Here is a 57,671-nt window from a genome sequence, read left to right on the forward strand (position 1 = left end):
TGCCGGCGGCGATGCTGTTCGCGCGCGCGGCACCGGTGATCAATGCGAGGGGCATCCGGCCACGCTACCGGAGGCTGATGCTCAGTGCGCGAGCCACATGATCACCACACCAGCGGTCATGGCCCAGGCCTCGACGACGACGAAGCGCGAGGTGCCGCCGTGTGGACGGATCCGGTCGGCCACCGTCCACGCGGCGAGCGCGACGACGCCGAAGGCCGCGAGCACTCCCACGGCATCCGTTCCCCTGTGCATGCCATGACCCGCCTCCGCGATCATCTCCCCGTGCGAGATCCCCGTGAACATGCACACGGCCATCACCAGCGACCCCAGCGCGCGATGACAGCAGGTGCGCACGACCGGGCGTCCGCGCAGCCCCGCTGTGCCGAGCATGGCCGAGAGCATGAGGGCGGCCCCCGCCAGCAACGCGATGCGCGAGTCGCCGGCGGACGCCGCCGAGGCGACCATCGCGATGGCCATCACGATCACAGCCTGGCGTCCTTGCCACGGCACTGCTCGGCCGGCCGCAAGACAGCACGTGACGGCCGCGATCGCGCTGGCGATCATCAGCGCCGTCATCGTCGGGTGGTCCATGCCGTGAATTATATTGATCGTGCGCTCAAAATAGCCAGACCCTCTTCCGATGCGCCAAGATGGGCAGGTGCCCCGCGTTGTCGACCATGACGAGCGCCGCCGGCAGATCGCCGAGGCGCTGCTCGTCGTCGCCGCACGCGACGGCCATGAGAGCGTCACCTCCCGCGCGGTCGCCAAGGAACTCGGCATCGCGACCGGCTCGCTCTGGCACTATTTCGACGGCTTCGACGATGTGATCCGCGCCGCCGCGGCCGAGGTCACGCGCCGCACCGACGTGCGGATCGAGGCCGCGACCGCCGACCTCCGCGGCCTCCCCCGACTGCACGCCATCATGCGCGAGGTTCTCCCCGTCGACGAGGGCACCCGCACCGAAGCACACGTCGTGGTCGGCTTCTGGGGTCGACTCGCAACGCTCGCCTCGACGCCGGATGCCGCCGCCCCGACCCTCGCGACATGGCAGGACAGCATCCGAGAAGCTCTCGGCGAAGCCGTCACCGATGGAGCGCTCCGCGCCGACACTCCCCTCGACGCCGTGATGGCCCTCCTGCGCTCGATCACCTACGGCCAGCAGGTCGTCGAGGTCACCGAGCCTCAGAATGCCGCCGCACACCTCGCCGTGCTCGACAGCATCCTCGCTCCCTGGCGCCTCTGACCCGGCATCCCCACTGCCCCACCTCCGCCGATTCGACGCTTGTGCGCGCGCACCGCGGGGCGTAGCATCGTCGCAACCCGTTTATTGAGCATGCGCTCGAAATAGTGAGGTACGAAGATGTCCCACCAGCCCGTCCACATCGAGAAGATCGCAACACCGCACCCTCTCGACCCCCTCACCGGTGCGGAGATCGCCGCCACCCGTGCGGTGCTCGAGTCTTCGGGGCTCATGGGTGACACCGTCCGGGTGCCGATGCTCCTTCCGGACGAGCCGACCAAGCGCGAGCTGGCGGCATGGAAACCCGGCCATCCCATCGATCGGCGGGTCGACGTCACCCTCCTCGACACCGCCACCGGTGTCGCCACCGAGGTCATCGTCTCCCTCACACGCGGCGAAGTCGTCAGTGCTCAGCGCGTACCCAACGACGCCCCGCCCTACGGACAACCGCAGTACCTCTTCGAGGAGTACGAGCGCGCCGAGGCGATCGCGAAGGCTTCCCCGGAATGGCGCGCGGCGATGAGACGCCGGGGCCTCGAAGAGCACGTCGAGCTCGCCTTCTGCGGCCCGCTCGCCCCGGGATACACCGGTCGCGCCGATGAGGTCGGCCGTCGTGTCATCCGCTCGCTGACCTTCCTCAAGTACGACGAGAACGACTCACCGTGGGCGCATCCCGTCGAAGGTCTCATCGTGCACATCGACCTGACGACGAACAGCGTCATCCGGGTCGAGGACCACGGCGATGTGCCGGTGCCCGCCGGCCACGGCAACTACTACCCCGAAGTGCAGGGCGACGCCCGCACCACCTTGAAGCCGATCGAGATCACCCAGCCCGAGGGGCCGAGCTTCACCCTCTCCGGCTCGCTCGTCGAGTGGGAGAAGTGGGCGATGCGGGTCGACTTCAACGCCCGCGAAGGACTGGTGCTGCACGACGTCACGTTCGACGGACGTTCGGTGCTCAGCCGCGCGAGCGTGCCGGAGATGGTCGTCCCCTACGGCGACACAGCTCCCGGACGTTTCTGGATCAGCTACTTCGACGCCGGCGAGTACCTCCTCGGCAAGAACGCCAACCACCTCGAGCTCGGCTGCGACTGCCTCGGCGTCATCCGCTACCTCGACGGCTTCGTCGCCGACGATCACGGCAACCCGGTCCGCATCCCGAACGTGATCTGCATGCATGAGGAGGACTACGGCATCCTCTGGAAGCACACCGATCTCTCCGGGCGCTCCGACGTGCGCAGATCCCGCCGCTTCGTCGTCTCGTACTTCTCCACGATCGGCAACTACGATTACGGCTTCTACTGGCATTTCTACCTCGACGGTTCGATCGAGGTCGTGGCGAAGGCCACCGGCATCGTGTTCGCTGCAGCGGGCGAACCCGGCGTACGGCAGAAGCACGCGACCGAGCTCGCTCCCGGCGTGTTCGCCCCCGTGCACCAGCACCTGTTCTGCGCCCGACTCGATGTCGCCATCGACGGCGAGGACAACCGTCTCGTCGAGGTCGACGCGCAGCGGATCCCGATGGGCGCGGACAACCCCTTCGGTAACGCGTTCACGTGGTCGGAGACGACGCTGGCGACCGAGTCCGCGGCGCAGCGCGAGGCCGATGCCTCCGTCGCTCGCGCCTGGGAGGTGCAGAGCGCCTCACGCACCAACCGCGTCGGTCGCCCCACCGCGTACCACCTGATCCCGGAGCCGACCGCGTTGCTGATGGCCGACCCTGCATCATCCGTCGCGGCGCGGGCAGCCTTCGCCACGAAACACCTCTGGGCGACGCAGCACGAGGCCGGGCAGATCTGGCCGGCGGGCCGCTACCCGAACGCGCACCAGGGCGGATCGGGGCTGCCCGAATACGCGGCGGGCGACCGTTCCCTCGATGGTGAGGACATCGTGCTCTGGCACACCTTCGGCCTGACGCACTTCCCGCGGCCGGAGGACTGGCCGATCATGCCCGTCGACTACGCCGGATTCTGGTTCAAGCCCTACGGCTTCCTCGACCAGAATCCTGCGCTGGACGTTCCGGAGTCATCGCAGGCGCACGGGAGACCGGATGCCGCGGGCGGTGGTTGCTGCGGCAGCGGCGCGTGCACGTGCGGCCACTGAGATCGAATCAGGCCTGCCCGCGTCAGCGGAGGGCGGCGATGGCATCGCGCAGGATGCCGTCGGCGGCCTCGAGTGCCGATGCGCCCTCTTCCGCTGATGCCCCGGTGGCGAGCACCAGGAGGGCGAGCTTGACCGACCCGCCTGCCTCGCGGAGCGCAGAGGCCGCTTCGGGGGTGCCAACACCCGCGAGGGTCGACACCGTGCGGATCGACCGCGCGTGCAGCTTCTCGTTCGTGGCGAGAAGGTCGACCATCATCCCGCGGTAGGTCTTGCCGAGCTTGATCATCGACAGGGTCGTGAGCATGTTCACCACGAGCTTCTGCGCGGTGCCCGATTTCAACCGCGTGGATCCGGAGATGAACTCCGGGCCCGTGACGACCTCGATGGCGATGTCGGCCACGGCTCCGATGGCCGAGTCGCGGTTCGACGCGATCGCGACGGCGAGCGCGCCCTGCTCCCGAGCGAACTTCAGCCCGCTGATGACGTACGGCGTGCGCCCGGATGCCGAGATCCCCACGACCGTGTCGAGCGCTCCGATCTCCATGTCGCGCAGTGCGACGATCGCGGCATCCTCATCGTCCTCTGCATTCTCCACGGCCGAACGGATCGCGGGTTCGCCGCCGGCGATGAGCCCGACCACCATCGAAGGATCCGTACCGAAGGTGGGCGGGCACTCGCTCGCGTCCAGAACGCCCATGCGGCCCGCGGTGCCCGCGCCCATGTAGACGAGACGCCCGCCACGCCGGAAACGATCGGTGATGCCGTCGACTGCCTGTGCGATCTCGGCGGACCGCTCGGCCACCGCGGTCGGCACCCGCTGATCCTCGGCATTCATGCGCCGCACGAGCTCTGCGGTGTCGAGCAGGTCGAGATCGCCCCGTTCGGCGTCCTGCGCCTCGGTGTCGAGCTGCGAGAGCTCGTTGAGGAGCTCGGTCAGGCGAGTGGTGTCATCCGGCACGGTGCACGAACCTTTCATGGGGAAGATCGGAGCGACGGGTGAGCAGCAGCGCCCCATCGAGAGCGTCGCCGGCCGCAGGCACGACGCGGCGACCCGCTGCACGAAGCGCGGCCTCCAGAGCCTGTCGGAACCAGCGGTGATCGGTGAGCCCGCCATGCACGACGACGTCGACGGTGCGACCGGCCGCGGCGACGGCGGATGCCGTGAGCAGCCGCACGGCCTCGGCCGCGATGGCGGTGGCTGCGGGGTCTTCGGCGGCAGCGGCGTCCAGCACCAGCGGGGCCAGCGTCGCGAGTCGTCGAGCGACCGGTCCGTCCTGCGCGAGCCAGGCCGGGATGTCGGACGGCTCGCCGATGGACCCGCCGATGTCGACGACGAGGCGGGTTTGCGGGCCGAGACCCGAGGGGGCACGCAGGACGGCGCGGAGCGCCTCACGGCCGAGCCAGGAGCCGCTGCCGAAGTCGCCGATCTCCGGACCCCAGCCGTCGACCAGGCGCACGTCGTCGTCGACCCCGAGGGCGGCGGCCCCGGTGCCGGCGATGAGCAGCACTCCGGTCGCTCCTTCGAGAGCTCCGATGTGCGCGGTGACGACGTCGGAGGTCACTGCGACGCGAGCGCCGGCCTCGGCAGCGAGGCGCCGCGCGAGGTCTGCGGCGGCATCCGGAGCCGCCCAGGCGCCCGCCGCGCCGACGCCGAGAAGGCCGATCGGCGTCGGGAACTGCTGCAGAAGGGGAATGATGGCGCCGACCGCGGCATCGACGCCGTCACGGGCAGCGAGTCCCGGCGCGCCGAGGCCCGTGCGGGCCACGCGTTCGGTGCCGGTGCCGGAGGCGACTCTGCACTGGGACTTGCCGAGATCGACGGCGACGCCCACGGACGGATCTGGCATGGGACAAGTCTACGCATGCGATCGGGAATACCCCCCGGGGGTATATGTTACGTTCTCCAGAGCTGCCGATCGACGGCAGCGCAGAGAGAAAGGCCGCCTCGTGTCCACGACCCAGAGCAACCCCGGAGCCGTACTCCTCCGAAGTCCCCGAAGGGGACTCGGCCTCACCCTGATCGCGGCAGCCCAGTTCGTCGTCATCATGGACACCTCGATCATCGGCGTGGCGCTGTCGGACATCGGTCGCGATGCCGGATTCGGCGCGGATGGCCTGTCCTGGATCTTCAACGCCTACGTCATCGCGTTCGGCGGACTGCTACTGCTCGGCGGACGGCTGTCCGACCTGTTCGGCGCTCGCAAGATCTTCAGCATCGGCTGGGCCGCTCTGCTCGTCGGATCGCTCGCCGCCGGCCTCGCGACGACTCCGTGGGTGGAGATCGCCGCCCGTGGCGTCCAGGGTGCAGGCGCGGCACTCATCGCCCCCGCCGCCCTGACGCTGCTGATGACCCTCTTCGGCGGCACGCCCATGCTTCCGCGCGCGTTCGCGGTGTACGGCGCCGCTGCCCCCATCGGAGGCACGGCAGGCGTCTTCCTCGGTGGCGTGCTCACCGAGTACCTCGGCTGGCCGTGGGTGTTCTACATCACGGTTCCGATCGCCGTGGTGATCCTCGCCCTCACACCGCTCGCCTTCCCCGCCGGGGTGCGCGCCACCGGGAGAATCGACGTCATCGGCGCCGTCACGGGCACGGTCGGCCTCGCCCTCACCGTTTTCGGCATCGTCCGCGCCCCGGAGGCCGGCTGGCTCACCGTCGAGACGCTCGGCGCACTGGGAGGCGGCATCGTGCTGCTCGTCGGCTTCGTCGTGCGGCAGGCTCGCGCCACTGAGCCGCTGCTCCGGCTGGGGATGCTCCGGATGCCGCAGCTGGCCGGCGCGAACATCGCGCAGCTCCTTCTCGGCGCCGCCTGGATACCGATGTGGTTCTTCCTCAACCTGTATCTGCAGAACGTGCTCGGAGCATCCGCCTTCGCCTCCGGTGCAGCGCTCGTGCCGATGACCGCACTCATCGTCGTCGGGATGACCGTGTTCGCTCCCCGGCTGGCGGCACGATTCGGCACCAGAGCGATGGTGACGAGCGGCTTCGTCCTGCTCGGGATCGGCGTCGGGGTGCTCGCCCTCGCACCGGCGGACGGGTCATACGTGGCGCATGTGCTCCCCGCCTCGCTGGTGGCCGCATCCGGAATGGCGCTCGCCTTCGTCCCGTCGCTCACGACGGCCATCGCGAGTGCTCCGCCCGCCGAGGCCGGAGTCGCATCGGGCCTCGTCAACACGAGCTACCAGATCGGCTCTGCGCTGGGCCTGGCTGCGTTGTCCGCAGTCAGCACTGCCGTCGGCGGTGCGACCGGGGAGAGCACCGGCTACAGCGCCGCGTTCGCGGGCGCCGCCCTCATCGCCGTCGCCGGACTGATCGCCGCCACGGCGATGCTCCGATCCGCGCGCAACTGACCGTTCAGGCCGTCGACGCCACCGGACCCGCCGCCGCTCCCGCGGTGGCCGCGGGTCCGGTGGCCGTCTCGCCCGACAGGCCGGCGGGCGCGCTGATCGACCCGGCGGTGCGCAGGAAGACGATGATCCAGCTGAAGATGAGGATCGCGGCGATGAGTTCGACCGCCGTCAGGTTGTAGTACCCGGTGGCGAAGAACACCCCGAGCAGCATGATCACCAGTACGTAGACCCAGCCGAACACCACGAACACCCGCGGGATGCTGCGCAGGAACCAGGGCAGCCCGACCACGATGACGGCGAAGGCCACGCACATTCCGGTGGCCACGGTGTTGTGCAGGGGAAGGAACTGGTCCACCGGGAAGACGCCGACGCATGCGAGGAAGATCCCGATCAGGATCAGGCCGGCGCGCAGGACGCCCCTGCCCCGGCGATCGACCGGCTCCTCAACGGGCAGACCCGCCGTGGCGTAGCGCGCGATCGTCGTCACCATGACACCGGCGATGATCAGTGTCAGATTGAACGCCCGCGACGCGCTGTTCGTGCTCATCCCGAGTGCCGACAGGTTCTCCTGCCACCAGTGCACGTCGCTCGAGGCCAGCATGCTGGCGAACGCTCCGATCACCAGGAAGACCGTGAGGACCAGGGACAGCGTCATCGGCGTGAGGCCCGCTGCGCTGAGGAAGCACACGTATCCGGTGAGCCCGACGGCGACAGCGACGAGAATCGCGCCGGGGAACCCGAAGACCGGCGCGTCGGTGAATGCCTGTTCCAGCAGTTGGGCGATGCCGATCCAGCCCAGGTAGGCGATCGCCGCATGCGCGAAGGCGATCGCGGCCAGGTCGTACCAGCGCAGTCGATCGCCGGGCACGCTGAATCCGTCGCGCGCGACATCCGACGGCTGATCGACGGGACGCACGGCGTAACGGCCGAGCGCGAACGCGATCACCGCGGCGATCGCGCCGCCGATCGCCGCGAATGCGCCGATCGATCCGGCGCCGCTGATCGCCAGGTCTCTGCCCCAGAAAGCCAGGAGGCTGATCGGAAATCCGATGGCCATGAGGCCGGCCCCGACGATCAGTGCGACGGCCTCGAGAACGGCCGCCGGAGTCTCCGGCCCGCGAGCCGCCCGCAGAAACTGCAGGAGCCGCTCCCCCTGGGTAATCATCACGCGCCCTCCGAGCGTCAACGGACTTCTGGTCGTCATCCTATGGCGATGCGATCTTCGCCGATCGCGCATCGACCAGCGGTGGTAACATCACCCTACGGATCGTATACAAAGTCGTCGTTCCACCATCCCGAGGTGTTCCATCATGATCGGTGTACCCGCTGCTCCCGCCGAATCGGTGTCGACCCTGGTCGCGCGCAACATCAGTGAGTTCCGCGCTGCCGTCTCCGAGTCGTTCGTGCCCCTGCAGGTGTCGAGCGTCGGAGCCGATCGGTTCCGCGGTGTGATCCGCGGCGCGTCCGTCGACGAGGTGCACGTGAACGACGTGCGCGCCACCTCCCACGTCGTCGAGCGCACGCCTGAACTCATCGCCCGAGGTGACCGCTCGTATTTCAAGGTCAGCCTCATGCTGGCCGGCACCGGCATGCTCATCCAGGATGACCGCGAAGCCGTGCTGCGCGTCGGCGACCTCGCCGTCTACGACACCGACCGCCCTTACTCGCTCGTGTTCGACGAGGACTTCCGGACCATGGTCGTGATGTTCCCGAAGCACCTCATCAGCCTGCCGCCCGACATGATCGGCCAGCTCACCGCGGTGCGCATCTCCGGCCAGGAGGGGCTGGGGAGCATGGTCGTGCCCTATCTCACCCAGCTCGCCGGCAACCTCGACCAGCTCGCCGGCACCACCGGAGCACGCCTGGCGCACAGTGCGCTCGACCTCGTCACCACCGTCTTCACCCGCGAGCTCGGGCTCGACGAGTCGTCGGCGGATCCGCACAGAGCCCTGGTGCAGCGCATCCGCGGTTACATCGATCGCAACCTCGCCTCGACGGACCTGGGTCCCGCCTCGATCGCCGCCGCGCACTTCATCTCCACCCGACACCTGCACGGACTCTTCCAGGAGCAGGGCATGACCGTGTCGACCTGGATCCGCACCCGCCGCCTCGAGCAGTGCCGACGTGATCTCCTCGACCCGATGCTCGCGGATCGCCCCGTCGCCGCGATCGCCGCGCGCTGGGGCTTCGTCGATGCGGCGCACTTCAGCCGCGCGTTCAAGACGGCCTTCTCGGTATCTCCGAGCGAGTACCGCTCCGCGCACTGACCGCGACTTGCCCCGGAGGGCACGCCGGTTGACTCTCGGCGCGCGATGGTCGCGTTGCCCTTGAGCGGATGCCCCGGCCAGAACCAGCATGAGGCAAGTGCACCGCGATGGCGCGGCGCCCGGAGCGACGTTGCTCCGCCGCACGCGACCTCAGGACGCTCATGACCGACACCTCCATCGATCCCGCACTGGACGAGTGGCGCACGTATGACGAGTTCGCGGCCGGCATCGACACCTACCGGCTGCCGAACACATCCCTCGACGGGACGAGTCTTTCGCTCACTCTCGACGACGGTTCCGTGCTCTCCTTGGTCTTCGCCTCGAGCACCGTCTCCTGGTCCGGATTCGACACGTCGGGGACCGACCCCTACGACGCTGTCGCCGTGCGCGATGACGTCCTGTTCGTGAACATCCCACTCGCCAGCCGCGAGCGTGAGGCGATCACCGTCGTCTATTCGACGACGACGCACCGAGCATCCGTCATCCAGTCCCGCATCGGCGCCGAGGCGATCGAGGGAACGCCTCAGGTCGGCCAGGAGTTCTGGGCGGCGACCACGGACGCCGGCGTGGCCACCGGCGAGGCACCCGGGCCGAGCCGCGACCTCATCGGCAAGCGCAACGTCTACCGCTACAGCCCCGATCACCTCTACGAGCACGTGTACATCTCCAGCCAGCGCTATGCCTGGCAATGCCTCGAGGGCGTGCAGCGGGGCCACGGCGACATGGACCTGTCGAGGGTGTGGAAGTTCGCCGACGGCCTGTACCTGTTCTGCTTCCGGGAGTTCCGGATCGCCGTCGCCAGCGTGTGGCTGCACGATCTGGGATATCAACTGATGACGACCGGCATCTTCCTCGGCCTCAACGGCGACGGGGATGCCGAGCACTCCCGCGGCGGCGGCCACATCTATCCGCTCGGCTCCGTCGCGTATCCCGACGTCCAGCCCCTCTGAGCTGCAGGCATGGCTCACGACCCCGATCACCCGAACACGAGAGGCAGAATCACATGAACACGAGAGCAACGGGCACAGCAGCCCTGATCGCCGTCGCCACCCTCGTCCTCGCCGGCTGTGCCGGCGGAGACAGCGGAGGAGGCGAGGGCGCGCCGATCGTCGTCGGCTCCGTCAACACGCTCAGCGGCCCGGCGACGTTCCCCGAAGCATCCGAGGCGGCAGCCGCCGTGTTCGATGCCTTCAACGAGGCGGGCGGCCTCGACGGCCGCGAGATCGAGTACAAAGTGCTCGACGACAAGGGCGACCCGGCGACCGCGACCGCCTCCGCCCGCGAGATGGTCGGCAGCGACGAGGCTGTGGCGCTCGTCGGATCCGCGAGTCTCCTGGAGTGCGAGATCAACGCCAAGTACTACGAGCAGGAGGGCATCCTCTCCGTTCCCGGCATCGGAGTCGACACCGGATGCTTCGCCAGCGACAACATCTCGCCGGTGAACGTCGGGCCCTTCAACGACATGACCCTCACGCTGCAGTACGGCTCCGAGGTCCTCGGACTCGAGGACATCTGCGTCCTGCTCGAGATCGCCGGTTCCACGCGACCCACCTATCAGGCCGCGATCGACAAGTGGACCGAGCTCACCGGAAAAGAGCCGAAGTACGTCGACGACACCGTGCCCTACGGCGCATCGGACTACACGCCGTACATCGTGAAGGCGCGCGAGCAGGGCTGCAAGGCTCTGGCCGTCAACCCGATCGAGCCTGACGCGATCGGTCAGCTCAAGGCCGCCAACGCGCAGGGCTGGGACGACGTCACGTTCCTGTACCTGACCAGCGTGTACAGCGAGAACTTCGCAGCAGCGATCGACAACGCAGCCGGTGGCATCTACGTCCCTGCCGAGTTCTACCCGTTCACCGAGGAGAACGAGATCAACAAGGAGTGGCGTGACCTGATGACCGCGAACGACATCGCGCTCACCTCGTTCAGCCAGGGCGGTTACCTCGCAGCGACGTACTTCATCGAGGTGCTCAATGGCATCGACGGCGACATCACGCGCGAGAGCGTCAGTGAGGCGTTGAAGAACATGGACCCGATCGAGAACCCGATGGTCGGCACGCCCTACGCCTTCGGCACCGACAACACCGCCGGTTGGCCGATCGTCCTGAAGTCGGGCACCAACGCCTGGGAGCAGGTCGCGGACGACTGGTTCCGCTTCGAAGACTGACCGCACCCACCCCGGTCGTCGAGCGCCGCTTCGCGCGCTTGACGACCGGGCACCACCGTCCGACCAGAAAGGACAATCCCATGCTGCAAGGAGCCATTGCCGGCCTCGCCGCCGGCGGCCTCTACGCCGTTCTCGGCGTATGCCTGACGCTCATGTCGCGCCTCGTTCGGGTCGTCAACTTCGCCCAGGCCGCGACGGGCATGTTCGGCGCATTCACCGCGGTCTGGTTCGTTCAGGAAGTCGGACTGCCCATCTGGCTCGGCTCCGTGCTCGGCGTCTTCGTGGCTGGGCTCCTCGCCGCGGCCATCGGCTGGATCGCAGCCACCTGGCTGTCGGAGGCGTCGACCACCACACGATCCGCGATGACGGTCGGCCCGTTGCTGCTGCTCATCTCGATGTCGTTCATCCTGTTCGGCAACAAGCCCCAGCCGTTCACGCCGATCATCGCCGGACCCGCATTCCAGGCGGGTGGCGTCGTCGTCAGCCAGGTCACCGTCGCCACGGTCTCCATGGCCGTCATCACGGCGATCGTCGTCCGGATTATTCTCCGGCGCACCAGGGTCGGAACGCAGCTGCGCGCCCTCTCCGAACGCCCGACGACCGCCGAGCTCCTCGGCATCCGCTCTCGCCCATTGTCGATCGCCGTCTGGTTCGTCACCGGCATCATCAGCGCCATCGCGATCATCATCGTGGCGCCGTCTCAGTCCAGCGACGCGACCGGGCTCTCGATGCTCATCGTCCCCGCGGCGGCGGCGGCGCTCCTCGGCGGATTCCGGCGGCTCGATCTCGCCGTGATCGGTGGAGTCGTCCTCGGCGTCCTCGGCGGAGTGGTCGCCCAGATCGACGAAGTGGCGTTGGTGCGCAACTTCCTCCCGTTCCTGTTCATCGTCGTCCTACTGCTGTGGACGCAACGCAAGGAGGTGTGGGATGCCGCTCGCTGAACGCTCCTGGTTCCGGCTCTCGTGGCCATTCGCCGTCGGTCTCGCCGCGATCGGCGTCGGCGCGATTCTGAGCTCCGCGCTTCCCGGCTACTTCGTCTTCCTGGCGATCAGTGCGGTGATCGCGGCCATCGCGATCCTCGGTCTCGGGATCGTCACCGGTTCCGCCGGGATGATCGCCCTCTGTCAACTCACCTTCGCCGCGGTCGGCGCATGGATCGTGTCACTGCTGAACGTCATGCAGGCTCCGGGCGGGTTCATCGTCTGGCTGTTCCTCGGCGGCATCGCCGCGGGACTGGTCGGCGTGCTCGTCGGGCTGCCGGCTCTGCGCCTTCGTGGGGTCAATCTCGCCGTCGTCACGCTCGGTTTCGCTGCGGCTGCCGACGTCACCCTCGTGCAGATCCAGTTTCCCGGGTCTGCCGACGGCACCGCGATCGAGCGCCCGGCGCTGTTCTCCAACGATCGTGAGTTCTTCTTCCTCTCCATCGTCGTGCTCACGATCTGCGCGTTGGCCGTCTTCTTCCTGCAGCGCGGCCGCTGGGGTTCGAGCTGGAAAGCCGTCGCCTTCTCCGAGCGCGGCACCGCGGCTGCAGGGCAGAGCGTGCAGGTCGCGAAGCTCACGGCCTTCGCTGTCTCCGCTGCTCTCGGTGGCATCGCCGGCGGACTCCTCGCCGGCCAGGTGCAGTTGCCGTTCGCGTCGAGCTTCACTCCCCTGCAGTCGCTCGCGCTCTATGTGCTCGCCGTGATGTCTGGCGCGCATCTGATCGACATGGCGATCCTCGGCGGCATCCTCTGGGTGCTGGTTCCCGAGTTGCTCAAGCGTTGGGGCGTGCCTCAGGACTGGGCGTTCGTCGTCTTCGGTGTGCTCGGAGTGCAGGCGCTCACCGGTGGCACGAACCTCGGGCAGAGCATCCGCAACCTCCTCTGGAAGCGCGCGGACCGCAAGACGGCGAAGGCGAAACTGACAGCGCTGCCGCCTGGCGCCGAACCGGATGCCGCCGCCATCACGACCACGACGACGGCCACCGTCGACGAGGCCGCTCTCCGCGGAGAACCCGTGCTCACCGTGGAGGGGTTGACGGTGCAGTTCGGCGCGCTGAAGGCACTCGACGACGTGTCGCTCGAGGTGCCTGCGGCGTCGATCATGGGGCTCATCGGCCCGAACGGCGCCGGCAAGTCGACCTTCGTCGACGCGATCAGCGGCTTCCTGCCGAAACACGGCGGGCGGATTCGCCTCGACGGACGCGATCTCGCCGGGCTCTCGCCCACTCGCCGAGCGCGCCTCGGCCTGCGGCGCACGTTCCAGCAGGATCGAGTTCCGCCCGCGCTCACGGTCGGCGGCTACGTCCGGTTCGTCGCGCGGCGACGGCTCGCGGCATCCGACATCGACGAGGCTCTGGAGTTCTTCGGCTGCCCGCCTGCTCGCTCCCGTCTGTCGAGTGTGGATGTCGGAACGAGGCGCCTCGTGGAGGTGGCCGCGAACGTGCTCGCCAAGCCCCGTCTGCTCATCCTCGACGAGCCGGCCGCCGGTCTCTCGCACGGGGAGCACCTGGCGCTTGCCGCGCGACTGCGGGAACTCCCCGCACGATTCGGCGTCGCGCTGATCATCATCGAGCACGACCTCGACCTGGTCCGCTCGGTCTGCCCGACGCTCACGGTGCTCGACTTCGGTCGAGTGCTGGCGAGCGGCCCGCAGGCCGAGGTGCTGGCGAACCCGGACGTGGTCAAGGCCTACATGGGAGAAGCGGAGCTGCTGTCATGAGCGAACTCGTGCTGAACGACGTCACGGTCAGCCGCGGAGCCGGCGCTGTCATCTCGGACGTCTCGCTCCGCGTCACCGGCGGCGACGTGCTCGCCCTGGTCGGTCCGAACGGCGCAGGCAAGACGAGCCTGATCGAGTCGATCTCCGGTGTGACGCCGCACTCCTCCGGCTCTCTCACGCTGGATGGCGACCCGATCGACAAGCTGTCTCGAGTCGCCAGGGCACGGCGCGGCATCGTGCACATCGAGCAGGGACGGGCGGTGTTCCCCTCGCTCACCGTGCGGGAGAACATCTCGTTGACCGCGCGCACCGCCGCCGAGCTCGACGCGGCGATCGCGCAGTTCCCCGAGCTCGAGAAGCGCATCGACTCCCCCACCGGGCTGCTCTCCGGTGGGGAGCAGCAGATGGTCGTGCTGGCCCGTGCATTCGCCGCGAAACCGCGGATCCTGCTCATCGACGAGATGTCGCTGGGCCTCGCGCCCGTCGTCTTCATGCGGCTGATGCCGATCGTGAAGTCGATCGCGGATTCGGGTGTCGGCGTGCTGCTCGTCGAGCAGTTCACGCAGCTGGCGCTCAGCCTCGCCCGCGAGGCGGTGGTCGTCGCCGGCGGCGCGGTGTCCTTCCAGGGCACCTCCGAGGCGCTGCGCGCCGACCCGGAGTTGCTGCATCGCGCCTATCTCGGCGGCTGATCGGCATCCTGTCCACGGATGCCTGCGTACCGGATGCAGGACCAAAACCCATGTGCCGGGCGACACGCCGCGGGGTGGTCCTGCATCCGTGCGTCGGTCCTGCAAGTGGTACGGCCGGACGGATGCCGGGGCTACCAGCGGCTAGCCTGAGGGGGTGACTCAGACCACCCACGCCCGCGCCGTCCTGCTCGACATGGACGGCACCCTCGTCGACTCGACCTCGGTCGTGGAGCGCCTCTGGCTCGCGTGGGCAGAGCCGCACGGCATCGATCCCGAGACGGTGCTCAGCGTCGTGCACGGGCGTCAGGGGCACCAGAGCATGGCGATCCTGCTGCCCGAGCGAGATCACGCGATCAATATCCACGAGAACCAGGTCATGCTGGCGAACGAGTCGAGCGACGTCGAAGGGGTGGTGGCGATCGCCGGGGCCGAGTCGCTACTGAAGGCCGTCGAGGGGCTTCCGCATTCGATCGTCACCTCCGCTGACGTCGCGCTCATGAACGCGCGAATGGCCGCTGCCGGTCTCACCGTCCCGCAGCTGGCCGTCACGGCCGAGAACGTATCGGCATCCAAGCCCGACCCAGAAGGGTTCCTCCGCGGCGCGGAGCTGCTCGGCATCGAACCCGCCGACTGCGTCGTCTTCGAGGATTCGGGTGCCGGCATCCAGGCCGGACTCGCAGCGGGGATGCGGGTGATCGGCGTCGGAAAGCACGCGGCTGCCCACAACCCCACGTACGTCGTCGACGATCTCACCCAGGTCGCTGTCGTCCGCATGGACGACGGGTTCGAGCTCACGATCGGCTGAGGCCCGCCGCTCCGCGCCTACCGATCGCACGCCGCACGCAGAACTGCACGAACTTCGCACGAATCTCCCAGATCTCTGCGAAGTTCGCGTTGTTCTATGAAGTTCCGAGTGGCGGGAAGCGCTACATCCCGGCGTGATCGAATGCGATGGTCGGAACGTCGACGACGTGCGAACCGCCGTCGGCGACGATGACTGCCCCGGTGATGTACGACGACTCCCCCGAACCGAGGAAGCGCACGACGGAGGCGATCTCGCTCGGATGCGCCGGACGACGAAGTGGCACATCGGCGGTCACCGTCGCGTAGGCCTCCTCGCGCGAGCCGAGGTCGGCGTGCGCGGCGAACTCATCCATCTCGTCATCCGCCATCGGCGTCTGCACCCATCCCGGGCAGATCGCGTTCACGCGCACGCCGTGGCGTCCATAGTCACGCGCCAGCGACCGGGTGAGCCCGATCAGCGCGTGTTTGCCGACCGTGTAGCCCGCGACCGATGGGCCGGCGAAGAGCCCGGCGAGCGAGGACACGATCACGATCTGACCCTTCGCCTCGATCAGGGCGGGCAGCGCCTCGCGCGCCATGGTGAACGCCGTCGTCAGGTTCGCCCGCAGCGAGGCTTCCCACCCCGCGTCATCCGTGTCGCCCACCGACGAGAACCCGTGTCCGCCCGCGTTGGCGACGAGCACGTCGAGGCGTCCGAATTTCGACAGCACCTCGGCGACCGCAGCCTTCGCCGAGTCGGTATCGGCTGCATCGGCGACGACCGGATGCGCCCCGACGGCCTGCTCCACCTCACGCAACGGCTCGATACGGCGTCCGACGACGACGACGTGCGCGCCCTCGGCCGCGTAGCGCTCCGCGATGGCCGCTCCGATGCCGGTGCCGCCGCCGGTGATGACGACGACGCGTCCGGCGACCGTCGATCCGATCGAGCTTGTCATTCGCTTCTCCTGACTCTTGTGTGTACGTGTTAGGCGGGAAATCCCGAACGCGCGGTGTATCCGAAGTCGCTGAGGATCGTGGTGCCGTTGATCGCTCGGCTGCGCGGCGACACCAGGTACGACACGTGCGCAGCGACCTCGTCCGCGGTCTGCACCGGGAAGCTGGCATCGCCGAACCCGTCGTCGGCTCCCAGATCGCCACGGCTCATCGGGGTGTCCACGATCGAGGGCGCCACCGTGTTGACGCGGATCCCGTCTCCGGCGAGATCCACCGAGAGCGCCCTGGCAAACTGCACGAGCGCGGCCTTCGATGCGCAGTACGGCACCATTCCCGGTGAGGCGACGAGGGCCGAGTCGCTCGAGACGAGGACGACGGATGCTGCCACCGACGCGCGCAGGGCCGGGAGCGCGTGCTTGAGAATGAGGAACGCGCCCGTGACGTTCACCGCGAAGACCGTCTCCCACTGCGCGAGGCTGGTCTGCTCGATGCCGGATCCGACCGGGCCCGAGACGCCGGCGCAGCAGACGACGGCATCCAGGCCGTGGAGTTCTGCGACCGCCGTGGCGACGGCACCGCGCACCTCGGCCTCATCCGTGACGTCGGCGGAGACGATCACGGAACCCGGACACGCGTCGCCCGTCACTTTGACGCCCGCGGAGTCGAGGTCCAGCAGGGCGACTCTCACGCCTTCCGCGGCGAGCGCCAGCGCCACCGCGCGGCCGATCCCGCTCGCGGCCCCCGTGACCAGCGCCGTTCTCCCGTCCAACTGCAGATCCATCTCACCCTCCGTCCGCCCCGTCGGCATCGAGCAGCGCCATCGGATGACGGCGGCGTCCTCCCCGTCATCCTGCTCCTGCGTCGCCGCCAGGCGAACGCCGCTCCGCTGTCCGTGCACGCTCACACCATCGTCTTTCGCTCAGAGGCAAGCGCAGAGGTCGGCACGCGAGCAGACTCGCCCTAACGAGAATCCCTCGTCGTCCGCACTGTGCGTGAACACAGGCGACAGCCAGCAAAGGAGCCGACGTGGCAGATACGACCGCAGTACCGCAGGAGCACACCGCCCTGCGCCCTGGCGCCCTCGGCGTCGCAGGGATCGTCTTCCTGGTGCTGGCGGCGGTCGCGCCGCTCACCGGCATCGTCGTCGTCGCGTCCATCGCCATCGCGCTCGGCAACGGCGGCGGCACCCCGATGTCGTTCTTCATCGTCGCGGCGATCCTGCTGCTGTTCGCCGTCGGCTACGCGCAGATGTCGAAGCAGCTGGTCAACGCCGGCGGCTTCTACGCCTTCGTCGTCAAGGGCCTCGGTCGCACCGGCGGCCTCATCGCCGGACTCATCGCGACGCTCGGTTATAACTTCTTCGTCGTCGGCACCATCGGCACCAGCGGCTTCTTCATGCAGGCGATCATCCGCGATCTGACCGGATTCGACATGCACTGGATCGTCTGGGGGCTGCTCTCGATCGTGGTGTGCTTCGCGCTCGCCAGGATCGGCGTCGATTTCTCCTCGAAAGTCCTCGGCGTCTGCCTGGTGCTCGAAGTCCTCATGCTCGTCGTGTTCGACATCTCTGTGCTCGTGCAGACCGGCTACGACGTCGCCGCGTTCAGCCCGGAAGCGGTGTTCTCCGGTTCCCTCCCGATCGGCCTGCTGCTCGCAGCCACCGGATTCCTCGGCTTCGAGGCGACCGCGCTGTTCAGCGAGGAGGCGAAGCAGCCGCTGCGGACGATCCCCCGCGCGACCTACACCTCGATCATCGCGATCGGCGTGATCCTCGGCGTCACCACCTGGGCCGTCGTCAGCGCCACCGGCGTCGCGCAGGCGCAGAGCACTGCGCTGGAGCACCTGCCCACCGGAGACCTCATCTTCTCGCTCTCCGCACAGTATCTCGGCGGACCTCTCACGACGGTCATGATGGTGCTGCTGCTGGTGAGTCTGTTCGCGGCGATGCTCGCGTTCCACAACTCGGCCACCCGCTACCTGTACTCGCTCGGGCGCGCGCGCATCCTGCCGCACGCACTCGCGCGCACCCGTCGCAACGGCGCACCGGCGATCGCAGGGATCGTGCAGGCCGGCTTCGCAGCGCTCGTCGCGGTGATCTTCGCGATCGCGGGAGCCGACCCGATCCTCACCCTCGTCCCCGCGATGCTCGGCTTCGGAACGCTCAGCGTGCTGATCCTGCAGGGCCTCGCCGCGATCTCGATCGTCGTCTACTTCCGGCGCCGTCAGGATCCGCGTTGGTGGAGCACGTTCATCGCGCCGGGCATCGGATTCCTCGGCATCGCCGCCATCTCGATCCTCGCGGTCGTCAACTTCGACATCGTCGCGGGCTCCAGTGAGCCGGCGATCCGGATGATGCCGCTGCTGCTCGTGCTCGCCATCATCGGCGGAATCGCCTACGGCGCGTATCTGAAGCGCACGAAGCCCGTCGTCTACGACGAGCTCGCCACCGACCTGGAGAAGTTCAGCGACCGCTGAGCTCCCCCCGACCACCCCATCACCACGAAGGAAAGCACGCACCATGACCGATGACGTCAACCTCTCCGACACGTCCACCTGGCTGCCGCTCGACGGCCTCGCTCCCGGCTTCGACGCCAGCAAGGCCGAGCTCAGCAACGACCTGGACGGTCGCACGTTCACGGTCGTCGACGATCGGGGAACCCGCATCACCCACACGTTCGGCCCCGGCACCGTCAGTTGGAGCTACGAGCCCGGCGAGGGCGACGAGACGGCCGCGGCATCCGACACCGACGACTGCGAGGTCATCGAGGTCGACCAGGACCTGTATTACGCGCAGTTCCACCACAAATACCTGCCGAACGAGGCCGTCACGCTGATCCTCGACCTCCGCAGCGGCCACGCGCTCTCCGTGATCTCGATCCTCGGTCAAGCGGCCCCCGGCCGGACCGCCGTGCAGATGGCGTTCGCGTCCAGTCTCATCGAGGGCATCGAGACGAACGGCGAGGCGCCCGCTCCGACGACCGAGCTGATCGGCCGCCGTGTGCTCTGGGTGTACTCCAGCACGCACGCCTACGAGCACGTCTACCTCTCCCCGCACTGGTACACCTGGCAGTGCCTGGCCGGACCCGAGCAGGGCCTCGCCGACACGGACGCGAACACGGTCTGGCGCATCCGTCCCGGCATCTACGTCTTCACCTGGCGCGAGAAGGTCATCCCCTGTGGCTCGGTCACGATCGCCGACCACCGCGATCAGAAGGCGATCCGCTCGCACGGTGTGCTCTTCGGCTGGGACGAGACCGGTACGACTCCGACGCACTTCACGTTCGGTGCGCACGGCCGTCTGATCTCGCACACCACGCACCCGGTCGAGTTCGACCCGGCCCGCCCGCTGGCGCGCTGAACATGGTTGTGCACGCCGACCTCATCATCACCGGCGCCAGGGTGCGGACGGTCGATCCCGCACGCCCGCTCGCCGAGGCGATCGCCATCCGGGACGGGCGCATCCTCGCCGTGGGAACGGCAGCGGAGGCAGCGGTGTTCCGCGGTCGTGGCACCGAGGTGCGCGATCTCGCTGGCGCCACCGTCTACCCGGGTTTCGTCGACGTGCACAACCACCACGCCACCGCGGGCGTGACCGATCTCTTCGAGTTATCGTTCGGAACGGCACTGGGGCTCGACGAGATCCTCGACCGTGTCGCCGCGCATGCGCGATCGCTGCCGGCGGATGCCTGGATCACCGGCGGCTCCTGGGCCAGCACCCTCATGGATGAGTTGAACAGCTCTGCCGTGCGCAGGCGCCTCGACGAGGCATCCGGCGGACGCCCGGTGATGCTGTCCGACGACAGCCATCACAACCGCTGGGTCAACGCGGCCGCGCTGCGCCTGGCCGGGATCTCCAAGGATGCGATCCCCGCTGAGGGCGTCACGCTCGTGGATCCGAGCGATGGCGAGCCCACCGGCATCCTGCTCGAGGCGGCAGGCATCCCGGTCGCGCAGGCGCACGCGCGGGCCGGAGGTCTCTCGCCCGAGCAGCACCGGCGGGCATCGCAGCGCGGCGTCGAGCTGTTGAACGGCTTCGGGGTGACGGCGTTCCAGGATGCCGCCGTCTCGCTGGAGATCCTTGCGGCGCTGCAGTCGCTCGATCAGGCCGGCGAGCTGAATGCCTGGGTGGTGTCCAGCCTCACCGTCAACGACGAGATCTTCGGCTATGACACCGTCGGCGAACCGCTGGTCTCGCGCGGCGAGGAGTTCCGCACCGCGCATCACCGGCCGGACTTCGTGAAGATCTTCCTCGATGGCGTTCCGCCGGCGCGGACGGCGCTCTTCATCGATCCGTATCTTCCGGACGACGTGCACGGCGCGCACTTCCACGGCACGACGACGATGGACTTCGACGAGCTGTACGGCTGGCTCCGCAACGTCGCCGAACGCGGCCTCGGCGCCAAAGTGCACGTCACCGGAGACGGATCGGCTCGACTTCTGCTCGACGTCGTGGAACGCCTGCGGGCGGAGCATTTCACCGACACCGCATTCCAGATGGCGCACGGCCAGTTCCTCGCGGACTCGGACATCGAGCGCCTGGCCGCGCTCCGGGTCGCCGCCGATATCTCGCCGTTCATCTGGTATCCCGGCGTCATCCCACAAGCTCTGGCCGAGGTGCTCGGCGATCGGGCGGAGCACTCGCAACCCAACCGTTCGATCATCGACGCCGGCGGTCTCGTCGCCGGCGGGTCCGACTGGCCGGTGAGCGAATCTCCGAACCCTCTCGAGGGGATGCAGGGGCTCGTCACCCGCGCCGACCCGCTCGGACGGGCTCCGGGAACACTGTGGCCGGAACAGGCGGTCACCGCAGAAGAGGCGCTGGAGATCTTCACGATCAACGCGGCGACGGCGATGGGCCTCGGCGACGAGACCGGGTCGCTGGCACCGGGCAAGTCGGCCGACTTCGTCGTGCTCGAACGGGATGCCGTCGCGGGCCCCGCGAATGAGATCTTCCACACCCGGGTGCTGTCGACCTGGTTCGCCGGGCGTGAGGTCTTCACGGCCTGAAGACGGCGCGCACCGCCTGGTGTTGGCGTAGCCGTGGTTGTTGACGCGCCCGGTTGTCGGGGCCACCCCCGTTTGTTGACGCAGCGGATGCGGGACCCCCAGTTATTGACGAGACCCCCTGCTGTCGACGTGAATACCTGGGGGTCTCGTCGATAAACGGGGGTGCATGGGTCTCCGACGGGGGTGCTTGGGTCTCCGACGGGGGTGCTTGGGTCTCAAGCGGGAGGGCCGCGACGTCGGACCGGACTAGTCCTGCACATCTCACGCATTCACCCGAGTTGTTCGCAATCGACGGGATTCCCCTCTCGAACGACGCAGATGGCGGTCCAGGATGACCGGATGGCGACGCTCACGATCCCACAAGCCAGAAAGCTGCTGCGCTCGCGCCTGCAGCTTCTTGAGGCAGGCGTCACCGATCGACAGATGCGGGCGTCCGTCGAATCGGGAGCCCTGAAGCGGGTGCGACGCGGCTGGTACGTGCGGACCAGCGACTGGAAGAAGCTGTGGAACGAGGGAAAGCACCTCGTGGAGGTGCTCGCCGCATGCCTCAACGCGGTGCCGCCCGGCCCGGTTTTCTGGGGTGTATCGGCGGCGGTTCTGCACGGGTTTCCGCTGTATCAGACGGTGCCGAGTGAAGTGCACGCCGTCACCGATGGCCGCCGTCACAGTCGGCTTCGTGCAGGAATCCGCTGGCACGATGCCCACGTCCCGGCACACGACATCACCGTGATCGACGGCATCCGCTGCACCAGCCGCGATCGCACCGTCCTCGACGTGACCGCGACCGTGAGCACCGAGGCCGCGGTCGCAGCCGCGGATGCCGCACTCCGGGGCATCGCCGTCCCCGACGGCCGGACGATGGATGCCGCGATCACTGCGGAATGGCGAGGTGAGCTGGTCTGCCGGGCGAAGAGCGCAACGACCCGCGGCATCCGTCAGACCCGGTGGGTGATCGAGTTCGCGGACGGCCGCGCACAGCTGCCCGGAGAGAGCGTCAGCCGCCTGCAGTTGCATCGCCTCGGCTTCACGGCGGTGGAGCTGCAGACGCGGGTCGTCGGACCGGACTCCGAGGACTACTGGCTGGATTTCGCGTTTCCTGGGTCGCGGAGTTTCGGCGAGTTCGACGGACTGGGGAAGTACACGGACCCCGAACTCATGGGAGGGCGCACGATCGAGGAGATCGTCCTCGCAGAGAAGCGTCGAGAGGATGCAGTCCGCGGCGTCACCGGCTGGGGACTCGGACGCTGGGAGTCGGCGCACCTTGCGACACCGCAGCTCCTCGGAAGGAGACTGAGCGCCTTCGGCATCCGCCCTCCGTGACCCCGGGGCCTGAAACAAACACCCCCGGTTCTCACCGAGGCCCCCGGTTGTTGACGTCGGTAAGCGGGGGTGTCGTCAACAACCGGGGGGTGATACCCGTGACACCGTCAACAAACGCGGGTGTCGTCAACAGCAGGGGGCATCTACAGCAGAGGGCATCAACAGACGGGGGTGGCAGCCGCGACGTTGGCGACTGCAGGGGTCACGACGCGCGCAGGAGGGGCCGCCGCTCACCCCTCCAGCAGGAAGCGCGCTCCGCGCTCGGCGATCATCGCCGCCGGGGCGTTGGTGTTCCCGGTGGGCACGCGCGGCATCACCGACGCGTCGATCACCCACAGCCCTTCGACCCCGCGCACGCGCAGCTGCGGGTCGACGACGGCCTCGGCATCCGAGCCCATCCGGCAGGTGCCGACCTGGTGGTGGTAGGTGATCACCGTGCGGCGCACCCAGTCCTCCGTCTCTGCATCCGAAACGTCGGGCCCGGGGTAGGCCTCGACGGCGCCCCACCCGTCGGCCAGCGCAGGTCGCGCGCCGATGGAGCGGCACTGTCGGACGGATGCGGCGAGCGCAGCCACATCCCGCTCATCGGCGAGGGCCGCCAGGTCGATGTTCGGAGGATCCGCGAGTCCGGGTCCCGACAGCGTCAACGAGCCGCGGCTGTGCGGCGTCACCAGCCCGGCCATCAGGGTGAATCCGTCGCCGCCGCGCGGCTCCAGTTCGCCCCACATCGGCACCGAGAAATGGATCGGCTGCGTGTCGGGTTCGGCGAGATCATCCTGGCTGCGCCAGAACAGGTGGCTCTGCGTGACCGAGATGCCGGGCTGCGGCGGTCCGATCGGCCGTTGCGTGGTGAAGATCACCGGCGAGAGCAGGTGGTCGTGGAGATTCCTGCCGACACCGGGCGCATCCTGGACGACCGGGATCCCCAACGCCGTCAGTTCCTCGGCCCGCCCGAAGCCCGACCTCAGCAGAATGACCGGCGAGCCGATCGCACCTGCCGCGAGAACGACCGATTCCGCGCGCAGGTCCTCGGCGTCGGCGCCCTCCCCCAGCCGCACGCCCACGGCCCGGCCGTCTTCGACGATCACCGAATGCACCTCGCGCCCGGTGACGATCGAGAGCTTCTCGGCGACAGGCTGCGCATAGGCCATCCAGGTGTTCACGCGGCGGCCGTCGCGCATCGTCACCTGCTGCTGCGAGACGCCGTCGAGCGTGCCGCCGTTGTAGTCGCGGTTGTGCGGCAGCCCTTCCTGAACGGCGGCGTCGATGATGGATTCCTGGATCGGGGACAGCGGATAGTCGTCCGTCACCGGCAGCAGATCGTTCTCGATGGCCTGGAATACCGGCTCGACCTCGGCCCACCCCCAGCCGGTCGCGCCGTCACGCTCCCAGCCGTCGTAGTCGGATGCGGCACCGCGAACCCAGATCATGGCGTTCAGCGCATGCGATCCCCCGGTCACCTTGCCGCGAGGCAGGTGCAGACGACGCCCTGCGGCGTGCTCCTGCGGCGTCGTGTAGAAGTCCCAGTCCTCGGTGCTGTGCCAGAGCTCGCCGGCCCGGGAGGGATCGTGGATGGCCGGGTTCGTGTCGTAGCCGCCGGCCTCGACGAGCGTGACCTGCACCCCGGCATCCACCAGTCGTCGAGCGACGATCGATCCCGAGGTTCCCGCGCCGACGACGATGGCAGAGCGCAACACCATCCCTCAGCCCTTCTTCCGGCCGGGACCGCTCAAGACCTGGGTGACGGCGACGGACTTCAGTCCCTCGACGCCGAACTCGAGCCCGTAACCGGAGCTCTTCACGCCGCCGAACGGCACCATCGGATGCAGCCCGCCATGCGAGTTGATCCACACGGTCCCCGACTCCATGCGGCTCGCCGCCTCACGTGCGGCTTCCGGGTCGCTCGACCACACAGAGGCACCGAGACCGACGTCCACCCCGTTGGCCCAGCCGAACGCCTCATCGACGTCGGAGTACCGGATGACCGGGAGTGCCGGTCCGAACTGCTCCTCCTGCACGAGCGCCGCATCATTGCCGATGTCGGCGACGATCGTCGGCCGGTAGAAGAGCTCGCCGAGCTCCGGCGCCGCCTCGCCGCCGGTGACGACTCGGCCGCCGCGCGCCTTCGCGTCCTCCACGAGTCGGCTGACGATGTCGAACTGGGCCTTGTTCTGCAGCGGCCCGAGCACGTTGTTCTCATCGAGTCCGTTGCCGATCGGAACGGATGCCGCGATCTCCGCGAGTGCATCCACGACGTCGTCATAGACCGAGTCGTGCACGTACAGGCGCTTCAGCGCCGCACAGGTCTGTCCGGTGTTGATGAAGGCGCCCCAGAAGAGATCCTGCGCGATGGTCTTCGCGTCCGTGCCGGGGAGGACGATGCCGGCGTCGTTGCCGCCGAGCTCGAGGGTGAGCCTGGCGAGGTTTCCGGCCGAGCTCTCGATGATCTTGCGTCCGGTGGCGGTGGAACCGGTGAACATCACCTTGGCGATGTCGGGGTGCGATGCGAGGCGTGCGCCGACCTCGCGGTCGCCCGAGATGCCGACGAGCACATCGGGTGGGAGCACCTCGTTCATCACGGCGAGCAGGGCGAGCGCGCTCAGGGGCGTGTACTCGCTGGGCTTCGCGACGACCGTGTTCCCCATCCGCAGCGAAGGGCCGATCTGCCACGTCGTGATCATCATCGGCCAGTTCCAGGGGCCGATGGCGGCCACGACTCCGGCCGCCTTGTAGACGAGTTCCGCGTGCAGCGTCTCGTCGTCGACGATCACCTGCGGCTCGAGCACGGTGGCCGCGTTCGTGCGCAGCCATGCGGAGCAGGCGCCGACCTCGAAACGGGCGTTCGGGCCGTTCAGGGGTTTCCCCTGCTCGCGCGACAGGAGGTACGCGAGCCCCTCGGCGTTCGCGTCGATCGCATCGGCGGCGGCGAGCAGAAGCTCGATGCGCTTCTCGTGTCCGAGTGCCTCCCAGGCGGGCTGAGCGGCTTTCGCGCGGGCCACGGCGTCGTCGAGTTCGGCGACGGAATGCACCGGCGCCCGACCGATCGTCTCGCGCGTGGCGGCATCCGGGATGTCGCGGCCGGAGCCCTGCGGTGCCTGGATGCGGTCGAGCAGCGCTGCGGCTGCGGATGCTGCGGAATCGGACATCGGTGACTCTCCTTCGAGCGAGACGCGTGCCGACGGTGAGGACGCCGGCTCTGTATCCATTGTCGATCCGGTCTTCGCCGCGCACTTGTCGCGGAGCGCTACGGAGATGTCCGAGTGCGAAGGGATGCGCCGGCTCAGCGCGTGCGCAATCCGTCCAGCGCGATGGTGAGGACGTCGCGCGCGAGCGCTTCCGCGCCCTCCGGTCCGGTCGGGCGGTACCACTCGACCAGCGAGTTCACCATGCCGAACAGGAGTCTCGTGGCGACGGACGCGTCGACGTCGTCGCGCACCGCCCCCTCGACCTGCGCAGCCTGGACGATCGCCGCGACGTCCTGGTCGAAGGCGCGCCGCCGATCGAGCGCGCGGCGTTCGACATCGCTGTTGCCTCGAACCCGGAGCAGGAGGGTGACGGCCGGAAGCTGTTCGATGAGAACGCGCACGGCTCCCTGCAGCACCTCGGCGAGACGGTCGCCCGCCGCCACGGCCCGCGCCTGGCGCAGCACGCCTTCGAGTCCGTCGAGCGCGTCTCCAAGTGCCGTCTCGAGGATCTCCTCCTTGGAGGAGAAGTGGTGGTAGAGCGCCGCCTTCGACAGTCCCAGACGGGCGGCGAGAGCGGCGACCGACGTCGCGTCGTAGCCGGACTCGTTGAAAACGGTGACCGCGGCATCGAGCAGCCCGCGCCGGTCGTAGCCGGGGCGGCCGCGCCGCGCCGCATCCGTACCGCTTGCGGTCTGAGTCACGGGAACCAGTGTGTCATGCCGGACGAAAGCCAGCCCGCCGCCGTGAAATGACGTCTGCGCGGCCGGCGTCCATGAAACTGAACCGCGCGACGGGATCGCGATCGCTGATCGCGATCCCGTCGCGGAGTTTCAGGCCGCCATCCGTCGTCAGCTGTTCGCAGCGAGCGACTTCTTGTATTCGGCGGCGATCTGATCGCCGCCGCCGGAGCGATAAGCCTTCACCCCCGCCTTCCAGGCCGAGACCGGCTTGCGTCCGAGCACGATGTCGAGTTCGAGGTTCTTGATCGCCGTGTCGAGAGCGACGCCGCGCCGGGACTGGGTGTTGGAGTAGAGCCCGTTCGCGGCGTTGCCCACCGCATTCTCCGTGACCGCGAACTCGAACTTCTGGTTGGCCAGGAGGACCTCCTTCTGCGACGCGAAGTTCACCCGCGGCGGTGCGCTCAGGTAGCCGAGCGCCAGCGCCCGCTCGGAACTCGTCGCCGCGATCGGCGTCGGGATGCCGTCGGCCATCGTGTAGTGCACACCCTCGATGCCGTAGTTGCGGAACAGGTACTCCTCGGTGCCGAACGGCGTGGCGAGCCAGTTGGCCATGGCGAGAATCGTCTTGACGCGGGCCTTGTTCGCCTTGGCGATTCCGACGATGCTGTGGTTCGGATCGCCGAGCCACGCTGTTCCCACGTCTCCGGACGCGAAGCCGGGCACGGTGACGCCGCGTGCATCGAAGGCACCGGTGCCTTCCGTCTTGAGCGTCGGCCACGCGCTGAGCGTGAACCAGCCGAAAGCGGAGGAACCGGACTGGAGCCACGTCTTCTGACGATCGTTCGGCGTGGTCGCAGCATCCGGGTTCACGTAGCCGGCTTCGACGATCTTCCGTGTCGCTTCGAGTGCATCCTCCTGCGCCTCGTGCGTGAGCGCACTGGTGAGCTTTCCGCCCTTCTCGCTCCACCGGTTGGGGATGCCGAGCATCTGACGCACGTAGTCGAGCGGGATCGAGGCGAGTGCCCATCTGTTCGCGCTCGGGTCGGTCATCGTCTTGAGCTGATCCTCGAAGTCCTTGAACGACTTCGGGTCCTTGGTGATGCCTTCGGCCGCAAGGAGATCCTTGCGGCCGTACATCACCCAGGTGTTCTGGATGCCGCGTGAGATCGGAAGGGCGTAGATGCGGCCGTTGAAGACCGTGCCGCGCCAGGACTCGGTCGGGATGTTGGCGAGGAACGGGTAGTCCTTGATCGCATCACCGGCGAGATGCTCCGAGAGATCGAGCGCGGTCGCGGCGAAGAGTTCCGTCTGGGACGGTGTGTCAGGGAGCACCGTGAAGAAGTCCGGCATCGCGCCTCCGGCCGACACGGTCGCGAACTTCGCGGGGTAATCCGCACCGGGAGCGAAGCTCGGCTTGTACTGCGATCCGAGACGCTCGTCGACCATCTGCCAGTACTGGTTCACATCGAGGGCCGGCGGAGTGGCGTCGGCGATCGTCAACGCGCTGAAGGGCTTGCCATCGCCTGGCACCCCCTTGATCACGCGGGCCGGCGGGGTGGGATAGCGGAAGAAGACGTCGGAGGCGCGTCCGGCCTCCCCCGGGCTGTCCGGAGTGATCCCCGCGTAGGGGATGTACTTCGGCAGAATGCCGGAGCCGGCGGCGACCGGCCCAGCCCCTGCGGCCCCGCCGGGGCTGCAGGAAGTGAGGGCGGTCGTGGTGAAGGCAGCGAGCACCACGGTCGAGACCGCGCCGCCGAGGAACGAGCGGCGGGAGAGGGAAGCATTCACGGGAGAACTCCTGAGGGGTCGGTGAAGAGAGGGCGGTGTGCGCTGCGGGGGTCAGCCTTTGACGGCCCCGGTGAGCACACCCTTGGCGAAGTGTTTTTGCAGGAAGGGATAGACGCAGACGATCGGAATGATGGAGATGATGAGGATGGCCATCTGCAGCGCGGGCTGCGGTGGCAGGACGTCGGGGTTGCCGAGCTCGGCGGGGCTGAGCTGACTCCCGCCGACGACATAGGACCTGACCACCATCTGCAGCGGCCACAGGCTCGAGTCGTTGAGGTAGAGCAGCGATGTGAAGAACGAGTTCCAGTAGCCGACGCCGTAGAACAGACCGACGACGGCGAGGATCGCCTTCGACAGCGGCAGGACGATCTGACGGAGGGTCTGCCACTCGGATGCTCCGTCGAGCTTTGCGCTGTCGAACAGCTCTTGGGGCAGCCCCTTGAAGAAGGAGTGGAGCACGATCACGTTGAAGGCGTTCACCATCGTCGGGATGATCAGCGCCCAGAGGCTGTCGATGAGCCCGAACTGCTTGACGGCGAGGTATGTCGGAATCATGCCGGGCGTGAACAGCAGGCTGAAGAGCACGAGCATCATCACCGCACCACGGGCGACCAGATTCGGGCGCGAGAGGGCGTAGGCGAGCAGTGTCGTCGTGACGAGCGACAGCGCGGTACCCACGACCGTGACGAACACGGAGACGCCGAGCGCCCTGCTGACGACTCCGCCGGCGAAGACCGCCTCATAGGCGTGGAGGTTGAACTGCTCCGGCCAGAGCACGAGCCCGCCCGAGCGGGTGATCTGGTCCTCCCCCGCCAACGAGGTGGAGATGATCGCGACGAACGGCATGATGATGAGCGCACAGGCGATCAGCAGCACGAGCCCCTTGAGGCCGCGCATGAGCGGATGAGCGAGGGTCTGACCGTTATGGAGACGGTTGCGCCGTTGGCGCAGGGGACGTTGCACGATCGCGGTCATTTCTTGTACACCCCTGCCTCGCCGAAGAGATGGGCGAGCTTGTTGGCCCCGAGCACGAGGATGACGCTGATGACGCCCTTCACGAGCCCCACGGCGGCAGCCACGCCCCAATTGCCTCCGACGATTCCGTTGTTGTAGACGTAGGTGTCGATCACCTCTGACGCATCGAGTCCGACCGCCTCCTGCTGCAGGATGATCTGCTCGAACCCGACGGTGAGCGAGTCACCCAGTTTTAGGATGAGCAGCAGGATGATGATGCCGCGCATGCCGGGCAGCGTGATGTGCCACAGCTGGCGCCAGCGCGATGCGCCGTCGACGTTCGATGCCTCATAGAGGTCGGTGTCGATCTGCGAGAGCACGGCGAGGAACAGGATCGTGGCCCAGCCGGCGTCCTTCCACATGACCTGGGACGTGAGGAGCCCGATGAAGGTGTCGGGGTTGCCGATGATCTGCAGTGCATCACCGCCGTGTTGCCGGATCCAGTTGTTGAGCAGCCCGCTGCCACCGAGCAGCTGCTGGAACACCGAGACCACGATGACCCACGAGAGGAAGTGCGGCAGATACATGATCGACTGCACCCACGTCTTCACGCGCTCCGAGACGAGGCTGTTCAGGATGAGGGCGAGGACGATCGGTGCGGGGAAGACGAGCACCGTCTGCACCAGAGTGATCACCAGCGTGTTCTTGACCGCGTTGAGGAATGCGGGGTCGCCGTTGAACAGGATCTCGAAGTTGCGGAACCCCACCCACTCCGACCCCTCGATGCCGAGGAAGGGCAGGTAGTCCTGGAAGGCGATGACGTTGCCGAGCAGCGGGTAGTAGTGGAACATCACGATGACCAGCACCGCCGGGGCGGCGAAGACCGAGAGAATCCAGTTCTCCCGGAGCCGGGTGGCAAGCGTCCGCTTCGCCCGGCCCGACATGTCGAGCGGCGCGGCGGGAAGGCCGCTCCCTGAGGGGATGCGGCGGATCTTCCGACCGTTGCTCGGAGTACGGTTCACCCTGGTGGCGTCGCGTTGATCCCGAAGGACGTCCATGCCCACTCTCCCTCGAATGACAACAGGGCGACTGCGATATCGCGATGTTTGCTTCTGAACATCATACGTTCAAGAGTGCTCATCTTGTCAAGCCGCACTTGTTCATATTTGAACGCCGAGGTGCCGCGTCATGGGTCGCGAAAGAACGTGGTGCTGCAATGGGACGAAGACGCTCAGCGCGACCGGAGTCAGTCCGCCGGCGGAGCGGCGACCGAGTCCCGCACGACCAGCACGGGCTCGACCTGCACGTGCGCCGCCGCCGCGTCACCGCCTCGTTCGATGCGCTCGAGAAGGAGCCTCGCTGCGAGACTGCCGACGTACCGGCGCGAGGGCGCGACCGACGTGAGCGGTGGATCGAACATTCCGGCGTAGTCGTCGTCGTATCCGATGACGGAGAAGTCAGCGGGGATCGCAATGCCACGCGCCTTGCATGCGAGGAGCACGGCATACGCGTTGTTGTCGTTGTGGCACAGCAGCGCCGTCACCCCGTCAGCAAGCAGCCCGTCGATGTATTCCGAGACGACCGCCGGTGCCGGCCAACCGGGGAACTCGGATACCGAGTGCACCGGCGCGGTGAGACTCCTGTCCTTCGTCGCCGCCTCCCACCCGTCGCGGATCCAGCTGGTGGTCTGCGAAGGGTGATGCACGAGCAGCGCGATGCGCTCGTGCCCGTGGGAGCGCAGCTCGTCAATGGCCGCGCCGACGCCGAGCCCGTGCGCCGACCGCACCGACGAGACGTTGGGCGATGCCGCTTTCAGCGGGAGTTCGCGCTCCATCAGTACAACGGGCACCGGCAGCGCCTCGAGCCAGTCCAGGTACTCGCGCGCCTGGTCGCCGATGTGGGCGTTGGGAGTGAGCAGGATGCCGTCGGACTTCTGCGCCAGCTCCTCGACGATTCGGCGCTCCTCTGCGGCCTCGGCGATCGCGCCGTCAGCGCTCGGGGATGCCGCTCGGCTGAGGAGCATGAGCGTGGCTCGGGATCCGGCGCTCTCGATCTCGTGGCGGGCGCCCGCCAGTACACGCCCGAAGTAGTAGACGAGACTGGAGCCGCCTGCACTCGGCCCTGCCTCGGCTGCCGCGTCGAAGGCCATGTCGGGAATCACGATTCCGATGTGGTGGCTCGTCTGCCCCGGGTTCGGCGCGCCCCCGGCGCTGCCCCCTCCGGATACCGTCGCCGGAACAGCGCCGCCCCGGATGCGGCGAAGCAGCCCCCGTTCGACGAGATCGTCGAGATCGCGCCGGATCGTCATGCCGGTCACGCCGAGCTCGGCTGCGAGCTCGGTGACCCTCGCGAAGCCACGCTCACGGGCGCGAGCGACGATGAGCTCCTGGCGGTTCGTTGCAGACATCGGGATGCCTCTCCGTGGCGGGCCTCGGCCCCGTGTGCAGATGACGTTCAGATGACATCCTATTGAACATCGCCCTTTTCTACGGGAATGAACATCCGATGGCTCCGTTCAGGTGAGTTCCAGCCACCCGTCGGCCACCGCCGCGCCGACCTGCCTGGTCCCGGTCATACTGAAGCGACCGGCGACCGAGTCCGAGAGGTAGAGCGGCTGGCCACTGAGCACCGTCGCCGTCGAGATGCCGAGGAGCTGGTTGGGCCTCAATATGCCGGAGGCAAGGATCCGTCCGGATCGACCGGGCCCGATCTGCTCGATGGCGACCCCGGCGAGCGCCGTCGCCGGATCCGTCGTCGACATCAGGCGAACTCCCGCCCCGTCGAGGACGACAGCGGCCCACCGCGTGATTCCCGCCGTTCCGACATTCTGCGTGATCGACTCGCGGTCGGTGAACGTCGGGTAGCTCTCCCCCGTCGCAACCGCATACTCCGCAGCGATCGCCACCCCGGTGAGCTGCGCGTTGATGATGTTCAGGACCTCGGAGTTCGAGCGCGCGATGAGATCCGTCGTGAAGTCGATCGTTCTGCTCGTCGTACCCCCGAAGGTGAGGACCAGTTGACGAGGTGTCGTGGCGCAATCGCCGAGCCGTCTGCCGAGCGTGTTGTTCACCGTCACGGTGTTCGAAGGACCGACGAGGATGCCGGAGATGTCCCACTGCCCATAGAGGTACGAAGCGACACCGCCCCCGCCGTGTCGGAACGTCGACGCCCCCAGGAGCAGGGGCGCGGCGTCGCCGCTCGCTTCTATCAGCACGTCCGTCCCCGTGGACAGGGCCGTCACCTTCAGCGCGATGCCGCGGTGAGCCGAACGGTACCCGATCGGTGAGCAATCGGTGAGCGTGATCGCGATCTCTGCCTTGTCCGCGAGCTGCAGGAGCGGGTCGACGGTGATCCACGGCTTGTCCTCGCCGTAGATGAAACGCCCGGTCAGATCGCACCCGGTGAGCGTCAGCGAGTCGTGCTGACCGGAGCCGAGGGACTGCACGGTCAGCGCCGGCGCGGTGAAAGCCCCGGTCTGGATGAGTTCGCAGTTCACGAGCTCATTGACGGTCGGCGCCGCGAAATCCTTGTTCGTATGGATGTACCAGGGCTCGCGGGTGCCGACGAACGTGCAGTCCTCGAATCGCTCGTACACCCCAGACGCCGACCCGTAGCCCCACGGACGCTCACTCACCCACACGGTGGAAGGAGACATCCCGGATCCCGGATTGGCGGTGCGCCACGTTCGCGCGCCCTGGTTCCCGAAGTGCTCGATGCGGCAGTTCTTCACGAGATGCACAGCGTCGACGTTGGCACCGGAGCTCTCGGAGTGCACGGCGTAGCGCATGTTCATCGCGGTGATCGTGAGGTTCTCGAGCCCCGAGGTCTTCTTCAGCCACAGCGTCGAGTTGCCGGCGATCTGGGCGTCGGTGGCCGAGTCGGGCAGGCTGCCTGCGAGCACGCACTCGGTCCGCGACGTTCCCCTCACCGTGGTGTACGGCGCGACGGTCCACTCCCGCTCGGTGTACACCCCTGGCTGCACGAGGATCACGTAGGGCGCGGTTTCCGACGATGAGGTGATCGACGCGTTCGCCAGCTTCGGCGAGAGGAAGTCCGCGGTGCCATCGGGGCTGACCGTGAGGACCGTCGGCTCGACCGCGGCCCACGCGGCGCGCGTGTTCCAGTCGAATGCTCCGGCCACGGCGAGGCCCAGAGCTCCGGCGAGGACCGTCCTCCTGGAGACGAGAACGCCGCCCTGAACCGACGGACGTCGCACGCTCACGGGATGTCCAGAACGAGGTCGGTGCCGTTCCAGCTCGTGGTCGCGCCGAGTCCATCGGCGAAGAAATCGAGCGGGAGCAGCGGCTCGCCGTAGTCGCCGAGAACGGGAGGCGTATCGAGCACGAAGGGAACACCGTCTCTGAGCGCATTCACGCTGCCGATGGTCGCCTCGACGAGCACACCGCCGTGGCGCACGCTGTACACGCCCGTGGAGGAGCGCAGCTCTGCGCGGATCGAGCGCTTGCGGAACACGAAGTCCGCAGGCACGAGCGGAACGCCTGCGACCACGCGCACGTACATCTCCGGATACACCGCACCGTTGAGCGAAGCGCGGCTGCCTGCCTGCGGGGAGAACATGACGCGCACCGATTCGATCGCAAATTCTCCCGTCACGGTGAGCGGGTCGATCCGGAATCGGCGGATGATCCCGCGCCATTTCGGCATCCGCCAGACCGGGATGTCATATTCGTTGTTCGATCCGGGCACCGGATTCACACAGAAGTCCATCCCCTTGTCCGTCGCGTACGCCGCTTCGGTCGAGGTGGTGAAGAAGAACTCCTGCTGACTCGGCGTGCTGGTGGTGAGCTTCACCCTGATGTACGGATGATCGGCGGCCTCGAAATCCAGACCGTCCGGAGTCTGCACCACGGGATCCGTCGTCGTCGCCGTTCCTCGGAGAGCCCCGCCTTCGACGCGCAGGCTCGTGATGGTCCCGTGCAGATCCGTCCATCCCTCGAGGTCGCCATCCGTGGCAAAGGTCCACTCGTGATCGAACACCGACGATGTCGTCGGCGTCGTCGCGTTGACCGGCGGGAAGACGCGGCCCGCCGGATAGAGCGTCGTCACCCTGTCGATCTGCGCGGTTGTCGGCGCCGTGTTCGCGATACCGGCCGAGGTGCCGAACGCTCCACGGATCGCCTCGAGGTAGCCGAAGCCGGCCAGTTGGGCGGGGAACAGGAAGTGCCCCTCCCCGTACTCGTTCCAGTTGTCGAGGATCACCATGCGCCTCGACAACGCTCCGGCAGGCGCACCGGGCATGAACGTGTCGCGCGCCCACACGGCGAGGTCGGCATAGGTGGTCGGGCTCGCGTAGTCGCCAGGAATCGAGTTCCATGCGAGATCGTTTCGTCCGATGGAGACCGTCGGCAGCACGTCGACCGTGCTCGCTCCTCGCCGCTCCACCATCGCGGCGGTCTGCGGTCCGAAGTACCCCTTGCGGCTGTATGCGTACTCGGCGTCGAAACCGAGGGCCGCCGTCGCCGTCGTTCCCGTGCCGAGCACGATCAGACCGGCGAAGCCGGCAGCCACCGCACGCGAACGCAGATAGTCGATCTCGGCGCGGACGCCCGCCTCGCTGCCGAAGCTCGAGACGAGCGCGGCGATCTTGTAGATCGAGACGACCGGCTTGTTTTCGACCTTGAGATAGCGCGGATCCTTGAAGTAGTACTCGAGCCAGAACGGGACGATGTACTTGCGGAAGTCGGCGCTGTCCGTGGCCTCGCTCGCGTTCTCCCACATGATCATGAAGTCGACGGCATCGCTGTATCTGGATTCGAAGTAGCCCTCGTGCAGGTGCATCCCGAGTCGAGGCATCTTGATCGCCGTGCCTTTGCCACTCTGAGGCCGATACCAGCAGTAGATCTGGAAGGACACTCCGTTCTCGGCGAGCCACTTGTTCTCCCAATCCGCAACCTCGGGCGATCCCTCGTCGTAGTACCCGAGGTAGGGAGTGCGCTCCTTGTGCGGATTGATGACGTCCCAGCCGCGGTGGTACCCCTCGCGCCACAGCGAACAGGACTGCACCCCGACCAGGTAGGTGCCGGTGGCGACGGGGGTCGGCGCCGCGACGTAGTCGCCGGGATAGGCGGCGCTCGGCCCGAGACGGATGTCGTCGAAGTATGCGGTGGCCCCCGACGCGACGGTGAGTGCGAGCTTGGTCGGGGCCGTTGCGGCGGCGGCCATCAGAGTCACGGCCGTCGCCTTCTTCTTGCCGTTGTGGAACAGGTCGGCGGTCGCGCCGCTCATCACGACGTGCACCTTGTGCCAGATCTCGGCAGCGAAGTTCAGAGAGGAGAAGACGACGTCCGCGCCGGACGCGTCACGGTAGTGGAGTTTCCCGGCACTGAGTGAGAGCCGCAGCTGACGCCCGTTGCCGATCCAGAGCTCGATGACCAGGCCGTTGGAGTTCACGGGTAGGAAGAACGAGATGTCGAACCGGGTCGGCGTCGTCATCGGCGAGACCGGTGTGCTCACGCCGGCAGCCGATCCACCCGTGACGAGCCGCATGGTGTGGTTGTCGGCGTGCCGAGAGGCGTTGAGCTTGACGACCGCAAGCGTGGCAGCCCCCGTGGTCGTCCACGAGCCGAGCGTGTTGCCGGGGTTCACCGAGACGAAGTCCTCCAGGAGGGAGAATCCTGTGGCGATTCGGATCGGGCCCAGATACAGATCGGAGGTCGAGGCCGTCTCGAACGCCACGGTGTCCAGCCCCGTGACCGCGTTCGTGAAAGGTGCTCCCGTCAGCACGCGCTGGCCGTCGACGTCGATGGAGACGGTCTGGGCCGTGGCATCGGCGATCACACGCACTCCACGCTTGACACCGTCCTCGACCGTCACGAGCGAAGTCATCCCGTCGGGCGCGACATAGCGGAGCGCCCCGTCGACGACTTCCAGTCCGACCCCGACCGAACCGCCGTCATCCAGCAGCGCGAACGTCGCGCCCTCGATTCCGGCGATCGGCTGGAAGCGGAACTCCCACACCAGCGGGCCAGTGGAGACTCGACGGAATCGCTTGCTCAGCCCGACGACAGGCAGCCCCGCGGCATCCGTCAGCCGGAACCAGTTCCCGAACGAGTAAGTGACGGAACCACCGAGTCCGCGGATCTCCCAACCCGAAGCTGCGAGTTGACGCGGATCGAAATCGACCAGGAACGCGAAGGACTCGTCGAGGAGAAGCGCCGGCGTCGCGGGTGCCGGCGGCTGCGGGACGGCCTGCGCGCTGCTCGCGCCGGCGAGCACTCCCGTGCCCGAGCCGACTGCGACCCCGGCGGACAGCACCGCGACGATCTGCAGGAAGCTGCGGCGCCCCAGGACGAATCCCGGATCGTGTTCGGACGATGAAGGCGTTGCTGAGTTCATCCGTCATTCCCCTTTGAATGAGTGTCCTGTTTAAAACAACAGTGTTCTGTTTCAAACACTATGTGCGCAAGAGAACTCAGTCAAGCAGGTGTCCGGCGGTTGTCAGCTCGAGAGTCGGTAGAGCGTCAGCGGTTGCGGGGTCGGCCATTCCGACCGTGGCTGGTCCCGGTTCGGCGACAGCGTCTCCCACCGCAGCACGTACCGGCCATCGCGGGCCTGCCCTCGATCCTCAGCCAGTCGCACCGAGATTTCTGGATAGGCGGACCGCGGCGGACCATCGACCTCGCTGGGGTACCTGGCCGGCACAGGCACCTCCGCGTACGGGAGCAACGACTCGGAGTCGAGCACGATGGATCCACTCGCACCGCGATACTCGTAGTCGAGCCGCATCCGGCCGTCTGCGAGCAGCACCGTGTGGCCCAGACGGATGCCACGGGCGAGCGACCCACCCCCGCCGAACTGCCATCGTCCTCGCCACGCGGTGACCTGTTCGATCTGCCAACCGTCGCCGCTACCTCGGGCGACGAACAGCTGACTGCCGCCGTCTTCGTAGCGGTGGTAGGCGACGACGGGCCGGCCTTCCGCATCGAAGCCGATCTTGTGCAGGCCGTTCAGGAGCCCGCCATGCACGGGCACATCCTCGATCACCACTCCAGCCTGCTCGTACGTCACCGGCAGTACGATCGCCGCACCGGCGCGCGTCTCCCAATGCAGGAGATCCCTGCTGCGCATGTACGACAACCGGCTGTTCGTCGCGGCGTCCGGTGTGTCGCGCCACACCCAGGACACATGGAAGAAGCCATCGGGGCCGAGCTTCGGCTCCTCCGCGTACGCGTTGCGCTGCCCCTCGCCGTCGAACAGCGGACCGGCGAGCAGCGGATGCCACACGCCGCCCTCGTGGTCGTACCGGTAGAAGTAGTTGACTCCATCGCCGCTCGAGCCGTCGCGAAACGTGAAGACCATCGCGCCGTCCGGCGCCGTCAGGAACGCGGGGTAGGTCACGCGGCGCTCGACGGCCGCATTGATCAGCGTCGGTATGCGCTCCAGCGTGGACACGTCACCCGGAACTGCTTCACGGAAATAGACGAGCGGGTCGACGTGCATGTTCCCCGAGACATGGAGGCGACCACCCGCGTCGACCGCCATGACGACGTAATTGTGACTGTCCCACTCGAGCGTGCTGTCCAGAGAGACCCGCTGCCAGGCGTCCGATCCGAGCCGTCGGTGCGCGACCGTCATCACCCGATCGGCGTCGTAGTAGGCGACGTACTGATCCTCGCCGTGGGTGAGCAGCGACTGTCCGACCGCATGACCTGCCCAGGTCTCGTCGATCGGGTACTCAGTCGCGACCTGCAGGCGCTCGGATTCAAGGTCATACGACGCGTTCGGGTGCGGAACACACTCGAGCGGATTCGTCTCGTGCTCTCCGACGACATCACTCACGTTCGACTCCTGTTCACGCACGGGCGGACACCGCCGATTCCCACAACCCTCGCATGTACCCCACCGCATTCAACCTGCCGAGGGTCTCATAGCCCGGATGCGTGTTGTCCTCGCCGTCGAGCGTCGGCACATGATCGGACCGCATCGGTCCGTCGAACCCGATCTCGACATACGCCGCCATCGCCTTCGCCATGTCCGTCTGCCCCTCGTCGTGGAACGTCTCGGTGAACCGGTTCGGCTCCCCGATGACGTCACGGAAGTGCACGAAGCGGATGCGGTCGGCGAACCGGTGGATCGTGCTCGGAACATCGACTCCCATCGTGGAGAACGTCCCCTGGCAGAAGGCGAGCCCCTGTGCGGGACTGTCGCTCAGGTTCATCGCCCGTTCGATCGCGTCCGGTGTCGTCATGATCCGAGCCACGCCGCGATACGAGGCGATGGGCGGGTCATCCGGGTGCAGGGCGAGCTGGATGCCGTACTGCTCCGCGACCGGAACGACAGCGCACACGAAGTACTCATAGTTGGCCCACATCTGCTCCGCGCTGATGAGTTCCTCCTGTTCCTCGAGGTCGTCGACGTCGAAACCGGTCACGAGCGCACCGCCGCGACCGCGTTCGGCCCAGCGGGTTCGTCCCCACCCATGCATCGCCATGAAGTTGTGGCACAGCACCGGTACGCCCAGCTCCGACATCGTCCGGATCAGGCCGTGGATGCGCTCGATCTCCTCGTCGCGACCCGGCAGCCCCTGCTTCACCCGCTCGAACGGCGGGAGAGGTTCGATGACCTCCACAGAGAATCCGGCCTCTCGCACCTCGCGCACCGCCGCGGTGACCGCCGCCGGGTCATCCGGCATGGTGCCGTCTTCGCGTTCCGGCAGTCTGAGCACGGCATGATCGACACCGCATTGGCGCAGCAGCCTCATCAATCGAGGCTGATCGAGTCGCACGTATTCGGCGATCTTGAGCATCAGAGGCGCCCGTACTTCTGATAGACCTCGACCGGGTCCATTCCACTCGCGAAGTCCCGACGCGCATCGTCCTCGCTGGCGACGAGCTTCTCCGTCTTCACCAGCACCTCGACGACGAGCTCGCGTGGAACCACCACGGCGCCGTCGAGATCGCCCATCAGGAAGTCGCCGGGGTTGACCTGCACGACACTCGAGAGAGCGCCACGCAGCGCAATGGGCTTCTGCCACTCGAAGTAGCTCCAGCGCATGTACGCCTCGACCGGGGTGAGATAGCGGACCATCACCGGGAAGTCGCGCTTGAGCAGGAAGCTGGTGTCGCGGCATCCGCCGTCGACGATCGCTCCGATGACTCCGTTCGCGGCGCCAACCGTGGCGTTCATCTCGCCGTAGTGGGCGACCTGGGTGTCGAAGCTGCAGTCGCGCACGTCGAGCAGCGGCACCCCCGTGGCGCGCATGTCATTGAACAGGTGGATGCGGCGATCCCGCATGTCGACGTTGCCCGCCGTGTCGGGGATGCCTTTCACCGTGAACGCCGGACCAGCCAGGATCATGTCCTGCCTGATCGGCTTGATGTCGGTCGCGAGTGCCTGATTCGGGTAGCCGAGTTCGTCGAGCACGTCGTAGATGGCGCCCGAGTAGAGCGCCGCGTAGCGGTTGATGAGCTCGTGGACGTCGGTGCCGTATTCGTAGATGTCGTTCATGTCATTCCATTCCGTCATTGGTGGGTGGGAAGAGTCATCGCCGGTCTGAGGTCATCCGCGGATGGATTGACCGCCATCGACGACGAGCGTCGATCCGGTGACGAAGGATGCGAGGTCGCTGGCGAGGTAGAGCGCCGCCCCGACCACGTCGTCGACTTCGCCGAAGCGTCCGAGCGGTATCGCGGCGAGTGCGATCGCCCGGTGGGTCTCGTCTGCGAGCGCCGCACTGTTGAAGTCGGTGCGGATCGCGCCCGGTGCGATCGCATTGACGCGGATGCCTCGCGGCGCGAGTTCGACGGCCAGCGCTTTCGTCAGCGTCTCGAGCCCGCCCTTGCTCGCCTGGTAGACCGAGTCGCCCGCGAATCCTCGCAACGCGCGGATGGACGAGACGTTGATGATCGACCCTGCGCTCCCCATCAGCGGCACGAGCGCACGGGCGAGGAGGTGCGGCGAACGGAGATTGACGTGCATGATGCGCGCCCATTGATCGTCCGTGACGTCCTCGAGGGGGCGCTTGTCGCTCAGCGCCGCGTTGCTGATGAGCACGTCCGGTACCAGGCCGCGCTCGCGGAGCTCCTCGGCGACGACGCCGGCTGCTTCCGGGTCCCCGAGGTCCACGGTCACGACGTGCGCGAAGCCGACGTCGGGCACCGCGCTCCGGTTCACGGCGACGACAGTCGCTCCTGCAGCGATGCACCCAGCGCCGATCGCGAGCCCGATCCCCCGCCCTGCGCCCGTGATCACGACGGTCTTGCCCTCGAGGAACCGGCCGTTCATGGCGTCGCCCCCGCATTCCAGGCCGAGACACGCAAAGCGGAAGGGTCTGGCTCGCTCGCCGTCGTCGGCGCGCTCACGAATGACGACGCGTGGTGCGTCGGCGTGAGAGTCAGCCCCACCCGCCGCGACTCCCGCGGCTCGAGCCAGAAGTAGTCGTCCTCCGCATCGAGGATCCAGTCAGGATCGCCCCATACCCAGCGCACCAGAACGGCGGGCAACGATCCGACGTTCGTCACCGTCGCGCTTCCGGAGCGGGTCGCACCGGTCGGGGACGGGCCGAACGGCTCGACGCGGTCGAGACGCAACTGCGTGGTGGTGCGCTCGATGAGCGGCCTCAGGGACTGCGCGTGATGCATGGCGGTCGGTACCGGTGCGTCCCGATACGCGCTCCGCACCGCCGGGTCGTCGAGTTCCGCAGAGACCCGCAGCACACGTGTGGCACGCGCGCGGGACACGCTTGCGTCCATGAAGTCGGCGACGACGAAGAGGTACGCGGCGGACGCCGGCACCTCGAACTCGAACGATGGGAACGCCGAGACGGCGAGCGGACGATCGACGGTGCAGTGCAGCACGAGCTTCTCGTCGTAGATCCGCACCTGCAGGTCGCCGCGGGCGAGGATATCCTCGTCGGCATCCCGGTTCACCCCGATCGTCAGCGGTACCCGCTCGCCCGCGGCGAGCGCCTCGTAAGGACAGCGCACGGCAAGGGCGAGGGGTGCGTAGCTGCGACGAATCGCGGAGTGGGCGATCGTCAGACGCCCGGAGTGATCGATCACCTGCATCCCGACCGATGGCCACGGTCTGCTGAACACCCAGGGCATCACCATCGTCGAGTCGACATCGGACGCCCGGAAGTCGGCGGCCACGGTCTCGTAGATCTCGGCCGCACCGAGTTGCACGGCTTCCACGAACCGCTCCGTCGACGCCGAGGAGAGGTCGTCGAAGATGCGAGCACGATCGAGCATCCGTGGAATGCGGCTCGGGTTGAACTCCGCCCAGTGATGGCGGAGCGTCGGATGGCTGTGTTCGAAATGCGATGGGTCCGACGAGTCGAGCGCTGCGGGTGCCAGCGCCGCCTCCGACTCCGGCAGGAATTCGCGCAGGCTCTCGAACGCCGGAAGGCTGTGCCCGCCCCACTCGGTGAGTGCCGGAGCGTGGCGGTAGAGCGCGAGATACCAGGGCGTATCGAAATCGAGGTAGGGGTGCACATCTCCGGCGTCGGAGCAGGAACGCACGAACGGTCGGTGGCGGTCGAGATCGGCCACTGAGCGCTCCATGATGCCGACGGCCGCCGCGTTGGAGGGAAGGTACGGATCGAACTCGTTGCCTCCGCACCAGACGACAAGACTCGGGTGAGTGCGCAGTCGCTGGATGCTCCACACGACCTGCTGTTCCCACACGTCGAGCGGCAGGCCTTCGCAGTGATAGTCGGTGTTGAGCGGGAAGTCCTGCCACACCATCAGGCCGAGCTCGTCGCAGATCTCGTAGAACTCGTCGGTCTCGATCAGGCCGCCACCCCAGACCCGGACGATCTGCACACCCGACTCCTGAGCGAGACGGAGGAAGTGCCGGTACTTGTCGACGCTCAGGTGCAGGAGATCCAGCGGCATCCAGTTCATTCCGCGCAGGGATGTCTCGACCCCGTTGATCCGCGGCGACCAGTCGAGCCAGTGCTCGGCGGTGCGCGGAGCCGACGAGCGGGTGAGCTCGAACTCGCGAACGCCGACCGACATGCTGAGCCGGTCGCGGACGGCACCCGATTGCTCCAGTGCGATCGTCAGCGCGTACAGCGCCGGATCGCCGAGCCCGCTCGGCCACCAGAGCCGAGGCGCACGGATATCGAGCGCATGTCTGACCCATTGGCGTCCACGACGGAGGTCGACGCGCTGGGAACCCTCGGCGACGATCTCCCCGTCGTCGTCGCGGAGCGTGAGGCGCAGGATCGCCGGTTCCGCCTCCCGATCGACGAAGCGCGGGTCATCCAGCGGCGGGAACTGCCCGTATCGCGTGACGAATGCGAGGTCTGGCGACACATCGGAGCGCACGACCTCGAGCTCGACCTCGATCGACGCCGAGCCGTCCGTCTGAATCCGCGTGGCGATCTCCGGGCGTTCGAGGCGGTACCCCGCGGTGGCGACCAGGCGAACCGGGCGCCAGATCCCGGTGGTCATCAGGTCGGGATTGTTGATCCAACGGCTGTAGGTCTCCGCTTTGACGAGGCGGCCCGACTCGCCCGCCTGCTTTCCTCGGCCGGTTCCGGCCGGCGTGATCGCGACCACGATCTCGTGCGTTGCACCGGGCCCGCGAAGGAACCCGCTCACGTCGATCGCCGGGCCACCGAAGGCACCGAAGTGCTCATCGACGCGCACCCCGTCGACCCAGACCGTCGCATCGTGGTCGATGCCGTCGAACACGAGGTCGATCCTCTCCGCGTCCGCTGCCCAGTTCGTCGGCAACTCGACCGTCGTGCGATACCACCAGACTCGCTCCTCCATCCAGAGGTAGTCGGAGCTGTTCTTCCCGATGTAGGGGTGCGGGCCCAGTCCTGCGCGGAACCATTGCCACTGGATCATGGCCTGCGGCTCGACCGCGTGCCACTCCAGGCGGTCGAGGTCTGCGAAAGCCTCACCGAGGTCCTTCGTCGGCGCGCCATGTGCGAGCTGCCACCGGTCGAGAACGAGCTGCGCGCCCTCGCCGCGAGGCCACACGTAGAGCGGCTGCAGTGCGGTGTTCTGCGATCCGGGAGAATTCGACGCCTGATGTACCATAATGAACATCAACTTATCGATATGTTTGAAATAGAACAAGTTGAACGTGGGGATGAATGATGAGATCAACGACGAGACCGACGCGAGTCGCGATCGCCGGCCTGCACGGCTACGGTGCCGTGCACATCGAGCAGATCGCGCGGATGGGGCCGTCCGTCCGACTCGTGGCCGTCGCCGACCCCCTCCCCCCTTCACCCGGCTCCCTGCCCGCCGCAACGGCCGTCTACACCGACCTCGATGTGCTGCTCTCGTCGGTCCCCGACATCGACGTGGTCATCATCGCCACCCCGCTGGACACCCACTTCGATCTCGCGGCACGCGCGCTGCGTGCCGGAGCTGACGTCTACCTCGAAAAGCCTCCTGTCACATCGATCAGCGATTTCGATCGGCTCCTCGACCTGGAGCGCACGAGTGAAGGATCGATCCAAGTCGGGTTCCAGGGCCTCGGTCTGCACGACTCCCCTGCGTTCCTCGAGGCCATCGAGGAGATCGGCGAGGTCACCGCCATCGGGGCGATCGGTCTCTGGCAGCGTCCGGACGCGTACTGGAACAGGTCTCGGTGGGCGGGACGACGCGTGCTCGATGGCATCGACATCGTCGACGGCGTGGTGACGAACCCGTTCGCACACGCCATCGCTTCGGCGCTGCACCTCGCCGGGGTGCGGGACCGCACCGAGATCGCGCGCATCGACGTCGACCTGTATCGCGCCAACCCGATCGAGTCCGATGACACCTCCGTCGTGCGCATCCGGACCGCACACGGCGTCACGATCACGGGCGCGTTCACGCTGTGCGCCGCGGATCCGGTCGAGCCGGTCCTCGAGGTCATGGGCTCAGCGGGGTCGCTCCGATTCCACTACACCGCCGACCGGATAGAGCGCTCCGACGGCACGATCACCCGACTTGAACGGCGCAGCCTCCTCGAGAACCTCATCGCCCATCGGGGCGACAGACGGATCGACCTGCTCTCCCCGCTCCGCGCGAGCGCCCCTTTCATGGCGGTCCTCGACAGGATCCGGTCAGCGGCGGCACCGATGCCTATCCCTCGGGAATTCCTCAGCCGCCTCGACGAGACCACGACCATCGTGACGGACATCGCCGGCTGGATCGCGCTCGCCGTCGCCGAGCACGCCACATTCGCCGAGCTCGGCGCCCCCTGGACTGAAAACCCTGCCGACGCGCCGAGCCGAGAACGCCCCGCCTTCGCCGCAACCGCCGACCAGCTTCGAGGAGCACTGTGAGCACGTCCCGCCTGTCCCTGCAGCTCTACACCGTGCGAGAGATGCTCGCCACCGATCTTCCCGGCACCCTTCGGAGAATCGCCGACATCGGCTTCACGCAGGTCGAACCATACAATTTCACTGCTTTTCCCGAACTGGGTCGCGGCCTCGCCGCGGCGGGCCTCGCCGCGCCGACAGCGCACGCGCACTTCATCGAAGTCGACCCGCGACCGGTCTTCGCCGCGGCCCGTGAACTCGGGATCGAGACCGTGATCGAGCCTCAAGTGACCGCCGAACGATGGCAGACCGCAGACGACGTGGCCGATATCGCTGCGCGTCTGAATGCGACGGCGAAGACCGCCGCGGAGTATGGCATCCGGATCGGCTATCACAACCACGCGCACGAACTGAAGCTCATCGACGGTTCGCCCGCCCTCGAGCTTCTCGCGGAGAGGCTCGACGACACGGTCTCGCTCGAGCTCGATGCCTACTGGGTGATCGTCGGCGGACAGGACCCTGTCGATCTGCTGCGGAAGCTCGGCGAACGGGTGGTCGCGCTGCACGTCAAAGACGGCCCCGGCACGTCCGACCCCCGTGACCAGGTGGCCGTCGGCAACGGAACGCTGCCGATCGCGGCGATCCTCGACGCTGCCCCCGAGGCGCTCCGAGTGATCGAGCTCGACGATTCTCGTGGCGACCGGTTCACGGCTGTCGTCGACAGCCACGCGTTCTTGACGTCGCTGGGCGTGCAATGAGTCCTCAGGATCCCCTGCGGGTCGGCATCGTCGGCGCCGGGGTGATCAGCAGTGAGTACCTCGAGAACCTGACGGCGTTTCCCGGTCTCGACGTCGCCTTCGTCGCCGACCTCGATCTCGAGCGCGCCCGCGAGCAGGCGCAGGCGCATCGGGTGCGCGCGAGCGGCTCCGTCGACGATCTCCTCTCCCGCGATGAGATCGATCTCGTCGTCAACCTGACGATCCCCGCGGCCCACGTCGCCGTCACGCGCGCTGCGCTGCACGCCGGAAAGCATGTCTGGGTGGAGAAGCCCTTCGCCCTCGACCTCGCGAGCGGACGGTCGCTTCTCGACGAGGCCCATCGGCTCGGCCTCCGCATCGGGTCGGCACCGGACACCTTCCTCGGTGCGGGACTCCAGACAGCGCTGCGGACGATCGCGGCCGACGGGATCGGGACTCCGCTGACCGCACTCGCCGTCATGCAGTCTCCGGGGCCCGACCTCTGGCATCCGCACCCGGAGTTCCTGTTCCAGGAGGGCGCCGGTCCGTTGTTCGACATCGGACCCTATTACTTCACCGCCCTCGTGCAGGCCTTGGGACCTGCACGCCGGGTGATGGCGACGTCGGCCACCGCGCGACCGATCAGGACCGTCCGTTCCGGCCCGAGAGCCGGCACCGAATTCCCAGTGACGGTGCCGACGCATCACGGCGGCCTGATCGAGTTCGAGGGCGGCGCGTCGGCGCAGTTCCTTCTCAGCTTCCAGTCCCACCTCAAGCGTGCCGGCGTTCTGGAGATCGCCGGCACACACGGCACGCTGGTACTGCCTGATCCGAATGCTTTCCATGGGGATTCGACGCTCTACGACGACGCCCACCCGAGCGGAAAAATCATCGCCGCCTCGGGGGTGACGTCGACACGAGGCATCGGAGTCGCGGAGCTCGCGCAGTCGATCCGAGACGGGCGCCGGGCGCGCGCATCCGGCGAGCAGGCGCTGCATGTCCTCGACATCATGAGCGCGATCGCCGAGTCGGCCGACGAACGACGCCCCGTCCTCGTCGAAAGCACCTGCGAACCGCAGATGGCACTCCCCGAGACATGGGATCCCCGCAGACCAAGATGACTGCAGCGCCCGATCGGTGCTCTTCCGGTGCGCGCGGAGATCAGTTCCTCGAGAAGTCCTCGAAGATGAGCGTGGTGCGGGTGGAGCGAATCGAGGGGATCGCCTGGATGTCCTCCAGCACGATCCGGCGGAGGTCGCGGGCATCGCGGGCGCGCACCAGCAGGATGACATCGAAGTCGCCGCCGACGAGCGCCATGTGCTCCACCTCGGGGATCGCCTGCAGGCGATCGCGGACGTCCTGCCACGTCGCCTGCTCGATCGCGAGGGTCACGTACGCCGAGGCGTGATGCCCGAGCAGCACAGGATCGGTGCGCACCGTGTACCCGGTGATGATGCCGGCATCGGTGAGTCGCTTGATGCGCGCATGCGCCCCCGCACGTGAGACATGCACGGCGTCGGCGATGGCCGTCATCGACGCACGCGCGTCGCGCTGCAGCATCCGCAGGATCGCGTGATCGGTGTCATCAAGCTCAGTCATGGCCGCCCTTCGAAACGACATCGGATGCTGACAGTCTGCACCAGGTGCGCACTGTTATCGAGCAATCGTCCAGAACTAGCTCAACCTGGCTGGACGACTGCATCCGTTCGGCGCATGCTGGGCGTATCACGTTCGGCAAGGAAGGCGACCGATGAACGACGAAGCCCTGCTCCCCCGGGACACCCCGGTGCAGCTCATCGATCCCGACGGCCGCCCCGTCGAGGATGCGCAGTACTCCGTGTCGAGCACGGACGTGCTGCTGCACGCCTACCGCGGACTCGTCGAGGCGCGGCGCATCAACGACCAGTGCACGGCGCTGGTACGACAGGGCCGTCTCGCGGTGTATCCGTCGTCGCACGGCCAGGAGGCCTGCCAGGTCGGTGCGTCCCTCCTGCTCGGCGAGCACGACTGGCTCTTCCCGACGTATCGGGACTCCGTCGCGATCATCGCCCGCGGGGTGGAGCCCGCCGACGCCATGGTGCTCCTCAAGGGAGACTGGCACTCCGGATACGACCCGCGGCAATATCGGGTCGCTCCGCAGGCGACTCCCCTCGCCACCCAGCTCCTGCATGCTGTCGGATTCGCGCACGCGGCGAAGATGCGCGGTGAGGACACGGTCGTCATGGCCCTGTGCGGCGACGGCGCCACGAGCGAAGGCGATTTCCACGAGGCGATGAACTTCGCTGCCGTCTTCCAGGTGCCGGTGGTGTTCTTCGTGCAGAACAACGAGTTCGCGATCTCGGTGCCGCTCTCGCGCCAGACCGCCGCGCCCTCGCTCGCGCACAAGGCGATCGGCTACGGGATGCCGGGACAACGCGTCGACGGCAACGACACGGCCGCCGTGCTCGCGGTGCTCGGCGAGGCGGTCTCCCGAGCGCGATCGGGCGGCGGGCCGTCGCTCGTCGAGGCGCACACCTATCGCATGCAGGCGCACACCAACGCCGACGACGACACCCGCTACCGGGAACGCGCGGAGGTCCAGGCGTGGGTCGCCCGCGATCCGCTGGTGCGGTTGCAGACATACCTGCGCGCGCAGGGAGTGCTCGACGAGGCCGCCGAAGACGCGCTCGCCGCCGGTGCAGAGGAGATCGCCGCCGAGCTTCGTCGTGTGATGAACGCCGACGCCGACCTCGACCCCGAAGACCTCTTCCGGTTCGTGCGAGCGGAACGCTCGCCGCAGCTCGACGAGCAGTGGAACCTGCTGAAGGGCGAGATCGACCGCGACCAGTTGACCGACGCCGGAGGTGCGCGATGACCATCACCCATGACGACACGCGCGTGGAGGATGCCGTGACGACCGCGACGACGCAGACGATGACGATGGCCGCCGCCCTGAATCGGGCGCTCGCCGACGCGCTGGCCGAGGATCCTTCTGTTCTGGTCTTCGGCGAAGACGTCGGTGCGCTCGGCGGAGTCTTCCGGATCACCGACGGACTCACCGCTCGCTTCGGCGAGGAACGCTGCTTCGACACCCCGCTCGCCGAGGCCGGCATCGTGGGCACCGCCGTCGGAATGGCGATGAACGGGATGCGCCCGGTCGTCGAGATGCAGTTCGACGCGTTCGCCTACCCCGCCTTCGAGCAGATCGTCAGCCACGTCGCCAAACTCGGCAACCGCACCAGGGGTGCGATCCGGATGCCGATGGTCATCCGCATCCCGTTCGGCGGCGGCATCGGCGGTGTGGAGCATCACTGCGACTCCTCCGAGGCGTACTACGCGCACACGCCCGGTCTCACCGTCGTCGCACCCTCGACTCCGCAGGACGCGTACTCGCTGCTGCGCGCCGCGATCGCCTCAGCCGATCCGGTCGTCTTCCTCGAGCCGAAGAAGCTGTACTGGTCCAAAGGCGAGGTGGACACCAGCATCCGCACCCCGCTCGACACGGCGCAGGTCGTGCGCGACGGCACCGACGTCACGCTTCTCGCCTACGGCGCGGCGGTCCCACTCGCGCTGGAGGCGGCCGCGGCGGCAGCCGAAGACGGACGCAGCGTGCAGGTCGTCGATGTGCGCTCGCTGTCACCCTTCGACGACGCGACGGTGACGGCGGCGGTACGCTCGACCGGTCGCGCCGTCGTGATCGCCGAGGCCCCCGGGTACGTCTCGGTGGCATCCGAGATCCAGGCGCGGGTGTTCGAGCGCTGCTTCGAATACCTCGCGGCTCCCGTGCGCAAAGTCACCGGCTTCGACGTGCCGTTCGCGCCGCCGAAGCTCGAACACTGGTACCTGCCCGATGTCGATCGGGTGCTGGATGCCATCGACTCGCTGCACTGGGATGAGGACGCATGAGCACGCTCACGACGCACGTGTTCCGCCTGCCGGATCTCGGCGAAGGTCTCACCGAGGCCGGCCTCGTGCAGTGGCTCGTCGCCGTCGGCGACACGATCGCCACGGACCAGCCGATCGCCGAAGTGGAGACGGCCAAGAGCGTGGTGGAGTTGCCGTCCCCGTTCGCCGGTGTCGTGACCGCGCTGCACGGCGAGGCCGGCGACACGATCGACGTCGGTGCGCCGGTGCTGGAAGTGGCGGATGCCGCGGCTCCCGCCGTCCCCCGGTCGTTGAGCGAGCGAAGCGAGACGAAACGCGCCGATCCGGCGCATGAGCATGGCGAGCACGAGGCCTACCGCGAGGAGGAGCGCGCCGGCTCCGGCAACGTCCTCATCGGGTACGGGACCTCTGAGCGCTCGGCGAAGGGGCGACGTCGTCGTGTCTCGGCCGCCGCTGCCGTACCCCCCGAGGTCGTCGAGCCGGCCGTCGTCGAGACCCAACAGGTCGATCCCGACGCATCTGCTCTCGATGCCCGCCGCCCGGTGGCCGTCCGCTCCCCCCTGGTCCGGCGCCTCGCCCGCGATCTCGGCCTCGACGTGCACGCAATCGCTCCCACCGGCCCCGACGGGGCGATCACCCGTGCCGACGTTCTGCGCGCAGCCGTCGACCATGCTGTGGACGGCGTCGCCACGCACCACCGCGTCGCAGACCCCGCATCCCTCGGCGAAGTCGATGGCCTTCCGATCCGTTCCCGCGAGCGGATGTCGCCGCTGCGCAAGGCGGTGAGCGCCAAGCTCACCCGAAGCCGTTCGGAGATCCCGGAGGCGACCGTCTGGGTCGACGTCGACGCCACCGCTCTCTGGGAACTGCGCGCCCAGATGGCCCCCGAGGGCGGAAAGGCGCCGTCGATCACGGCGCTGATCGCCCGCTTCGTGCTGCTCGCGCTCGAGGATTACCCGGTGCTGGCATCTCGCCTGAGCGAAACCGGCGAAGAACTGATCTCCTTCGACGGCGTGAACCTCGGCGTCGCCGCCGACACCGAACGGGGCCTGATGGTTCCCGTCATCCCGCGGGCGCACGCCCTGAGCGTCGAACAGCTCGACGCGGCGCTGCGGGAACTCAGCGCGACCGCGCGCGCGGGTGCGATGCCGTCGGATCGACTGCGCGGCTCGACGTTCACCCTGAACAACTACGGCGGTCTCGGCGTCGACGGTTCGGCCGCGATCATCAACCATCCCGACGTCGCGATCCTCGGGATCGGTCGGATCATGGAGCGTCCCTGGGTCGTCGAGGGCCAGATCGTCGCCCGCCGCATCGCCCAGCTCTCGCTGGTGTTCGACCACCGCGTCTGCGACGGCGGTTACGCGGCCGGGTTCCTGCGCCGCGTCACCGAGCTCATCGAGCATCCGCTCCGCGCCTTCGGGAGGGTCTGATGCCCGGTCAGCGGGATGCGACGACCGACGTGTTCCTGGTCGGCGGAGTGCGCACCCCGATCGGACGATACGGCGGCGCGCTGGCTGCGGTGCGGGCAGATGATCTGGCCGCGCTGGTCGTGCGGGAAGCCGTCGTCCGTGCGGGCATCCCCGACACCGCGATCGACGAGGTGATCCTCGGAGCCGCGAACCAGGCCGGCGAGGACAACCGCAACGTCGCCCGGATGGCCGTGCTGCTCGCGGGACTGCCGGACACGATCCCCGGGATCACCGTCAACCGCCTCTGCGCATCGGGAATGTCGGCGATCGCGATGGCTGCGCAGGCGATCCGTGCCGGCGATGCCGACATCATGGTCGCCGGCGGCGTCGAATCGATGACACGTGCGCCCTGGGTGCAGGCGAAGCCGGATCGCGCCTGGGCGAAACCCGGCGAGGCCTTCGACACATCCATCGGCTGGCGATTCACCAACCCGCGGCTCGCCGCACGCGACAAGGCGACGTTCTCGATGCCGGAGACCGCGGAGGAGGTGGCTCGCCGCGACGGGATCACTCGGGCGGATGCAGATGCCTTCGCCCTGCAGAGTCAGCAGCGCGCCGTCGCCGCGATCGATGCGGGCCGCTTCGCGGCCGAGATCGTCGGGGTTCCGACTCGCACCGGAGAGGTGAGGATCGATGAAGGCCCCCGCCGCGACACGAGCCTTGAGGCGCTGGCCGCGCTGCGCCCGGTGGTTGCGGGTGGCGAAGTCGTCACGGCCGGCAACTCGAGCTCCCTCAACGACGGCGCCTCGGCGATCGTCGTCGCCAGCGCGGACGCCGTCCGCCGCCACGGCCTCGTCCCGCGCGCCCGCATCGTGACCGCGACGTCCGCGGCTCTGGCCCCGGAGATCATGGGGCTGGGACCGGTGCCCGCGACGGAGAAGGCGTTGCAGCGCTCCGGCATTCAGGTCGCCGACATCGGCGCCGTCGAGCTCAACGAGGCCTTCGCGACGCAGTCGCTCGCCTCGATGCGCCGTCTCGGTCTGGACCCGGCGATCGTCAACCGCGATGGTGGCGCGATCGCGCTCGGTCACCCCCTCGGCTCGAGCGGATGCCGGATCGTCGTGACACTCCTCGGTCGGATGGAGCGCGAGGATGCCGGAATCGGACTCGCCACGATGTGCGTCGGCGTCGGCCAGGGCACCGCAATGATCGTGGAGCGCGTCCGATGAGCCTGCATATCGACGAGCGCGAAGACCGCGTCATCGCCACGCTGGATCGCCCGGAGAAGCGGAACGCGATCGATCAGGACATGATCGACGCACTGCACGCGCTGTGCGCGACTCTCGAGGAGAACCCGCGCACGCTGATCCTCACCGGGTCGAACGGTGTCTTCGCCGCCGGCGCCGATATCGCTCAACTCCGCGAGCGCACCGCCACCGACGCCCGGAAGGGCATCAACGCGATGGCGTTCATCCGTATCCGCGAACTGCCGATGCCGGTGATCGCGGCGATCGACGGCTACGCGCTCGGCGGCGGCGCCGAGCTCGCCTACGCCGCCGACATCCGCATCGCCACCCCCGCACTGAAGATCGGCAACCCGGAGACCGGCCTCGGGATCATCGCCGCAGCCGGCGCGACGTGGCGACTGCCCGAGATCGTCGGCGAGGCCAGGGCGAGCGAGCTGCTGCTCACCGGCCGCTCCCTCGGCGCGGATGAGGCACTGGCCTGGGGACTCGTCTCGGCGGTCCACCCGGCAGACGAGATCCTCGACGCCGCGAACGCCATCGCCGACCGCGTCGTCGCGAACGACCCCCTGGCCACGCAGCACACGAAGCGCGCGCTGCGCGCTGCGCGCGCCGAGCATCCGGCGATCGAGTTCGAACTGCAGGCCGAACTGTTCGAGTCCGCGTCGAAGTACCAGCGGATGACCGACTTCCTGGAAAGGCGAGCACGACGATGACCACCGAAAATCCGGCAGCCCCTTCCCACGTCGGCGTCCTCGGCGGCGGGCGGATGGGCGCGGGCATCGCCCACGCCTTCCTGCTCGCCGGCGCTCGTGTCCGTGTCGTCGAGCGGGACACGGCAAGCGCGGAAGCCGCCTCCGAGCGCATCGTCGAAAGCATCGGCCGCTCTGTGGAACGCGATAGCGCCCTCGACGCTTCGGAGATCCTCGGACGCCTGGAGTGCGGCGCGGACTACGCCGCATTCGGCGCCTGCGACCTCGTGGTCGAGGCGGTACCGGAGGACCGTGCGCTGAAGGAGGCGTCGCTGGCCAGCGTCGAGGCGGCGATGCCCCAGACCGCGGTGCTCGCATCCAACACCTCCTCCATATCCATCGACGACCTCGCCGCGGGCCGCGGAAAGCCTGAGCGCTTTCTCGGGCTGCACTTCTTCAACCCCGTCCCGGCCTCGCGCCTGGTCGAGATCGTTCAGGGCGCGACGACGGATCCGGCCATCGTGGAAGCGGCCAGGGACTGGGTGCGCGCCCTCGGCAAGACGCCGATCGTGGTGCGGGACTCCCCCGGCTTCGCATCCTCCCGCCTGGGCGTGATGCTCGGACTGGAGGCAATCCGGATGCTCGAGGAGGGCGTCGCGAGCGCGGAGGACATCGATACGGCGATGACGCTCGGGTACCGGCATCCGATGGGCCCGCTGCGCACGACCGACATCGTCGGGCTGGACGTGCGGCTCGGCATCGCCGAAGAGTTGGCCGCCACGCTGGGACCGCGCTTCGAGCCACCGCCCCTGCTGCGCACGATGGTCGCCGATGGCCGACTCGGCCGCAAGAGCGGTGAAGGCTTCTACACATGGACTTCTGCTCCGGCAGAGAATGGAAACGGACGATGAGCGACATCCTGCCCAGCTACGTCGAGGGAAGCTGGTGGACCCCCACCTCACCGCAGAAGACGACGGAGGTGCGCGACGCGTCGACCGGCGAGATCGTCACCCGCGTGAGCACCGAGGGCCTTGATCTCGGCGCCGCCCTGGAGCATGCTCGCACGGTCGGGCAGGCGAGTCTCGGAGCGCTCACATTCCACCAGCGCGCGGTGCTGCTCAAGCAGTTCGCGCTGGCGCTGACCGAACGCAAGTCCGAGCTCTACGCGATCTCCGCGCGCACGGGAGCCACCAAGACCGACTCCTGGGTCGACATCGACGGCGGCATCGGTGTGCTCTTCTCCTACTCCGGAAAGGGGCGGCGCGAGCTGCCGAACGCCCAGGTCTACGTCGACGGACCGGTGGAGCCGCTGTCCAAGGACGGCTCATTCCTCGGTCGGCATATCTACACCCGGCTCACCGGCACGGCGGTGCAGATCAACGCCTTCAACTTCCCGGTGTGGGGGTCGCTGGAGAAGTTCGCCCCCGCCTTCCTCGCCGGCATGCCGACGCTCGTGAAGCCGGCGACGCCGACCGGCTACCTGGCCGAGGCGTTCGTGCGGATCCTCGTCGAGTCCGGCCTGCTTCCCGATGGTTCGCTGCAGCTCGTGAGCGGCAGCGTGCCCGATCTCTTCGACCACCTGCGCCTCGGCGACATCGTCGGCTTCACCGGCAGCGCCTCGACGGCCGAATCGCTGCGCGCGCACCGTGCGGTGCAGACCGGCGGCGTCCGGTTCACCGCCGAGACCGACTCGATCAACGCCTCGGTGCTCGGCACCGATGCCGTCGACGGCACACCCGAATTCGATGCCTATGTGCGCCAGCTCGTCACGGAGATGACGACGAAGGCTGGGCAGAAATGCACCGCGATCCGGCGGGCGATCGTCCCGACGGCATCGGCGGATGCGGTGATCGCAGCCGTACGCGCACGCATCGCCGAGAAGGTCGTGCTCGGCGACCCGCGCGCAGAGGGCGTCACGATGGGACCGCTGGCGTCGACGGCGCAGCGCGATGAAGTGCTGCGCCAGGTGCGGAAGCTGGCGGATGCCGGCGGACGCGTCGTGGTGGGCACCACGGAGGCTCCGGACGTGCGTCGCGAAGACGGCACCACCGGTCCCGTGGCCGACGGTGCCTTCGTCTCGCCCGTCCTGCTGCGGTTTGACGATGCATCCGCGGAGGCCGTGCACACGGTCGAGGCTTTCGGCCCGGTGTCGTCGCTGCTCACCTACGACACCACCGCCGAAGCCGCGGCTCTCGTCGCCCGCGGCGGCGGTTCGCTGGTGACCAGCATCGCGACGCACGACCCGCTGCAAGCGGTGCAACTCGCGAGCGCGATCGCGCCGTTCAACGGCCGGATGCTCCTGCTCGACCGCGATGACGCCCGCTCGTCCACCGGTCACGGATCCCCGCTGCCGAACCTCGTGCACGGCGGCCCAGGGCGGGCCGGCGGCGGCGAGGAGCTGGGCGGCATCCGCGCGGTGCTGCACCACATGCAGCGCACCGCCGTGCAGGGTTCCCCGGAGATGCTCACCGCGCTCACGGGGGTCTGGCATGCCGGCGCCGCCGCCCACAGCGAGGGGCGGCATCCGTTCCGCAAGTCGCTCGCGGAACTCCGCATCGGCGACCAGATCGTCTCGGCATCGCGTGAGGTGACGCTCGACGACATCGAGACGTTCGCGCATTTCACCGGCGACACGTTCTACGCGCACATGGACGAAGAAGCGGCCGCGGCGAACCCCTTCTTCCCCGGACGGGTCGCGCACGGCTACCTGCTCGTGTCCTGGGCTGCGGGACTCTTCGTCGATCCCGAGCCCGGCCCGGTGCTCGCGAACTACGGCCTGGAGAATCTGCGCTTCCTCACTCCGGTGTCGCCGGGCGACAGCATCCGCGTCGATCTGACCGCCAAGCAGATCACCCCGCGTGAGACCGACGAATACGGCGAGGTGCGCTGGGATGCCGTCATCCGCAACCAGGAGGACGAGACCGTCGCGACGTACGACGTGCTGACGCTGGTATCGAAGGAGTAGCAGACCGAGCGGAGATCAACCGCGAAGCGCGAGGACGAACGGCAGGACCTCGGTCGCGCCGGCCTGCCGGAGGATGCGGGCGGCGACGGTCAACGTCCATCTGCTGTCGGCCTGGTCGTCCACGAGCAGCACCGGTCCCGGTGGAATATCGAGCCCCTCCGCGGTGAAGCGATCCCAGAGTCCGGCGAGCCGGAACGCGCTGTTGCCTCCTGGCTGACCCGTCGGGCCGCCGGCCACCGGTTGGAGCGCGCCGATGAACGGAAGGCGCCCGACCTCGGCGAGCCCGCGAGCGAGGGAGTCGACCAACAGCGGGCGCGACCTCGACGGCATGGCGACGACGGCGACCGGGCGCTCGGCCCAGCCCCACTCGGCGAGCACCCGCACGCACCCGGCGAGCACCTGCGGCGACACGGGCGCATCGGCGACTCCTGCCGCGAACAGCTCGCGCAGGGTGCCGCCCCAGCCGAGATCGGTGAGGCGCGCCAGCGCCCGGCCCTCGCCGGCCTGCTCGGCGGGGCCGATCCGCCCCTTGACCGGCGCTCCGAGCCGATCGGCGCCGGTCGGCCACTGACGACGCGGGTCGATGGCGACGCCGACCCGGTCGAGCGATTCGGCGGCCGTCGCGTTCGCCGTCGCCTCGATGTCGGTGGGGAACCAGGTTCCGGCGCAGTTGTCGCACCGCCCGCAGGGTACGGCAGTGTCATCGTCGAGGGAACGCTGGAGGAACTCCATGCGGCATCCGTCGGTCTGCTCGTAGTCGATCATGTGCTGCTGCTCCGCCACGCGCTCGGCCGCGATGCGCGCGTAGCGTTCGGCGTCGTAGGCCCAGGGCTCACCGGTGGCGACCCAACCGCCCTGCACCCGGCGCACGGCACCATCGACATCGAGCACCTTCAGCAGCAGTTCCAGCGGCGTCCGCCGGATGTCGACCATCGCCTCGAGCGCCGGTGTCGAGACCGGCGCGTCGCCGAGCGCGGCGATCACTCGCTCGGCGCGCTCCTGGTCGGGCATCGACGCGGTCGCGAAGTAGTGCCAGATGTCGCGGTCCTCGGTGCCGGGAAGCAGGAGCACGTCGGCGCTGTCGCTCGCACGCCCGGCACGGCCGACCTGCTGGTAGTACGCGACAGGTGACGACGGGGCTCCGAGATGCAGCACGAACCCGAGGTCGGGCTTGTCGAAGCCCATGCCGAGCGCGCTCGTGGCGACGAGAGCCTTCACCTCGTTGCGCTTCAGCATCCCCTCGGACTCCTCGCGCTCGTCAGTGTCGGTCTGCCCCGTGTAAGCGCGGACTTCGTGGCCGCGTTCGCGCAGAAGACGCGCGGTGTCGACGGCCGCCGCCACGGTGAGCGTGTAGATGATCCCGGAACCGGGCAGGTCATCGAGGTGACTGAGCAGCCATGCCAGTCGGCTCGGAGAGTTCGGCAGGCGCAGCACCCCCAGGCGCAGGGATGCCCTGGCGAGCGGCCCGCGGATGGTGAGCACGTCGGCGTCTTCACCGGTGCCGGTGCCGAGCTGCTCCGCGACATCGGCCACGACGCGGCTGTTCGCCGTCGCCGTGGTGGCGAGCACAGGCACCTCGGCCGGCATCTGCGCGATGAGGTCGCGGAGCCGCCGGTAGTCGGGACGGAAGTCGTGCCCCCAGTCACTGATGCAGTGCGCCTCGTCGACGACGAGCATGCCGATGCGCCTCACGAGGGCGGGCAACTGCTGCTCGCGGAACGCGGGATTGTTGAGCCGCTCCGGCGACACCAGCAGCACGTCGACCTCGTCGCGGTCGAGCTGCGCCAGCACGTCGGCCCACTCATGGGCATTCGTCGAGTTGATCGCCACCGCTCGCACCCCGGCCCGCTCGGCGGCGGCGATCTGGTCGCGCATGAGCGCGAGCAGGGGCGAGACGAGCACGGTGGGGCCGGCCCCCTGCCGGCGCAGCAGCAGGGTCGCGACGAAGTACACCGCGGACTTGCCCCAGCCGGTGCGCTGCACGACGAGCGCACGGCGGCGTCCCACGACCAGCGCCTCGATCGCCTCGTACTGCCCGTCGTGGAAGTCGGCGTCGGGGCGTCCGACGAGTTCACGCAGCGCGGCCAGGGCAGCGCTGCGTGTGTCAGCGGGAGGCGTGGGGGAGGTCATGTCCCCACTCTGCCTCACGCGACCGACATGTCCCTCCGGCTCGGAGTTGCGGAGACGCCCGGCTCAGGCCGCGAGGGGACCCAGATGGCCGCATCCGGCCCATCGAGGCGACAAACTGCGACCCCGCCCCACAGCGAGGGGTCGCAGTTGGTCGCATCCCGCGTATCGACGCGGCAAACTGCGTCCCCTCCCCGAGATGACGGCCCC

Annotated in this window: 47 protein-coding genes (1 of these 47 cut by a window edge); 24 read left to right on the top strand and 23 right to left on the bottom strand. The window is 68.1% G+C overall.

What is annotated here, in order from left to right:
• On the bottom strand, positions 1-55 hold the 5' end (the start) of the coding sequence (locus LTA6_RS00570; RefSeq protein ID WP_407358422.1) for an SDR family oxidoreductase. It extends 611 nt beyond the left edge of the window; only the first 55 of its 666 coding nucleotides appear in the window; it begins with the start codon at positions 53-55; its stop codon lies off the left edge, out of view.
• A 26-nt stretch (positions 56-81) separates the two neighbouring features.
• A complete protein-coding gene (locus LTA6_RS00575) occupies positions 82-591 on the bottom strand; it encodes a hypothetical protein (RefSeq protein WP_407358423.1) in 510 nt (169 codons plus the stop codon).
• Between the two features lie 67 nt (positions 592-658).
• Here LTA6_RS00575 and LTA6_RS00580 point away from each other — a divergent pair, with 67 nt between their 5' ends.
• Both LTA6_RS00580 and LTA6_RS00585 read left to right on the top strand, forming a co-directional pair.
• Positions 659-1,243 (top strand): TetR/AcrR family transcriptional regulator, encoded by a 585-nt coding sequence (locus tag LTA6_RS00580; protein WP_363545295.1) that lies wholly within the window; start codon positions 659-661, stop codon positions 1,241-1,243.
• A gap of 117 nt (positions 1,244-1,360) precedes the next feature.
• A complete protein-coding gene (locus LTA6_RS00585; protein WP_407358424.1) occupies positions 1,361-3,343 on the top strand; it encodes a primary-amine oxidase in 1,983 nt (660 codons plus the stop codon).
• Positions 3,344-3,365: 22 nt separating this feature from the next.
• Here the strand turns inward: LTA6_RS00585 and murQ are convergent, their stop codons facing one another.
• Together murQ and LTA6_RS00595 are read right to left on the bottom strand one after the other, a co-directional pair.
• Positions 3,366-4,301, bottom strand: a complete 936-nt coding sequence (murQ, locus tag LTA6_RS00590; protein ID WP_407358425.1) for an N-acetylmuramic acid 6-phosphate etherase — start codon at positions 4,299-4,301, stop codon at positions 3,366-3,368.
• A complete protein-coding gene (locus tag LTA6_RS00595) occupies positions 4,291-5,190 on the bottom strand; it encodes a BadF/BadG/BcrA/BcrD ATPase family protein (protein WP_407358426.1) in 900 nt (299 codons plus the stop codon). The genes murQ and LTA6_RS00595 overlap by 11 nt, the downstream gene beginning before the upstream one ends.
• A 100-nt stretch (positions 5,191-5,290) precedes the next feature.
• Between LTA6_RS00595 and LTA6_RS00600 the strand changes: the two genes are divergently transcribed.
• Positions 5,291-6,691, top strand: a complete 1,401-nt coding sequence (locus LTA6_RS00600) for an MFS transporter (RefSeq protein WP_407358427.1) — start codon at positions 5,291-5,293, stop codon at positions 6,689-6,691.
• A 4-nt stretch (positions 6,692-6,695) separates the two neighbouring features.
• Here LTA6_RS00600 and LTA6_RS00605 read toward each other — a convergent pair whose 3' ends face one another.
• The gene (locus tag LTA6_RS00605) at positions 6,696-7,856 is read right to left on the bottom strand and encodes a DUF998 domain-containing protein (protein ID WP_407359233.1); all 1,161 of its coding nucleotides are present in this window, start codon (positions 7,854-7,856) and stop codon (positions 6,696-6,698) included.
• Between the two features lie 145 nt (positions 7,857-8,001).
• On the opposite strand from LTA6_RS00605, the gene LTA6_RS00610 reads away from it, so the two are divergent.
• The 7 genes from LTA6_RS00610 to LTA6_RS00640 all read left to right on the top strand — a co-directional run bounded on the left by LTA6_RS00610 (position 8,002) and on the right by LTA6_RS00640 (position 15,322).
• The gene (locus tag LTA6_RS00610; RefSeq protein WP_341975499.1) at positions 8,002-8,958 is read left to right on the top strand and encodes a helix-turn-helix domain-containing protein; all 957 of its coding nucleotides are present in this window, start codon (positions 8,002-8,004) and stop codon (positions 8,956-8,958) included.
• A gap of 161 nt (positions 8,959-9,119) precedes the next feature.
• A complete protein-coding gene (locus LTA6_RS00615; RefSeq protein WP_407358428.1) occupies positions 9,120-9,908 on the top strand; it encodes a MoaF C-terminal domain-containing protein in 789 nt (262 codons plus the stop codon).
• A 53-nt stretch (positions 9,909-9,961) separates the two neighbouring features.
• Entirely contained in the window at positions 9,962-11,128 is a 1,167-nt protein-coding gene (locus LTA6_RS00620; protein ID WP_407358429.1) for an ABC transporter substrate-binding protein, read from the top strand.
• A gap of 80 nt (positions 11,129-11,208) precedes the next feature.
• The gene (locus tag LTA6_RS00625) at positions 11,209-12,069 is read left to right on the top strand and encodes a branched-chain amino acid ABC transporter permease (RefSeq protein ID WP_407358430.1); all 861 of its coding nucleotides are present in this window, start codon (positions 11,209-11,211) and stop codon (positions 12,067-12,069) included.
• Positions 12,056-13,828 (top strand): ABC transporter permease subunit, encoded by a 1,773-nt coding sequence (locus LTA6_RS00630; RefSeq protein ID WP_407358431.1) that lies wholly within the window; start codon positions 12,056-12,058, stop codon positions 13,826-13,828. Before LTA6_RS00625 ends, LTA6_RS00630 begins: the two co-directional genes overlap by 14 nt.
• Complete coding sequence (locus LTA6_RS00635; RefSeq protein ID WP_341975504.1) at positions 13,825-14,517, top strand: ATP-binding cassette domain-containing protein; 693 nt, start codon at positions 13,825-13,827, stop codon at positions 14,515-14,517. The genes LTA6_RS00630 and LTA6_RS00635 overlap by 4 nt, the downstream gene beginning before the upstream one ends.
• 154 nt (positions 14,518-14,671) lie before the next feature.
• Positions 14,672-15,322 carry an HAD-IA family hydrolase gene (locus tag LTA6_RS00640; RefSeq protein WP_407358432.1) on the top strand — a complete coding sequence of 217 codons (651 nt, stop codon included), beginning with the start codon at positions 14,672-14,674 and terminating at the stop codon, positions 15,320-15,322.
• A gap of 121 nt (positions 15,323-15,443) precedes the next feature.
• Here LTA6_RS00640 and LTA6_RS00645 read toward each other — a convergent pair whose 3' ends face one another.
• Both LTA6_RS00645 and LTA6_RS00650 read right to left on the bottom strand, forming a co-directional pair.
• Complete coding sequence (locus tag LTA6_RS00645; RefSeq protein ID WP_341975506.1) at positions 15,444-16,259, bottom strand: SDR family oxidoreductase; 816 nt, start codon at positions 16,257-16,259, stop codon at positions 15,444-15,446.
• Positions 16,260-16,288: 29 nt separating this feature from the next.
• On the bottom strand, positions 16,289-17,155 hold the full coding sequence (locus LTA6_RS00650; protein WP_407358433.1) for an SDR family NAD(P)-dependent oxidoreductase: 867 nt from the start codon (positions 17,153-17,155) through the stop codon (positions 16,289-16,291).
• A 128-nt stretch (positions 17,156-17,283) separates the two neighbouring features.
• Here LTA6_RS00650 and LTA6_RS00655 point away from each other — a divergent pair, with 128 nt between their 5' ends.
• From LTA6_RS00655 to LTA6_RS00670, 4 genes are all read left to right on the top strand, one after another.
• A complete protein-coding gene (locus LTA6_RS00655; RefSeq protein ID WP_341975508.1) occupies positions 17,284-18,732 on the top strand; it encodes an APC family permease in 1,449 nt (482 codons plus the stop codon).
• 43 nt (positions 18,733-18,775) lie between these two features.
• A complete protein-coding gene (locus LTA6_RS00660) occupies positions 18,776-19,615 on the top strand; it encodes a molybdenum cofactor biosynthesis F family protein (protein WP_341975509.1) in 840 nt (279 codons plus the stop codon).
• Between the two features lie 2 nt (positions 19,616-19,617).
• Complete coding sequence (locus LTA6_RS00665) at positions 19,618-21,264, top strand: amidohydrolase (protein WP_341975510.1); 1,647 nt, start codon at positions 19,618-19,620, stop codon at positions 21,262-21,264.
• 339 nt (positions 21,265-21,603) lie between these two features.
• Positions 21,604-22,584 carry a hypothetical protein gene (locus LTA6_RS00670; protein ID WP_341975511.1) on the top strand — a complete coding sequence of 327 codons (981 nt, stop codon included), beginning with the start codon at positions 21,604-21,606 and terminating at the stop codon, positions 22,582-22,584.
• A 230-nt stretch (positions 22,585-22,814) separates the two neighbouring features.
• On the opposite strand, the gene LTA6_RS00675 is transcribed toward LTA6_RS00670, so the two are convergent.
• From LTA6_RS00675 to LTA6_RS00740, 14 genes are all read right to left on the bottom strand, one after another.
• The gene (locus tag LTA6_RS00675) at positions 22,815-24,284 is read right to left on the bottom strand and encodes an FAD-dependent oxidoreductase (protein ID WP_341975512.1); all 1,470 of its coding nucleotides are present in this window, start codon (positions 24,282-24,284) and stop codon (positions 22,815-22,817) included.
• Positions 24,285-24,287: 3 nt separating this feature from the next.
• Entirely contained in the window at positions 24,288-25,730 is a 1,443-nt protein-coding gene (locus tag LTA6_RS00680; RefSeq protein ID WP_341975513.1) for an aldehyde dehydrogenase family protein, read from the bottom strand.
• Positions 25,731-25,864: 134 nt separating this feature from the next.
• Positions 25,865-26,470 carry a TetR/AcrR family transcriptional regulator gene (locus LTA6_RS00685; RefSeq protein ID WP_341975514.1) on the bottom strand — a complete coding sequence of 202 codons (606 nt, stop codon included), beginning with the start codon at positions 26,468-26,470 and terminating at the stop codon, positions 25,865-25,867.
• Positions 26,471-26,617: 147 nt separating this feature from the next.
• Positions 26,618-28,237, bottom strand: coding sequence for a hypothetical protein (locus LTA6_RS00690; protein WP_341975515.1), 1,620 nt, complete (start codon positions 28,235-28,237; stop codon positions 26,618-26,620).
• Between the two features lie 51 nt (positions 28,238-28,288).
• Complete coding sequence (locus LTA6_RS00695; protein WP_341975516.1) at positions 28,289-29,212, bottom strand: carbohydrate ABC transporter permease; 924 nt, start codon at positions 29,210-29,212, stop codon at positions 28,289-28,291.
• The gene (locus tag LTA6_RS00700; protein ID WP_407359234.1) at positions 29,209-30,135 is read right to left on the bottom strand and encodes an ABC transporter permease; all 927 of its coding nucleotides are present in this window, start codon (positions 30,133-30,135) and stop codon (positions 29,209-29,211) included. Before LTA6_RS00700 ends, LTA6_RS00695 begins: the two co-directional genes overlap by 4 nt.
• Before the next feature lie 302 nt (positions 30,136-30,437).
• Positions 30,438-31,598 carry a substrate-binding domain-containing protein gene (locus tag LTA6_RS00705; protein WP_341975518.1) on the bottom strand — a complete coding sequence of 387 codons (1,161 nt, stop codon included), beginning with the start codon at positions 31,596-31,598 and terminating at the stop codon, positions 30,438-30,440.
• 108 nt (positions 31,599-31,706) lie between these two features.
• Positions 31,707-33,413 (bottom strand): hypothetical protein, encoded by a 1,707-nt coding sequence (locus LTA6_RS00710; RefSeq protein ID WP_341975519.1) that lies wholly within the window; start codon positions 33,411-33,413, stop codon positions 31,707-31,709.
• A complete protein-coding gene (locus LTA6_RS00715) occupies positions 33,410-36,547 on the bottom strand; it encodes a stalk domain-containing protein (protein WP_341975520.1) in 3,138 nt (1,045 codons plus the stop codon). The genes LTA6_RS00710 and LTA6_RS00715 overlap by 4 nt, the downstream gene beginning before the upstream one ends.
• Before the next feature lie 102 nt (positions 36,548-36,649).
• A complete protein-coding gene (locus tag LTA6_RS00720) occupies positions 36,650-37,990 on the bottom strand; it encodes a BNR repeat-containing protein (protein WP_341975521.1) in 1,341 nt (446 codons plus the stop codon).
• Positions 37,991-38,003: 13 nt separating this feature from the next.
• The gene (locus LTA6_RS00725; RefSeq protein ID WP_407358434.1) at positions 38,004-38,912 is read right to left on the bottom strand and encodes a mannonate dehydratase; all 909 of its coding nucleotides are present in this window, start codon (positions 38,910-38,912) and stop codon (positions 38,004-38,006) included.
• Between the two features lie 44 nt (positions 38,913-38,956).
• Positions 38,957-39,658: an RraA family protein gene (locus LTA6_RS00730; protein WP_341975523.1), complete on the bottom strand. Its 702-nt coding sequence runs from the start codon at positions 39,656-39,658 to the stop codon at positions 38,957-38,959.
• A 51-nt stretch (positions 39,659-39,709) separates the two neighbouring features.
• On the bottom strand, positions 39,710-40,435 hold the full coding sequence (locus tag LTA6_RS00735; RefSeq protein ID WP_341975524.1) for an SDR family oxidoreductase: 726 nt from the start codon (positions 40,433-40,435) through the stop codon (positions 39,710-39,712).
• On the bottom strand, positions 40,432-43,212 hold the full coding sequence (locus LTA6_RS00740; protein WP_341975525.1) for a glycosyl hydrolase 2 galactose-binding domain-containing protein: 2,781 nt from the start codon (positions 43,210-43,212) through the stop codon (positions 40,432-40,434). The genes LTA6_RS00735 and LTA6_RS00740 overlap by 4 nt, the downstream gene beginning before the upstream one ends.
• Positions 43,213-43,262: 50 nt before the next feature.
• On the opposite strand from LTA6_RS00740, the gene LTA6_RS00745 reads away from it, so the two are divergent.
• The 3 genes from LTA6_RS00745 to LTA6_RS00755 are packed head-to-tail and all read left to right on the top strand — an operon-like array spanning position 43,263 to position 46,278.
• A complete protein-coding gene (locus tag LTA6_RS00745; protein WP_341975526.1) occupies positions 43,263-44,444 on the top strand; it encodes a Gfo/Idh/MocA family oxidoreductase in 1,182 nt (393 codons plus the stop codon).
• A gap of 41 nt (positions 44,445-44,485) precedes the next feature.
• Entirely contained in the window at positions 44,486-45,178 is a 693-nt protein-coding gene (locus tag LTA6_RS00750) for a sugar phosphate isomerase/epimerase (protein WP_341978497.1), read from the top strand.
• Positions 45,175-46,278, top strand: coding sequence for a Gfo/Idh/MocA family oxidoreductase (locus LTA6_RS00755; protein ID WP_341975527.1), 1,104 nt, complete (start codon positions 45,175-45,177; stop codon positions 46,276-46,278). The genes LTA6_RS00750 and LTA6_RS00755 overlap by 4 nt, the downstream gene beginning before the upstream one ends.
• Before the next feature lie 40 nt (positions 46,279-46,318).
• Here the strand turns inward: LTA6_RS00755 and LTA6_RS00760 are convergent, their stop codons facing one another.
• Positions 46,319-46,756 carry an Lrp/AsnC family transcriptional regulator gene (locus LTA6_RS00760; protein ID WP_341975528.1) on the bottom strand — a complete coding sequence of 146 codons (438 nt, stop codon included), beginning with the start codon at positions 46,754-46,756 and terminating at the stop codon, positions 46,319-46,321.
• 151 nt (positions 46,757-46,907) lie between these two features.
• Here LTA6_RS00760 and pdhA point away from each other — a divergent pair, with 151 nt between their 5' ends.
• From pdhA to paaZ, 7 genes are read left to right on the top strand one after another with little or no spacing between them, the layout of a single operon-like run.
• Entirely contained in the window at positions 46,908-48,011 is a 1,104-nt protein-coding gene (pdhA, locus tag LTA6_RS00765; RefSeq protein ID WP_341975529.1) for a pyruvate dehydrogenase (acetyl-transferring) E1 component subunit alpha, read from the top strand.
• Positions 48,008-49,042: a transketolase C-terminal domain-containing protein gene (locus LTA6_RS00770; RefSeq protein WP_341975530.1), complete on the top strand. Its 1,035-nt coding sequence runs from the start codon at positions 48,008-48,010 to the stop codon at positions 49,040-49,042. The genes pdhA and LTA6_RS00770 overlap by 4 nt, the downstream gene beginning before the upstream one ends.
• Positions 49,039-50,454 (top strand): dihydrolipoamide acetyltransferase family protein, encoded by a 1,416-nt coding sequence (locus tag LTA6_RS00775; protein ID WP_341975531.1) that lies wholly within the window; start codon positions 49,039-49,041, stop codon positions 50,452-50,454. The genes LTA6_RS00770 and LTA6_RS00775 overlap by 4 nt, the downstream gene beginning before the upstream one ends.
• Entirely contained in the window at positions 50,454-51,662 is a 1,209-nt protein-coding gene (locus LTA6_RS00780) for an acetyl-CoA C-acyltransferase (RefSeq protein WP_341975532.1), read from the top strand. The genes LTA6_RS00775 and LTA6_RS00780 overlap by 1 nt, the downstream gene beginning before the upstream one ends.
• Complete coding sequence (locus tag LTA6_RS00785) at positions 51,659-52,393, top strand: enoyl-CoA hydratase/isomerase family protein (protein WP_341975534.1); 735 nt, start codon at positions 51,659-51,661, stop codon at positions 52,391-52,393. Before LTA6_RS00780 ends, LTA6_RS00785 begins: the two co-directional genes overlap by 4 nt.
• The gene (locus LTA6_RS00790; protein ID WP_341975535.1) at positions 52,390-53,280 is read left to right on the top strand and encodes a 3-hydroxyacyl-CoA dehydrogenase family protein; all 891 of its coding nucleotides are present in this window, start codon (positions 52,390-52,392) and stop codon (positions 53,278-53,280) included. The genes LTA6_RS00785 and LTA6_RS00790 overlap by 4 nt, the downstream gene beginning before the upstream one ends.
• Positions 53,277-55,334 carry a phenylacetic acid degradation bifunctional protein PaaZ gene (gene paaZ / locus LTA6_RS00795; RefSeq protein WP_341975536.1) on the top strand — a complete coding sequence of 686 codons (2,058 nt, stop codon included), beginning with the start codon at positions 53,277-53,279 and terminating at the stop codon, positions 55,332-55,334. Before LTA6_RS00790 ends, paaZ begins: the two co-directional genes overlap by 4 nt.
• A gap of 15 nt (positions 55,335-55,349) precedes the next feature.
• On the opposite strand, the gene LTA6_RS00800 is transcribed toward paaZ, so the two are convergent.
• Positions 55,350-57,464: a RecQ family ATP-dependent DNA helicase gene (locus tag LTA6_RS00800; RefSeq protein WP_341975537.1), complete on the bottom strand. Its 2,115-nt coding sequence runs from the start codon at positions 57,462-57,464 to the stop codon at positions 55,350-55,352.
• Positions 57,465-57,671 lie beyond the last annotated feature (207 nt).

The organism is Microbacterium sp. LTA6 (assembly GCF_045690355.1).
Taxonomy (GTDB): domain Bacteria; phylum Actinomycetota; class Actinomycetes; order Actinomycetales; family Microbacteriaceae; genus Microbacterium.

Bases quoted from the DNA above. Each gene is read 5' to 3' on its own strand.
- LTA6_RS00770 (WP_341975530.1), top strand. From the start codon at position 48,008: ATGACCATCACCCATGACGACACGCGCGTGGAGGATGCCGTGACGACC.
- LTA6_RS00585 (WP_407358424.1), top strand. From the start codon at position 1,361: ATGTCCCACCAGCCCGTCCACATCGAGAAGATCGCAACACCGCACCCT.
- LTA6_RS00775 (WP_341975531.1), top strand. From the start codon at position 49,039: ATGAGCACGCTCACGACGCACGTGTTCCGCCTGCCGGATCTCGGCGAA.
- LTA6_RS00610 (WP_341975499.1), top strand. From the start codon at position 8,002: ATGATCGGTGTACCCGCTGCTCCCGCCGAATCGGTGTCGACCCTGGTC.
- LTA6_RS00800 (WP_341975537.1), bottom strand. From the start codon at position 57,464: ATGACCTCCCCCACGCCTCCCGCTGACACACGCAGCGCTGCCCTGGCC.
- LTA6_RS00740 (WP_341975525.1), bottom strand. From the start codon at position 43,212: ATGTTCATTATGGTACATCAGGCGTCGAATTCTCCCGGATCGCAGAAC.
- LTA6_RS00645 (WP_341975506.1), bottom strand. From the start codon at position 16,259: ATGACAAGCTCGATCGGATCGACGGTCGCCGGACGCGTCGTCGTCATC.
- LTA6_RS00755 (WP_341975527.1), top strand. From the start codon at position 45,175: ATGAGTCCTCAGGATCCCCTGCGGGTCGGCATCGTCGGCGCCGGGGTG.
- LTA6_RS00665 (WP_341975510.1), top strand. From the start codon at position 19,618: ATGGTTGTGCACGCCGACCTCATCATCACCGGCGCCAGGGTGCGGACG.
- LTA6_RS00575 (WP_407358423.1), bottom strand. From the start codon at position 591: ATGGACCACCCGACGATGACGGCGCTGATGATCGCCAGCGCGATCGCG.
- LTA6_RS00745 (WP_341975526.1), top strand. From the start codon at position 43,263: ATGAGATCAACGACGAGACCGACGCGAGTCGCGATCGCCGGCCTGCAC.
- LTA6_RS00730 (WP_341975523.1), bottom strand. From the start codon at position 39,658: ATGAACGACATCTACGAATACGGCACCGACGTCCACGAGCTCATCAAC.
- LTA6_RS00695 (WP_341975516.1), bottom strand. From the start codon at position 29,212: ATGACCGCGATCGTGCAACGTCCCCTGCGCCAACGGCGCAACCGTCTC.
- LTA6_RS00635 (WP_341975504.1), top strand. From the start codon at position 13,825: ATGAGCGAACTCGTGCTGAACGACGTCACGGTCAGCCGCGGAGCCGGC.
- LTA6_RS00625 (WP_407358430.1), top strand. From the start codon at position 11,209: ATGCTGCAAGGAGCCATTGCCGGCCTCGCCGCCGGCGGCCTCTACGCC.
- LTA6_RS00700 (WP_407359234.1), bottom strand. From the start codon at position 30,135: ATGTCGGGCCGGGCGAAGCGGACGCTTGCCACCCGGCTCCGGGAGAAC.
- LTA6_RS00680 (WP_341975513.1), bottom strand. From the start codon at position 25,730: ATGTCCGATTCCGCAGCATCCGCAGCCGCAGCGCTGCTCGACCGCATC.
- LTA6_RS00780 (WP_341975532.1), top strand. From the start codon at position 50,454: ATGCCCGGTCAGCGGGATGCGACGACCGACGTGTTCCTGGTCGGCGGA.
- LTA6_RS00725 (WP_407358434.1), bottom strand. From the start codon at position 38,912: ATGAGGCTGCTGCGCCAATGCGGTGTCGATCATGCCGTGCTCAGACTG.
- LTA6_RS00760 (WP_341975528.1), bottom strand. From the start codon at position 46,756: ATGACTGAGCTTGATGACACCGATCACGCGATCCTGCGGATGCTGCAG.
- pdhA (WP_341975529.1), top strand. From the start codon at position 46,908: ATGAACGACGAAGCCCTGCTCCCCCGGGACACCCCGGTGCAGCTCATC.
- LTA6_RS00715 (WP_341975520.1), bottom strand. From the start codon at position 36,547: ATGAACTCAGCAACGCCTTCATCGTCCGAACACGATCCGGGATTCGTC.
- LTA6_RS00675 (WP_341975512.1), bottom strand. From the start codon at position 24,284: ATGGTGTTGCGCTCTGCCATCGTCGTCGGCGCGGGAACCTCGGGATCG.
- LTA6_RS00670 (WP_341975511.1), top strand. From the start codon at position 21,604: ATGGCGACGCTCACGATCCCACAAGCCAGAAAGCTGCTGCGCTCGCGC.
- paaZ (WP_341975536.1), top strand. From the start codon at position 53,277: ATGAGCGACATCCTGCCCAGCTACGTCGAGGGAAGCTGGTGGACCCCC.
- LTA6_RS00605 (WP_407359233.1), bottom strand. From the start codon at position 7,856: ATGATTACCCAGGGGGAGCGGCTCCTGCAGTTTCTGCGGGCGGCTCGC.
- LTA6_RS00615 (WP_407358428.1), top strand. From the start codon at position 9,120: ATGACCGACACCTCCATCGATCCCGCACTGGACGAGTGGCGCACGTAT.
- LTA6_RS00660 (WP_341975509.1), top strand. From the start codon at position 18,776: ATGACCGATGACGTCAACCTCTCCGACACGTCCACCTGGCTGCCGCTC.
- LTA6_RS00735 (WP_341975524.1), bottom strand. From the start codon at position 40,435: ATGAACGGCCGGTTCCTCGAGGGCAAGACCGTCGTGATCACGGGCGCA.
- LTA6_RS00630 (WP_407358431.1), top strand. From the start codon at position 12,056: ATGCCGCTCGCTGAACGCTCCTGGTTCCGGCTCTCGTGGCCATTCGCC.
- LTA6_RS00790 (WP_341975535.1), top strand. From the start codon at position 52,390: ATGACCACCGAAAATCCGGCAGCCCCTTCCCACGTCGGCGTCCTCGGC.
- LTA6_RS00785 (WP_341975534.1), top strand. From the start codon at position 51,659: ATGAGCCTGCATATCGACGAGCGCGAAGACCGCGTCATCGCCACGCTG.
- LTA6_RS00595 (WP_407358426.1), bottom strand. From the start codon at position 5,190: ATGCCAGATCCGTCCGTGGGCGTCGCCGTCGATCTCGGCAAGTCCCAG.
- LTA6_RS00620 (WP_407358429.1), top strand. From the start codon at position 9,962: ATGAACACGAGAGCAACGGGCACAGCAGCCCTGATCGCCGTCGCCACC.
- LTA6_RS00705 (WP_341975518.1), bottom strand. From the start codon at position 31,598: ATGTCTGCAACGAACCGCCAGGAGCTCATCGTCGCTCGCGCCCGTGAG.
- LTA6_RS00750 (WP_341978497.1), top strand. From the start codon at position 44,486: ATGCTCGCCACCGATCTTCCCGGCACCCTTCGGAGAATCGCCGACATC.